The organism is Tenacibaculum caenipelagi, from assembly GCF_004363005.1.
In the GTDB taxonomy this organism is placed as follows: domain Bacteria; phylum Bacteroidota; class Bacteroidia; order Flavobacteriales; family Flavobacteriaceae; genus Polaribacter; species Polaribacter caenipelagi.
This window is the reverse complement of the sequence record NZ_SNYH01000002.1, coordinates 115344-173014: the sequence shown is the minus strand read 5'-3', so window position 1 is coordinate 173014 and position 57671 is coordinate 115344. Positions and strand designations below refer to the sequence as shown.

At 32.3% G+C, this 57671-nt stretch carries 53 protein-coding genes and 3 tRNA genes (2 of these 56 cut by a window edge); 34 read left to right on the top strand and 22 right to left on the bottom strand.

What is annotated here, in order from left to right; all coding sequences use genetic code 11:
* The 3 genes in view from DFQ07_RS04315 to DFQ07_RS04305 are tightly spaced (at most 45 nt apart) and all read left to right on the top strand, a layout consistent with a single transcriptional unit that may run on beyond the window.
* Positions 1 to 154: the end of a GNAT family N-acetyltransferase gene (locus tag DFQ07_RS04315; protein WP_133535051.1), read on the top strand. Its footprint begins 329 nt before the window's first position; only the last 154 of its 483 coding nucleotides appear in the window; the start codon falls outside the window, past its left edge; it ends in the stop codon at positions 152 to 154.
* Positions 141 to 1400: an aspartate kinase gene (locus DFQ07_RS04310; RefSeq protein ID WP_133535050.1), complete on the top strand. Its 1260-nt coding sequence runs from the start codon at positions 141 to 143 to the stop codon at positions 1398 to 1400. Before DFQ07_RS04315 ends, DFQ07_RS04310 begins: the two co-directional genes overlap by 14 nt.
* A 45-nt stretch (positions 1401 to 1445) precedes the next feature.
* Positions 1446 to 3254 (top strand): GNAT family N-acyltransferase, encoded by a 1809-nt coding sequence (locus tag DFQ07_RS04305; protein WP_133535049.1) that lies wholly within the window; start codon positions 1446 to 1448, stop codon positions 3252 to 3254.
* A gap of 78 nt (positions 3255 to 3332) precedes the next feature.
* Here the strand turns inward: DFQ07_RS04305 and rseP are convergent, their stop codons facing one another.
* Entirely contained in the window at positions 3333 to 4679 is a 1347-nt protein-coding gene (gene rseP, locus DFQ07_RS04300; protein WP_133535048.1) for an RIP metalloprotease RseP, read from the bottom strand.
* Between the two features lie 159 nt (positions 4680 to 4838).
* Between rseP and DFQ07_RS04295 the strand changes: the two genes are divergently transcribed.
* On the top strand, positions 4839 to 5516 hold the full coding sequence (locus DFQ07_RS04295; protein ID WP_133535047.1) for an SCO family protein: 678 nt from the start codon (positions 4839 to 4841) through the stop codon (positions 5514 to 5516).
* On the opposite strand, the gene DFQ07_RS04290 is transcribed toward DFQ07_RS04295, so the two are convergent.
* Both DFQ07_RS04290 and DFQ07_RS04285 read right to left on the bottom strand, forming a co-directional pair.
* Positions 5517 to 5861, bottom strand: coding sequence for an SdpI family protein (locus DFQ07_RS04290; RefSeq protein ID WP_133535046.1), 345 nt, complete (start codon positions 5859 to 5861; stop codon positions 5517 to 5519).
* Between the two features lie 3 nt (positions 5862 to 5864).
* A complete protein-coding gene (locus DFQ07_RS04285; RefSeq protein ID WP_133535045.1) occupies positions 5865 to 7190 on the bottom strand; it encodes a serine hydrolase domain-containing protein in 1326 nt (441 codons plus the stop codon).
* A gap of 92 nt (positions 7191 to 7282) precedes the next feature.
* Here DFQ07_RS04285 and DFQ07_RS04280 point away from each other — a divergent pair, with 92 nt between their 5' ends.
* Positions 7283 to 8494, top strand: a complete 1212-nt coding sequence (locus DFQ07_RS04280) for an aminotransferase class V-fold PLP-dependent enzyme (protein WP_133535044.1) — start codon at positions 7283 to 7285, stop codon at positions 8492 to 8494.
* A gap of 71 nt (positions 8495 to 8565) precedes the next feature.
* Here the strand turns inward: DFQ07_RS04280 and DFQ07_RS04275 are convergent, their stop codons facing one another.
* A complete protein-coding gene (locus DFQ07_RS04275) occupies positions 8566 to 9267 on the bottom strand; it encodes a Bax inhibitor-1/YccA family protein (protein WP_208107671.1) in 702 nt (233 codons plus the stop codon).
* 412 nt (positions 9268 to 9679) lie between these two features.
* On the opposite strand from DFQ07_RS04275, the gene DFQ07_RS04270 reads away from it, so the two are divergent.
* From DFQ07_RS04270 to glpQ, 4 genes are all read left to right on the top strand, one after another.
* Positions 9680 to 10708, top strand: coding sequence for a zinc metalloprotease (locus DFQ07_RS04270; RefSeq protein WP_133535042.1), 1029 nt, complete (start codon positions 9680 to 9682; stop codon positions 10706 to 10708).
* Positions 10709 to 10901: 193 nt separating this feature from the next.
* On the top strand, positions 10902 to 11954 hold the full coding sequence (locus tag DFQ07_RS04265) for a zinc metalloprotease (protein ID WP_133535041.1): 1053 nt from the start codon (positions 10902 to 10904) through the stop codon (positions 11952 to 11954).
* A 109-nt stretch (positions 11955 to 12063) separates the two neighbouring features.
* Complete coding sequence (locus DFQ07_RS04260; RefSeq protein ID WP_133535040.1) at positions 12064 to 13557, top strand: YfcC family protein; 1494 nt, start codon at positions 12064 to 12066, stop codon at positions 13555 to 13557.
* A 6-nt stretch (positions 13558 to 13563) separates the two neighbouring features.
* A complete protein-coding gene (glpQ, locus tag DFQ07_RS04255) occupies positions 13564 to 14541 on the top strand; it encodes a glycerophosphodiester phosphodiesterase (protein WP_133535039.1) in 978 nt (325 codons plus the stop codon).
* Here the strand turns inward: glpQ and DFQ07_RS04250 are convergent.
* On the bottom strand, positions 14531 to 16303 hold the full coding sequence (locus tag DFQ07_RS04250) for a chloride channel protein (RefSeq protein ID WP_133535038.1): 1773 nt from the start codon (positions 16301 to 16303) through the stop codon (positions 14531 to 14533). The genes glpQ and DFQ07_RS04250 overlap by 11 nt on opposite strands.
* Before the next feature lie 922 nt (positions 16304 to 17225).
* Here DFQ07_RS04250 and DFQ07_RS04245 point away from each other — a divergent pair.
* The 7 genes from DFQ07_RS04245 (at position 17226) to DFQ07_RS04215 (ending at position 25149) form a co-directional block, all read left to right on the top strand.
* The gene (locus DFQ07_RS04245; RefSeq protein WP_133535037.1) at positions 17226 to 17891 is read left to right on the top strand and encodes a hypothetical protein; all 666 of its coding nucleotides are present in this window, start codon (positions 17226 to 17228) and stop codon (positions 17889 to 17891) included.
* Between the two features lies 1 nt (position 17892).
* Positions 17893 to 18900, top strand: a complete 1008-nt coding sequence (locus tag DFQ07_RS04240; protein ID WP_133535036.1) for a PspA/IM30 family protein — start codon at positions 17893 to 17895, stop codon at positions 18898 to 18900.
* A 21-nt stretch (positions 18901 to 18921) separates the two neighbouring features.
* A complete protein-coding gene (locus DFQ07_RS04235; RefSeq protein ID WP_133535035.1) occupies positions 18922 to 20457 on the top strand; it encodes a phosphate ABC transporter substrate-binding/OmpA family protein in 1536 nt (511 codons plus the stop codon).
* Positions 20457 to 21428: an ABC transporter permease gene (locus tag DFQ07_RS04230; protein ID WP_133535034.1), complete on the top strand. Its 972-nt coding sequence runs from the start codon at positions 20457 to 20459 to the stop codon at positions 21426 to 21428. Before DFQ07_RS04235 ends, DFQ07_RS04230 begins: the two co-directional genes overlap by 1 nt.
* Before the next feature lie 2 nt (positions 21429 to 21430).
* Positions 21431 to 22240, top strand: a complete 810-nt coding sequence (locus DFQ07_RS04225) for an ABC transporter ATP-binding protein (protein WP_133535033.1) — start codon at positions 21431 to 21433, stop codon at positions 22238 to 22240.
* A 106-nt stretch (positions 22241 to 22346) separates the two neighbouring features.
* Complete coding sequence (locus tag DFQ07_RS04220) at positions 22347 to 24239, top strand: AAA family ATPase (RefSeq protein ID WP_133535032.1); 1893 nt, start codon at positions 22347 to 22349, stop codon at positions 24237 to 24239.
* A 4-nt stretch (positions 24240 to 24243) separates the two neighbouring features.
* Positions 24244 to 25149, top strand: coding sequence for a 2OG-Fe dioxygenase family protein (locus tag DFQ07_RS04215; RefSeq protein ID WP_133535031.1), 906 nt, complete (start codon positions 24244 to 24246; stop codon positions 25147 to 25149).
* On the opposite strand, the gene DFQ07_RS04210 is transcribed toward DFQ07_RS04215, so the two are convergent.
* Both DFQ07_RS04210 and aspS read right to left on the bottom strand, forming a co-directional pair.
* Positions 25141 to 26025, bottom strand: a complete 885-nt coding sequence (locus tag DFQ07_RS04210) for an rRNA adenine N-6-methyltransferase family protein (RefSeq protein WP_133535030.1) — start codon at positions 26023 to 26025, stop codon at positions 25141 to 25143. The genes DFQ07_RS04215 and DFQ07_RS04210 overlap by 9 nt on opposite strands.
* Before the next feature lie 115 nt (positions 26026 to 26140).
* The gene (gene aspS, locus DFQ07_RS04205) at positions 26141 to 27898 is read right to left on the bottom strand and encodes an aspartate--tRNA ligase (protein ID WP_133535029.1); all 1758 of its coding nucleotides are present in this window, start codon (positions 27896 to 27898) and stop codon (positions 26141 to 26143) included.
* Positions 27899 to 28101: 203 nt separating this feature from the next.
* On the opposite strand from aspS, the gene DFQ07_RS04200 reads away from it, so the two are divergent.
* Entirely contained in the window at positions 28102 to 28323 is a 222-nt protein-coding gene (locus tag DFQ07_RS04200) for a hypothetical protein (protein ID WP_133535028.1), read from the top strand.
* 199 nt (positions 28324 to 28522) lie between these two features.
* On the top strand, positions 28523 to 30259 hold the full coding sequence (locus DFQ07_RS04195) for a M28 family peptidase (RefSeq protein ID WP_133535027.1): 1737 nt from the start codon (positions 28523 to 28525) through the stop codon (positions 30257 to 30259).
* Here the strand turns inward: DFQ07_RS04195 and DFQ07_RS04190 are convergent.
* From DFQ07_RS04190 to pheS, 3 genes are all read right to left on the bottom strand, one after another.
* A complete protein-coding gene (locus DFQ07_RS04190; protein WP_133535026.1) occupies positions 30240 to 31610 on the bottom strand; it encodes an alanine/glycine:cation symporter family protein in 1371 nt (456 codons plus the stop codon). The genes DFQ07_RS04195 and DFQ07_RS04190 overlap by 20 nt on opposite strands.
* A 104-nt stretch (positions 31611 to 31714) precedes the next feature.
* The gene (locus DFQ07_RS04185) at positions 31715 to 32110 is read right to left on the bottom strand and encodes a hypothetical protein (protein ID WP_133535025.1); all 396 of its coding nucleotides are present in this window, start codon (positions 32108 to 32110) and stop codon (positions 31715 to 31717) included.
* A 73-nt stretch (positions 32111 to 32183) separates the two neighbouring features.
* The gene (pheS, locus tag DFQ07_RS04180) at positions 32184 to 33203 is read right to left on the bottom strand and encodes a phenylalanine--tRNA ligase subunit alpha (RefSeq protein ID WP_133535024.1); all 1020 of its coding nucleotides are present in this window, start codon (positions 33201 to 33203) and stop codon (positions 32184 to 32186) included.
* Between the two features lie 189 nt (positions 33204 to 33392).
* Between pheS and gdhA the strand changes: the two genes are divergently transcribed.
* Positions 33393 to 34736 (top strand): NADP-specific glutamate dehydrogenase, encoded by a 1344-nt coding sequence (gdhA, locus tag DFQ07_RS04175; protein ID WP_133535023.1) that lies wholly within the window; start codon positions 33393 to 33395, stop codon positions 34734 to 34736.
* Between the two features lie 79 nt (positions 34737 to 34815).
* Here gdhA and DFQ07_RS04170 read toward each other — a convergent pair whose 3' ends face one another.
* The 4 genes from DFQ07_RS04170 to DFQ07_RS04155 all read right to left on the bottom strand — a co-directional run bounded on the left by DFQ07_RS04170 (position 34816) and on the right by DFQ07_RS04155 (position 39780).
* Positions 34816 to 35142, bottom strand: a complete 327-nt coding sequence (locus DFQ07_RS04170) for a hypothetical protein (protein ID WP_133535022.1) — start codon at positions 35140 to 35142, stop codon at positions 34816 to 34818.
* A gap of 406 nt (positions 35143 to 35548) precedes the next feature.
* Positions 35549 to 37405: a glutamine--fructose-6-phosphate transaminase (isomerizing) gene (gene glmS, locus DFQ07_RS04165; protein ID WP_133535021.1), complete on the bottom strand. Its 1857-nt coding sequence runs from the start codon at positions 37403 to 37405 to the stop codon at positions 35549 to 35551.
* A gap of 9 nt (positions 37406 to 37414) precedes the next feature.
* On the bottom strand, positions 37415 to 38956 hold the full coding sequence (locus DFQ07_RS04160) for a DUF4270 family protein (protein ID WP_133535020.1): 1542 nt from the start codon (positions 38954 to 38956) through the stop codon (positions 37415 to 37417).
* Between the two features lie 8 nt (positions 38957 to 38964).
* On the bottom strand, positions 38965 to 39780 hold the full coding sequence (locus DFQ07_RS04155; RefSeq protein WP_133535019.1) for a glycogen/starch synthase: 816 nt from the start codon (positions 39778 to 39780) through the stop codon (positions 38965 to 38967).
* Between the two features lie 96 nt (positions 39781 to 39876).
* Between DFQ07_RS04155 and panC the strand changes: the two genes are divergently transcribed.
* The 4 genes from panC to radA all read left to right on the top strand — a co-directional run bounded on the left by panC (position 39877) and on the right by radA (position 43514).
* Positions 39877 to 40746 (top strand): pantoate--beta-alanine ligase, encoded by an 870-nt coding sequence (panC, locus tag DFQ07_RS04150; RefSeq protein ID WP_133535018.1) that lies wholly within the window; start codon positions 39877 to 39879, stop codon positions 40744 to 40746.
* 68 nt (positions 40747 to 40814) lie between these two features.
* The gene (panD, locus tag DFQ07_RS04145; protein ID WP_133535017.1) at positions 40815 to 41165 is read left to right on the top strand and encodes an aspartate 1-decarboxylase; all 351 of its coding nucleotides are present in this window, start codon (positions 40815 to 40817) and stop codon (positions 41163 to 41165) included.
* 1 nt (position 41166) lies between these two features.
* Positions 41167 to 42117, top strand: a complete 951-nt coding sequence (locus tag DFQ07_RS04140) for a lysylphosphatidylglycerol synthase transmembrane domain-containing protein (protein WP_166627717.1) — start codon at positions 41167 to 41169, stop codon at positions 42115 to 42117.
* Between the two features lie 35 nt (positions 42118 to 42152).
* On the top strand, positions 42153 to 43514 hold the full coding sequence (gene radA / locus DFQ07_RS04135; protein WP_133535016.1) for a DNA repair protein RadA: 1362 nt from the start codon (positions 42153 to 42155) through the stop codon (positions 43512 to 43514).
* Between the two features lie 2 nt (positions 43515 to 43516).
* Here radA and DFQ07_RS04130 read toward each other — a convergent pair whose 3' ends face one another.
* The 6 genes from DFQ07_RS04130 to DFQ07_RS04105 all read right to left on the bottom strand — a co-directional run bounded on the left by DFQ07_RS04130 (position 43517) and on the right by DFQ07_RS04105 (position 48419).
* Positions 43517 to 44791, bottom strand: a complete 1275-nt coding sequence (locus DFQ07_RS04130) for a S41 family peptidase (protein WP_133535015.1) — start codon at positions 44789 to 44791, stop codon at positions 43517 to 43519.
* 86 nt (positions 44792 to 44877) lie between these two features.
* Positions 44878 to 47073 carry a transglycosylase domain-containing protein gene (locus DFQ07_RS04125; RefSeq protein WP_133535014.1) on the bottom strand — a complete coding sequence of 732 codons (2196 nt, stop codon included), beginning with the start codon at positions 47071 to 47073 and terminating at the stop codon, positions 44878 to 44880.
* A 49-nt stretch (positions 47074 to 47122) separates the two neighbouring features.
* Positions 47123 to 47938 (bottom strand): purine-nucleoside phosphorylase, encoded by an 816-nt coding sequence (locus DFQ07_RS04120; RefSeq protein ID WP_133535013.1) that lies wholly within the window; start codon positions 47936 to 47938, stop codon positions 47123 to 47125.
* Between the two features lie 151 nt (positions 47939 to 48089).
* A tRNA-Leu gene (locus tag DFQ07_RS04115) sits at positions 48090 to 48175 on the bottom strand.
* 61 nt (positions 48176 to 48236) lie between these two features.
* Positions 48237 to 48325: transfer RNA gene (locus tag DFQ07_RS04110), tRNA-Leu, on the bottom strand.
* 22 nt (positions 48326 to 48347) lie between these two features.
* Positions 48348 to 48419 (bottom strand) — tRNA-Gly (locus DFQ07_RS04105).
* Between the two features lie 136 nt (positions 48420 to 48555).
* Between DFQ07_RS04105 and cyoE the strand changes: the two genes are divergently transcribed.
* The 10 genes from cyoE (at position 48556) to tsaB (ending at position 55907) form a co-directional block, all read left to right on the top strand.
* Positions 48556 to 49494: a heme o synthase gene (cyoE, locus tag DFQ07_RS04100; protein WP_133535012.1), complete on the top strand. Its 939-nt coding sequence runs from the start codon at positions 48556 to 48558 to the stop codon at positions 49492 to 49494.
* Positions 49494 to 50078, top strand: a complete 585-nt coding sequence (locus DFQ07_RS04095) for a cytochrome c oxidase subunit 3 (RefSeq protein ID WP_133535011.1) — start codon at positions 49494 to 49496, stop codon at positions 50076 to 50078. The genes cyoE and DFQ07_RS04095 overlap by 1 nt, the downstream gene beginning before the upstream one ends.
* A 56-nt stretch (positions 50079 to 50134) precedes the next feature.
* Positions 50135 to 51118 (top strand): cytochrome c oxidase subunit 3, encoded by a 984-nt coding sequence (locus tag DFQ07_RS04090; protein WP_133535010.1) that lies wholly within the window; start codon positions 50135 to 50137, stop codon positions 51116 to 51118.
* An 18-nt stretch (positions 51119 to 51136) separates the two neighbouring features.
* On the top strand, positions 51137 to 51478 hold the full coding sequence (locus DFQ07_RS04085; RefSeq protein WP_133535009.1) for a cytochrome C oxidase subunit IV family protein: 342 nt from the start codon (positions 51137 to 51139) through the stop codon (positions 51476 to 51478).
* A 67-nt stretch (positions 51479 to 51545) separates the two neighbouring features.
* Positions 51546 to 52193, top strand: coding sequence for a hypothetical protein (locus tag DFQ07_RS04080; RefSeq protein ID WP_133535008.1), 648 nt, complete (start codon positions 51546 to 51548; stop codon positions 52191 to 52193).
* A gap of 13 nt (positions 52194 to 52206) precedes the next feature.
* Positions 52207 to 52854 carry an SCO family protein gene (locus DFQ07_RS15725; RefSeq protein ID WP_208107670.1) on the top strand — a complete coding sequence of 216 codons (648 nt, stop codon included), beginning with the start codon at positions 52207 to 52209 and terminating at the stop codon, positions 52852 to 52854.
* 3 nt (positions 52855 to 52857) lie between these two features.
* On the top strand, positions 52858 to 53379 hold the full coding sequence (locus DFQ07_RS15720; protein ID WP_208107669.1) for a DUF420 domain-containing protein: 522 nt from the start codon (positions 52858 to 52860) through the stop codon (positions 53377 to 53379).
* Entirely contained in the window at positions 53372 to 53584 is a 213-nt protein-coding gene (locus DFQ07_RS04070) for a hypothetical protein (RefSeq protein WP_133535007.1), read from the top strand. The genes DFQ07_RS15720 and DFQ07_RS04070 overlap by 8 nt, the downstream gene beginning before the upstream one ends.
* A 195-nt stretch (positions 53585 to 53779) precedes the next feature.
* Positions 53780 to 55102: a TolC family protein gene (locus tag DFQ07_RS04065; protein ID WP_133535006.1), complete on the top strand. Its 1323-nt coding sequence runs from the start codon at positions 53780 to 53782 to the stop codon at positions 55100 to 55102.
* A 130-nt stretch (positions 55103 to 55232) separates the two neighbouring features.
* Positions 55233 to 55907, top strand: a complete 675-nt coding sequence (gene tsaB, locus DFQ07_RS04060) for a tRNA (adenosine(37)-N6)-threonylcarbamoyltransferase complex dimerization subunit type 1 TsaB (protein WP_133535005.1) — start codon at positions 55233 to 55235, stop codon at positions 55905 to 55907.
* Here tsaB and DFQ07_RS04055 read toward each other — a convergent pair.
* The gene (locus tag DFQ07_RS04055) at positions 55904 to 56710 is read right to left on the bottom strand and encodes a mechanosensitive ion channel family protein (RefSeq protein WP_133535004.1); all 807 of its coding nucleotides are present in this window, start codon (positions 56708 to 56710) and stop codon (positions 55904 to 55906) included. The two genes, tsaB and DFQ07_RS04055, sit on opposite strands and share 4 nt — an antisense overlap.
* Before the next feature lie 57 nt (positions 56711 to 56767).
* A complete protein-coding gene (locus DFQ07_RS04050) occupies positions 56768 to 57121 on the bottom strand; it encodes a DUF1304 domain-containing protein (protein ID WP_133535003.1) in 354 nt (117 codons plus the stop codon).
* 215 nt (positions 57122 to 57336) lie between these two features.
* On the opposite strand from DFQ07_RS04050, the gene DFQ07_RS04045 reads away from it, so the two are divergent.
* Positions 57337 to 57671 carry the 5' portion of a toxin-antitoxin system YwqK family antitoxin gene (locus tag DFQ07_RS04045; RefSeq protein ID WP_133535002.1) on the top strand. It continues 13 nt past the right edge of the window, so the window shows 335 of its 348 coding nt (coding positions 1-335); its start codon is at positions 57337 to 57339; the stop codon falls past the right edge of the window.

Sequence of the window (57671 nt, the reverse complement as noted above, 5' to 3'; positions counted from 1 at the left end):
AAATGGATGTAAAAGAGTAGCTTGGGAGGTGTTAGATTGGAATAAAGGAGCTGTTGATTTTTATAAAAGTACAGGAGCAACGGTATACGACGAGTGGAGAGTATGCCATATGAATGAACAAAACTTACAACAATTTTGTAATGAGAATATTTAAGTTTGGAGGAGCATCAGTAAAAGATGCAGATGGAGTAAAAAACGTTGCACAGGTGTTGCAGCATGAAGGAACAGAAAATACATTAGTAGTGATTTCTGCCATGGGAAAAATGACCAATGCTTTTGAACGTGTGGTTGAGGGTTATTTTTATAAAAAAGAAGATTTTAATGAGGCCCTAAGCTTTGTAGAGAACTTCCATCAACAAATGATAGATGACCTGTTTTCTCCAAACCATGAGGTATATAATAAGGTAAATCATTTATTTGGTGAGTTGAGTGGGTTTATGGCTCGAAATACATCCAAAGATTACAATTATGTATATGATCAAATGGTAGGTTTTGGAGAATTATTATCTACTACTATTGTAAGCGCTTATTTATCTGAAATTGGAATAGAAAACCAATGGTTAGATGTAAGAGAATACATTAAAACTGATGGAAACTATCGTGATGCGAAAATTAATTGGGAGCAAACAGAACGACAAATTCAAGGAAAAGTAGATGTTTCTCAATTAAATATTACCCAGGGATTTTTGGGAGGTTTTGGAGAGGAAACTACAACACTTGGAAGAGAAGGGTCGGACTATACAGCAGGTGTTTTTGCTTATTGTTTAGATGCTGATAGTGTTACGATATGGAAAGATGTGCAAGGAGTGCTAAATGCTGACCCCAGAGTATTTTCTGAAACAGCTTTGTTACAAGAAATTTCGTATATCGAAGCTATTGAAATGGCATTTTACGGAGCCTCTGTAATTCACCCAAAAACAATTCAGCCGTTAGAGCAAAAGAATATTCCATTATTTGTGCGTTCATTTGAAGATGTAACCAAGTCTGGAACATGTGTTGGGAGAGGAAAGAAAATAACACCTGAAGTTCCATGTTTTATTGTAAAGAAAAATCAAATTCTAGTAGCGATATCAGCCAAAGATTTTTCTTTTATGGTAGAAAATAATATTAGCGATGTATTTAAAAAACTACATGAGTATAAACTAAAAGTAAATTTAATACAAAACTCAGCAATTAGCTTTTCGGTTTGTGTGGAAGACAAGTATAATAATTTTGAAGACTTTTACAACGATTTAAAAGGAGCATATAAGATTAGGGCATACAAGGATGCTACGTTGTTTACTATTCGTCATTTTAATGATGAAGCCATAGAAACTATTAGAAAACGAGGTAAATCAATCATTCGCCAAATTAATACTGAAACTGCACAATTAGTGATTCAAGAAAACATGAAAAGCTAGCAAAAAATGAATTATATTTGCAGTTATGTCAATTGATAACTGTGTATGGGATTAGTAACACCTAAAGAAGTTGCAAAAGCAATAGGAGCCGATAAGTTCGGGGTTTTCGGAACGTTTTCAGGTTGGTTGCTGATGAAAGTTTTACGAATTTCTACTGCCAATGAAATTTATAACAAGCATAAACATAAAAAAGATTTACCTTTTTTAAATGGTCTGCTTAATGAGTTTCAGATAGAGTTTGAAATTCCTGAAGAAGACTTAAAACGTATTCCTAAAGAAGGACCGTTTATTACTATTTCTAACCATCCGTTAGGAGGAATAGATGGTATTTTATTATTAAAACTCTTGTTAGAGCACAGAGCCGATTACAAGATAATTGCTAATTTTTTATTGCATCGAATAGAGCCTTTAAAGCCCTATGTAATGCCTGTAAACCCTTTTGAAAATCATAAGGATGCAAAATCGAGTGTTACAGGTATAAAAAGTGCACTATCTCACTTACAAGAAGGAAAGCCTCTAGGGATTTTTCCAGCAGGAGAAGTGTCTACCTATCGCGATGGAAAATTAGTGGTAGATAAAGAATGGGAGCAAGGAGCTGTACGTTTGATTAAGAAAGCCAAGGTGCCTGTAATTCCTATCTATTTTCATGCTAAAAACAGTCAACTGTTTTATACATTATCTAAAATTAGTGATACGCTTAGAACAGCAAAGCTTCCATCAGAATTATTATCTCAAAAGCATAGAGTTATTAAGGTGAGAATTGGTAAGCCTATTTCGGTAAAAGACCAAGATGCGTTTGCTGAAATTCCTGATTTCTATCAATTTTTGCGTAGAAAAACATATATGTTGGCAAATCCGTATGAGAAAGCATCTCCAAAAATTTTGTCAACTCAAAATCTAAAAATTCCGAAGAAAGCTAAAAAAATTACTTCTCAAAAATCTCCCGATTTATTTGTAAAAGAAGTAGATACCTTACGAGAAAAAGGAAGCAGGTTATTAGAAAGTAAGAATTATGAGGTGTTTTTTGCAAGTGCTAAGGAGATTCCAAATATTTTACATGAAGTAGGGCGTTTACGAGAAATTACGTTTAGAGAAGTAGGAGAAGGAACAAATAAAACGATTGATTTAGATAGGTTTGATAAGTACTACCACCATTTATTTTTATGGGATAATGATCAAAAAAGATTGGTTGGAGCTTATAGAATGGGCCTAGGGAAAGATATTTTTAAAAAACACGGAATAAATGGTTTTTATATTCAAACCTTGTTTAGAATAGAACCAGAATTATATCCTATGATGGAGAAAACCATTGAAATGGGACGTGCTTTTATTATTAAAGAGTATCAACAAAAACCAATGCCTCTTTTCTTATTATGGAAAGGAATTGTGCATGTTACTTTACGTTACCCTGAGCATAAATATTTAATGGGAGGAGTAAGTATTAGTAATCAGTTTTCAGAATTCTCAAAATCATTGATGATTGAGTTTATGAAGTCGCATTACTACGATCCGTACGTGGCACAGTATATTCATCCTAAGAAAGAATTTAAGGTAAAGTTAAAAGATGCTGATAAAGACTTTGTATTTGACGCGACAGAGGCAGATATGCAAAAGTTTGATAAGATTATCGATGAATTAGAACCAGGAGAATTACGCATTCCAGTATTGATTAAGAAGTACGTAAAGCAAAATGCACGATTAGTGGCGTTTAATGTAGATCCGAAGTTTAACAATGCAATAGACGGATTAATGTACATCAAAGTAGCAGATATACCAGAAAGTACCGTTAAGCCTGTGATGGAAGAATTTCAGGCAGAGTTAGAACGTCGTGCCGCTGAAAACTTGAATAAGTAGTTCTGAAAAAATAAACCTAATAAAAAAGCATCGTACTTAGTACGATGCTTTTTTGTTTATATATTATTTAATAATAGATTACTTAAATAACCTAAACAAATCATTACCGTTAGCAAATAATAGCAATGCTATTAATAAGATAAATCCTGTGATTTGAGCATATTCTAAGAACTTATCACCAGGTTTTTTACCCGTTATCATTTCCCATAAGGTAAACATTACATGACCACCATCTAATGCTGGAATTGGCAACAAATTCATAAACCCTAACATGATAGATAAAAAGGCAGTAATGTTCCAAAACGTTTGCCAGCTAAATTCAGAAGGGAAAATACTTCCAATAGAAATAAACCCACCTAAACCTTTATAAGCACCAGTACTTGGATTAAAAATCTTTTTCATTTGCTTAATGTAGTTGGTTAAGGTAGTCCAAGCTTTGTTAGTTCCTGCAGGAATGGCTTCACCAAAAGAATAGCTTTTTTCTGCTAAGTTATAATATCCTAATTTTTCTAGATCAGGTAAAGATAAACCAGCAGCAGCAACTCCTAATTTTCCTTCTTGGGTTACTTTTGCGGGAATTTCCACATTTTTATCACCTCTTTTTACAGTAACCTTAATGTCTTGCCCTTTATTGTTCCCCAATTCAACTTGAACTTGGTCAAAATAGGTTGTTGGAGCTCCATTGATAGCAGTTACAATATCCTTTTTTTGTAGCCCACTTTTACTGTTTGGAGAATCTTCAGGAATCTGCGCAATTACAAAAGGTTGTCTGTAGCTTATAAACGGTCCAGCATCTTTACCTCTATCAACTAGTTTTGAAATAAAATCAGTAGGAATCTCTTTTTCAAGAACCGTCCCGTTTCTTTCTATCGTATAGTTATTTCCATTAATGAACTCTAAAGGAAGTTCTCTAAATTTTTCAATTTTTTGTCCATCAACAGTTAAAATTTTATCTCCTGTTTCTAAACCTAAATCTTTTCCTAATTGATCTTGTACCCAAACACCATCTTTTAAACTTTCGTTAGGCAAGTACTTCTCTCCATATACCCACATCAAACAGATGTAAATTAATATACCCAAAACAAAGTTTACAAAAACACCACCTAGCATAATTATTAAACGTTGCCATGCTGGTTTAGAACGAAATTCCCAAGGTTGTGCTGGTTGTTTCATTTGTTCGGTATCCATGCTTTCATCAATCATACCTGCAATTTTTACATAACCTCCTAACGGAATCCAACCAATACCATATACAGTTTCTCCTATTTTCTTTTTAAATAATGAGAATTTGTAATCGAAAAATAAGTAAAACTTTTCTACACGGGTTTTAAATAATTTAGCTGGAATAAAGTGTCCTAATTCGTGTAAAACAATTAGGAGCGATAAGCTTAAAATAAATTGAGATGCTTTTATTAATATTTCCATAAAAGGTGTTTGTCTAAATTTTAAATCTGACAAATGTACGTTTTTCAGTACAGTTCTAAAAGTTTGTATTGTAGTTGAACTTTGGTTTTAACAAACTTTTTAGTATAGTCGTTTATAAAGCTTGTTTTTAGTCGTATTTTTGCAGAAAATTTTAGTACTGTGGATATTAAATTCTTTAAAAAATCAAAAAGCACCTTAATTTTTCTTTTAGTTTTTTGTGCTATTGGAGTTCCAGTTTATTATCATTTGGTAAAAGTTGATAAAAAACTGCCTATATATAACCCTGCTGATTTCAATCCTAAATTGGTAGATGCATCAGTAAGAAATAAAACAAAAAATCATAGAGTAGGTGAGTTTACCTTGATTAATCAAAACGGTGATACTGTTACCAATGCTGATTATAAAGGAAAAATTTATATAGCCGATTTCTTTTTTACACGTTGCCAAACCATATGTATTCAGATGGCGTATAATATGAGTGAGTTGCAAGAACATTATAAAAATGATGATGATATCATGTTTTTGTCACATTCAGTAACTCCAGTAATGGATAGCGTACCACAATTACGAAAGTATGCTGATGAAAAAGGAGTGATTGATGGAAAATGGAATGTTACAACAGGAGATAAAAAACACATTTACAATTTAGCACGTAAACACTATTTTGCTGTTTTAGATGAAGGTGATGGAGGAGAAAATGATTGGGTGCATACCGAAAACTTTGTGTTAATTGATAAACAAGGTCGTATCAGAGGTTCGTATGATGGAACCAAAAAAGAAAACATGCAAAAAATTATTGATGATATTACGTTGTTAAAGGAAGAATACGTAAAATAGTTATTTACGTTTCTTTCCTTCTTCGTCAAAATTCTTATTAATCTCTTGTTCAGTTTTAATAACTGATACAGCTAACGATAATAGCATAATTGCCATTGGTTGCCATGATAATTCTTTAACCATGTAAGCTAACACTAAAGCAGCAACTAATGAAATAGCTGAATATTTTAAGAATTCTTTGGTGAAAAAGGCATTGGCAAATTGCCAAATAATATCATTTTTCATCGTTTTATTCGTTCGGTAACCGTAAATGCTATTGATTTTCTTTGGAGGGAAAAAATGAAAAATAAGACTAAATAAAAAAAGCAATCCGTTTACTGAAAGTACGTAATAAAAAGGGTTCATGGTTTAGTTTTTAATTGACTCAATAATTCCTTTTAACAAGGTGTTTACATCTACATTTTTGGTAAGTCCTGTACGAACGATTACCAAATCCTGATCTGGCAAAATAAACACATTTTGACCTTTATAACCATTAAATGAGAACATATTTTTAGGAACATCAGGATGTTTACCACCTTTGTTTAACCAAATTTGGGCACCGTACCTACCATTTGAAGTTGGAGTAGGGGTTGTAGCGTAGCTTACCCAATCTTTATCAAACAAATGCTCTCCGTTCCATTCACCATTGTGTAAGTATAATAGACCTAGTTTAGCCCAATCTCTTGCAGTAGCCCAAGCATATGACGAACCTACATAGTGATTGCTCATATCGGTTTCAACAACCATAGAGTTCATGCCAATTTTGTCAATTAAGGCACTATACCAAAAATCGAGGTACTCTTGTTGACTATTGAACTGCTTACGTAAAAACCCTGATAATAAATTGGTGGTTCCAGAAGAGTAATTCCAAGTTTCGTTTGGTTTCCCTATTAAAGGCTTGTTCACTTGAACTTTGGTCATATTCTTTTCTAAAAACAACATTTTTGTAACGTCAGAAATGGTATTGTAATCCTCGTTCCATTCCAATCCTGAATTCATCTGTAATAAATTATGAATCGTAATGTTTTTACGGTCATCATTTTCCCATTCTGGAAACAAGTTATTGGCTTTTAGATTTATTTTACCTTGGTGTTTTAAAATACCGAATAACGTACCGGTAATACTTTTAGTCATAGACCATCCTAATTGCTTTGATTCTTTGGTAAAACCTGTATCGTATTTTTCAACTATAATTTTGTCTTTATATACTACCAAAACTGAACGTATTTTATTTCTATTGTTGAAAATAGTATCAATGGTTTCATTTAATTTTTTATAATCTATATTCGGAAAAATCGTGTCTTTATGATTTGCGTTTCCATAAGGAAAAGGTATTGTATGATTTGGTTTCGACCGTTTTGGGGTGAGTTGAGGTTTTGTGATATCAAAATCACTTGTAACTAAAACAGCTCCCAGTCCTTCTCTATATACTGCTTTCCTTTTTAGTAATCCATAAACTGAGCCCGTAGCAGATTTTTCTTTAACATCTATTTCATCAGAGGTGATATTAATAGGAGAAAAATTATTATCATTTGCATCAGTAAATTCTAAACTTCTCCCTGCAAGAAATACCGAAGAAGCGGTGTTTTTTGCAGAATACCCAGCAAGAATGTTTAGCTTCGGATAATTGTAGAAAACGACAATACCTAAGGTGATTAAAAATAGTATAAGTACTCTTTTGATTTTTTTCATTTAACCCTGTTTTTAACAAATGTAAGAATTTAATTATTTGATGTTTGTATTTGAAATGCAAGCCCTACCTTTGCGGTAAATTTGACTTTCATATGTTTACTGTAGATAAAATTCGAGCAGATTTTCCTATTTTAAATAGAGAAATACACGGAAAAAAATTAGTGTATTTAGATAACGGAGCAACTTCGCAAACTCCGCAAGTAGTTATAGATGCTATTGTTGATTATTATACTAATTACAATGCTAATATTCACAGAGGAGTGCATACCCTGAGTCAAGAGGCTACAGATAAATACGAAGAAGCACGAATTAAGATTCAGCAACATTTTAATGCAAAACATTCGTATGAAATTATTTTAACTTCAGGAACAACACATGGAATTAATATTGTGGCTTCTGGTTTTGCATCAGTTTTACATGAAGGGGATGAAGTAATCGTTTCAGCATTAGAGCATCATTCTAACATTGTGCCTTGGCAAATGTTGTGTGAAAAAACAGGAGCAATTTTAAAAGTGATTCCTATGGATGAAGACGGTTCTTTGCGTATGGATATATATCATGAATTATTGAATCCTAAAACAAAACTAGTTTTTTGTAACCATGTTTCGAATGCTTTAGGAACGATCAATCCGATTAAAGAAATTATTCATGCAGCACACAAATTTGGAGCTTATGTGTTGATTGATGGAGCACAGGCTGTTCCACATGTAAAACCAGATGTGCAAGCATTAGATGCTGACTTTTATGTTGCATCAGCTCATAAAATGTGTGGACCAACTGGAGTTGGAATGTTGTATGGTAAAGAAGAGTTACTTGAGTTATTGCCACCATATCAAGGAGGAGGAGAGATGATAGAAACCGTTACTTTTGAAAAAACCACCTATGCTGGTTTACCTCATAAGTTTGAAGCAGGAACCCCAAATATTTGTGGAGGTATTGCTTTTGGTGTGGCTATAGATTATATGAATTCGGTTGGTTTTGATAATATTCAACAACAAGAGAATGAATTATTAGCTTATGCGACAGCAGAGTTAGAAAAAATAGAAGGACTAAAAATCTACGGAACTAGTGATAAAACCTCGGTAATATCTTTTAATTTGGATGGAATTCATCCGTATGATGTTGGGGCTATTTTAGATAAATTAGGAGTAGCAGTTCGTACAGGACATCACTGTGCGCAGCCTATTATGAATTTTTACTGTATTCCAGGAACAGTAAGAGCTTCATTTACTTTTTATAATACCAAAGAAGAGGTCGATGTACTTGTAAGTGCAGTAAAAAAAGCTCAAATGATGTTAAGTTAAAACACAAAAAAAGTAGTTATAAAAAAAGCCTCCAATTGGAGGCTTTTTTAGTTGTTATATGGTGTTTTTTATTAATCTCTCGACATAAATATCTGTAATACATACCAGAATAATAACATTAAAGAAGCAAACAAGCCTAGTGCTGCTGGAATGTAATCATTTGTAGAGAATTTATGAACTAAGTTAGATGTTTGGTATAAAATTGATCCTGCAGCTAATACACACATTCCAACTGAGAACCACAACCCTAAGTTAAAACCAAATAAAGCTCCTGCAATAATTAATGCGATAGCGATAAAAAATCCAACTGACAAACCAGCTCTGATAAAAGAAAAATCTTTCTTCGTAATAAATACGATTGAAGAAATGCCTGCAAATAACCCTAAAGTAACAATACCGGCTTGTTTAATTATCTCAAAATTGTTGGTATAAGTAATTGCAATGTAAATCAATGGAATAAAAATAAAAGCTTCTGCAAAAATATATCCAGAATAGGCTAAGTATTGCAGGTTCTTATCAGAAGTTTTAAGAGCTGTACTTTCTGCATAATTGGTAATTAACATGAAACCACCTAACAATAACAACCATTTATATCCTTGCGTCATAGACAAGGCAAATTCTACTATAGTAGCACTTTGTAAAAATAAATATTCAAACAAAATGAATAAAAATACACCACCAGCTACATGTGCGTAAGTTTTTTTGTAAAAAGAAATTCTATCAGCTTCTGAAACATGTGCAACAAGTACTTTTTGGTTAAATGAGTTTTCCATAATTAATTTTTAAGTTAAGGGTAAATATATATTTTTTTACTGATTTTGGAATTGCTTTTTTTGTGTGAAAATAATTCAATAAACGATTATTAAAAATTTGGATTTTTTATTTAATGTTGTTTAAAATTGACGTTTTTTTAATCTATTTGTTAAAATTTAATGTTATGAAAATTTCATAAAAGGCTTGTTTAGAAGTGATGAATACTAAGGAATTAACTTTTTTTTAACTTTTTTTTAACTTTGGAAAAAAGTTATATATTGCAAATCGTTAAAAAACCCTTCATATTGTTATTAAAATAGCAATAATTTGGCAACTTTATTAATAACACAAAGTAGTTGTCAAAAGTTTTTTAGCAAAGTTCATTGCTTAAAGCAATTTTTAATTAACTAATTTTTTTTAATTTTTCACAACATGAAAAGAATTTTTTTAACACTAGCTGTGGCGGCGTCTGTTTTAGTAGGATGTCAAGAAAATGCTAAAGACGAAGCATTACCAACTCAAGAAGCAATTGACATGAGCGACTTCTATGTAGAAACTGAAGAAGTTTCTCATAAAGGTGGTTCTGAGCAATGTCACTCTATGAGAGTTTTAAACCGTCAACTTAAAGAAAACCCAGGATTATACAAGAAAATGTATGATATTGAGTATGCGACAAGAAAAGTATCTGCTGAAAAAGGGAAGCCAGGAGGCGGATCTGGAGGTGGAGATGTTGATGTAGCTCCGATTGAAGACGGATTAGGAATTATTAACATTCCTGTGTATGTACACGTTGTTTTACCTAACTCAAACAGTGTGTCAAATACACAAATTCAAGCACAAATGAATGTGTTAAATGACGATTTTAGTAATCCAAATACAAATCAACTTCCTTCAGGAGCTACTGATTTTATCAATGATGCAACTGATACAGGAATTCAATTTACTTTAGCAGGTACTTTCAGACATGATGATCCTAAGTCTTCTTGGGGAACTAACGATGCTGTAAAAGCTGCTTATCCTCCAATTACTCCAGAAACTCACTTAAACGTATGGGTATGCGAAATAGGGGGAGGTATTTTAGGATATGCTCAATTCCCAGGAGGTAACTCTTCTACTGATGGTGTAGTGTTATTAGCAGGAAGCTTACCAGGTGGTTCTTCTGCTCCATATAACTTAGGTAGAACTGCAACTCACGAAGTTGGTCACTACTTAAATTTACGTCACATTTGGGGAGACGGAAGATGTCGTCAAGACGATTTCGTAGCTGATACTCCATCTTCTGGCGGTGCAAACTACGGATGTCCATCATATCCTACTGTAAATTGTCAATCAGCTGATATGACTATGAACTACATGGACTATACAAACGATGCTTGTATGTACATGTTTACTGATGGTCAACGTAACAGAATGAGAGCTATTTTTGCTTCAGGTGGTGCTAGAGCTTCAATGATTAACTAGAAAACCAAAGTCTTTTCAAAAGACGTTCTCAATAATTATTATAATTATTTTACAAAAGCCAAGAGATTTAAATCTCTTGGCTTTTTTGGGTTTAAGTTGTAATTATTTGGTATATAGTATTTTACTTTTATTTTAAGGTTAAAAATGGTATCTTGTAGACACAAATAACTAACCTTTTAAAAAACGAATAATTATGAAAAAACTTTTTTTAGGACTAATAGTCATAATGGGAGCTTTTATAGGCTGTCAAGAGAATTCTAAAAACGAAGCATTACCAGCGCAAGAGGCAATTGATATGAGTGACTTCTACGTGCAAACTGAAGAACTTTCTCACAAAGGCAGCTCTGAGCAATGTTATTCTATGAGGGTATTAAACCGCCAACTTCAAGAAAATCCAGGATTATATAAGAAAATGTATGATGTTGAATATGCTACTAGGAAATTTTTAAACAGTAAAAAACCAGATGGAACACCAGGAGGTGGAAATGGAGGAAATAATGGAGGTGGAGACACCGATGTAGATGTGCAACCTATTGAAGATGGATTGAATATTTCAATTCCTGTTTATTTTCATGTAGTATTGCCAGATGCAAGTCAAGTAAGTAATTCAGACATTCAATCTCAAATGAATGTGATTAATAGTGACTTTACGAGCCCAAATACAAATCAACTTCCATCTGGGGCAACTAACTTTATTAACGATGCTACTAACACAGAAATTACTTTTACGCTAGCAGGTACTTTTAGACACAATGATTCTAGATCAGAATGGGGAACGAGAGATGCAGTTAAACAAGCATACCCACCAATTACTCCAGAAACTCACTTAAACATTTGGGTGTGTAATATTGGTGGAGGTATTTTAGGATATGCTCAATTCCCAGGAGGAAACTCAGCAACAGATGGTGTTGTTATACTACACTCTAGTTTACCAGGAGGTTCAGCGGCTCCGTATAACTTAGGTAGGACTTTAACTCACGAGATAGGGCACTATTTAAATTTACGTCATATTTGGGGTGATGGAAGATGTCGTCAAGACGATTTCGTAGAAGATACTCCATCTTCAGACTCTGCAAACTATGGGTGCCCGTCATATCCTGATGTTAGTTGTAAGTCTGCTGATATGACTATGAACTACATGGATTATACTGATGATGCTTGTATGTATATGTTTACTGATGGTCAACGTAACAGAATGAGAGCTATTTTTGCTCCAGGAGGAGTTCGATCTTCTATGATTAATTAGAAAGAAAAGTCTTTTAAAGACGTTCCCGATAATTATTACAATTATTATGAAACCGAGAGATGCACATCTCTCGGTTTTTTTTACTTTTATGGAATAAATAATTTTTACTTTGAAGAATATAAAATTCCCTACGCCACATACTATTTTATTGCTAATTGCAGGATTTGTAGCCATTTTAACTTGGTTAGTGCCAGCGGGTAAGTTTGATACATTGCAGTATCAAAAAAGCAGTAATTCATTCACATATTTACATCTAGAGGAAGAGAAAATAATAGCTGCAAGTCAAGAAACATTAGAAAGTTTAGGAATTAAAATTCCGTTAGATAAATTTACTAATGGAGATATTTCAAAACCGATTAGTGTGCCAGGAACGTATACCCAATTAGACGCAAAACCTCAAGGTTTTTTAGATTTTTTCAAGTCGCCTATTAAAGGAATTATTCAATCGTCAGATATTATCCTATTTGTACTAATTTTAGGAGGCATTATAGGGATAATGAATTTTACAGGAGCTTTTGATGCTGGAATAGCTTGGTTAGCCAAAACTTTAAAAGGAAAAGAATATTGGTTAATATTTGTAGTTACTACATTGATTGCAGCGGGAGGGACTACTTTTGGTTTAGCAGAAGAGACTATTGCATTTTACCCGATATTAATACCCATATTTTTAGCAGCAAAATACGATGCCATAGTAGCTTTGGCTTGTGTTTACATAGGATCATCTATAGGAACCATGTGTTCAACGGTAAATCCATTTAGTGTGATTATAGCTTCAGATGCAGCGGGTATTAATTGGACAACAGGTTTTACAGGAAGATTGCTTATGCTTATCGGTGGAATTATTATTTGTGTGATTTACATCTTACGTTATGCCAATAAAGTTCAAAAAGATCCTTCAAAATCTATTATTTATGATCAAAAAGAAATGATTGAAAACTTATTTGGTAATGCTACTTCGAATACCCATACGTTAACAGGAAGGTTACGTATCATTTTAACCATTTTTGCTTTGTGTTTTGTAATCATGATTTATGGTGTTTCACGTTTAGGTTGGTGGTTCGAAGAAATGACAGTGGTATTTTTAATAGGAGCCATCTTAATAGGTTTTTTAGCAAAAATGAAAGAAGAAAACTTTGTAACCACATTTATTAAAGGAGCAAATGATTTGTTAGGAGTTGCTTTTATTATTGGTATAGCTCGTGGTGTATCTGTTTTAATGGAACAAGGTTTAATAAGCGATACTATTTTACAACACGCTAGTGAGTTTACGACTGGAATGTCAAAGGGAGTTTTTACCAATGTAATGTTGTTTATTTATTCAGGTTTATCATTCTTCATTCCAAGTTCATCAGGTATGGCTGTATTAACAATGCCAATTATGTCTCCGTTAGCAGATACTGTTGGGATAGGTAGAGAAGTTATTGTAAATGCATATCAATATGGGATGGGATTATTTGCTTTTATCAATCCTACGGGGTTAATTTTAGCGTCATTAGCGATTGTGAAAGTAGGATATGATAAGTGGCTGAAGTTTGTCATTCCATTGGTAATCATTTTGACTGTTTTTACGATGATTGTACTGACTATTCAGGTATATTTTTAGAAAAAAATGCATAGAGTATATTCTCTTATTTTATTAACTGTTTTCTTTGGGTGTACTCCTGCAAAAAAATCAACGAATATGAATACAAAAATTGTCATTGCTCACCGAGGAGCGTCTGGCTATTTACCTGAACATACTATGGAAGCCAAAACTATGGCGTATGCGATGAATCCTGATTATATAGAGCAAGACTTGGTGTTAAGTAAAGATGATGTTCCTATTGTTATTCATGATATTGAGTTGGATGATGTTACCGATGTTGCTGAAAAATTTCCTGAAAGGAAACGAGAAAACGGTCGCTTTTATGTAATTGATTTTACATTTGATGAATTACAGCAATTGAATGTAACTGAGCGCTTCAATCCAAAAACAGGAACACAAGTATATCCAAACCGATTTCCGAAAGGAAAAGGGAGTTTTAAGCTGCATTCTTTTCAGCAAGAAATAGAATTAATTCAAGGATTGAATCAATCAACGGGTAGAAACATCGGGATTTATCCTGAGATTAAAAATCCAGAGTTTCATCATCAACATGGAAAAGATATTGCTAAAATTACCTTGAAGATTCTTTCAGAATATGGCTATAAAACGAAAAAAGATAACTGTATATTCCAGTGTTTTGATGCAAAGGAGTTAGAACGAGTTCGTACTGAATTACAATCGGAATTGTTTTTAGTACAACTAATTGAATTTCCTGAAGAAGTAGAGCAGTTACCCTATTATGCAACCTATGCTGATGGACTGGGGCCTTGGTATAAACAAATTTTAGATAAAAAAGTAGGGAGTAAGTGGCAGTTTACAACTTTAGTTGAAGATGCTCATAAACTGAGGTTACAGGTGCATCCCTATACATTTAGAGAAGATCAACTAGATGAGTTTTCATCTTTTGAAGAAATGCTACAAGTCTTGTTTTTTGAAGCCAATATTGATGGGGCATTTACAGATTTCCCTGATAAGATGGTACAATATTTAGCTATACAGTAACCTCTAGTAATTTTTTTCTGTAAACAGAAAGCAGTTTTGATTTAGAAATAAAGCCGACATACACCCCGTTTTTAATAACGGGTAAATTCCAAGCACCGCTTTCTTTAAATTTTTGCATTACCTTTTCGGTAGTATCATTGTAAAAAATAATAGCAGGAGCAATTTTTAAGATGTCTTTTACTGTAGTGGTTTCATATAACTCTTGGTTAAACATCATAGGTCGAATATCGTCTAGCAAAACGATTCCCATAAATTTATTTTCATCATCAACTACTGGGAAAATATTTCGTTTCGATTTTGATACTGCTTCTTTTAGCATTTGACCAAGGCTCATCTCAGGATGAATTTTAATAAAATTTTTCTCAATAACTTGGTTCATTTTCATCATCATCATCACATTTTTGTCTTTGTTATGTGTGATTAATTCACCACGCTCAGCCAACTCAATAGTATAAATAGAGTTTGATACAAAGTATTTAGTAATAGCGTATGAAATAGCAGAAACTAGCATAAGCGGAACAAACAAATCGTAACCACCAGTAATTTCAGCAATTAAGAAAATGGCAGTTAAGGGAGCGTGTAAAACTCCGGCCATTAATCCAGTCATGCCAATCAAAGTAAAATTAGTTTCAGAGACGTCAAATCCAAATTGATTGATAATTTTTGCAGTTACACTCCCTAAAGCGCTTCCCATTACTAGTGTTGGAATGAAAATTCCTCCAACTCCACCAGCAGCAAAAGTGGTTGTCATGGCAATAACTTTAAAAACACCTATAATTAATAGAAAAAGGATGACCATCCATACATTTTCAAAGTTGATATTATAATGTATGCTTTCTAAAGCTTTACCAGCATTTTCTGATAATAAGTTATTTATAATTCCATACCCTTCACCAAATAATGGAGGAATTAAAAAAAGCATCAACCCAATAGCAATTCCCCCAAAAATTAGTCGTTTAAAGGGATTGAATTTTTTAAAAAAGTTGATGATTTGAAAGTAGATTTTTGAGAAATATACTGAAGAGAATCCTGTAAATACAGCTAAAATCACATAAAAAGCCAAATCATTAATCTCAAATGCTTCTTGCAATTTTACACTAAACAAAACATCTTTTCCTAAAAAGAAATAGGAAGTAATTACGGCAGATACTGATGCTAGTAATAGTGGAACTAAGGAAGCAAAAGCTAGATCTAAACTAAAAATTTCCAACGCAAAAATAATAGCTGCAATTGGAGCTTTAAACATAGAAGACATAGCGCCAGCAGTTGCACAACCAATTAATAGCATACGGGTTCTCATATTCATATGAAACAATTGAGCTACTCCAGAACCTAATGCAGCTCCCGTGCTTACTGCAGGTCCTTGTAATCCTACAGAACCTCCAAAACCAACTGTAATTGGAGCCGTTATAAGTGACGCATAAATTTTGTATTGCTCTATGATTCCGTTTTTTTTAGAAATAGATTGTAATGTGGTAGAAATACCATGGCCAATATCTTTTTTTATGAGATATTTTTTTATGTAGTATAACAAGAATAACCCGATGATAGGGAAAATAAAATATAGAGAGTGATGGTAGTCTCTAATAAGTCCATCTTCTAAAATATTATGAAGATAGAAGGTGAAGTTTTTAAGAATTAATGTACCAATACCCGCTAAGAAACCAACTAAAACACTTAATACATAAACAAATTGACGTTCGGAAATATATTTATACCTCCAAATAAGTATTCTTTTATAAATCTCTTTTGATGATAGCATTGTGTATTAGATTCTTAGTTGATATATGAAAAACTAGCTATGAATAATTAAAGATATAATTTATTAAGAAATGTTGTGAGTTTTTACATAAAAGAAAACCCCAAACTAATTTTAGTGTGGGGTTTGTGTTTTACTAATCATTACGAAACACAATGTGTATTATGGTTAAATCGATCATTAAAAGTGAGATTACTTCATTTCACTCTTAATAAAGTTAGATGCTTAATTTTTACGAATGTTCGTTGTATTCAATAATACTTTGAAAAAAAAATGATAAAATTAAAGTAACAAATTGTTATAGATGAATACTAATATATAGTTAATTTTACCTAAATACTCTATTTATAGTACAGATGACAATACAGGATTTTATAAACTTACTTAGTAATAACTCACAGGTTATAATAAATTATTATTTGGTTCTATTGGTAATTTCATTATGTGGTTTATTATCAGTACATGAAAACAATTTTAAATCGCCTGTAACATATCTATATACAATTTTAGTATATGCAATAGCAACCCCAGGGATGTTATCCTTTATTTTAGTAGTCTATAATCTTTTCTTTCTGAAACAAAATTTAATAAACCTACCGATTGTTGTGTATTACTTGCCTTTAATAGCAATGATTGTTTTATTATTAGTTATTCATAAAACAATAACTTTAAAGAAGATTCCTGGGTTTGATAGACTTTTAGGATTGTTTACAACAATACTAATAACTTTATTTCTAACATATTTTATTCAAAGAATTTTTATAGGAGTGTTTTTTATAGGAGGTCTTACACATCTGTTTGTTATTTTCATAGTTCTTTTAGTATTGTTAAAAATAGGGTGGAGCAAACTTGTTAAATAGCAGAAATCTTTGATCCGTACTACGTCGTTATTTTTTTTTAGATTTGTTGAAATTCTATGTATACTATGTTAAAAAATTTAAAATCATTATTTATTACAGATGATGAGTCTGATAAAAAGAAAGAGCCTATTGAAAAGAAGAAAGAGTCTTCACAAGAACAAACAAAAGAAAAACAAGTAAGTTCGTTAGAAAATCAGAAGAAAACTATTGCTGGTGAGATAGATAGCGAAATTATAGAAAAATTACTTCAAGCAATTGAAAAAAATAATTTAGAAGGTTTTGATTATTTAGAGTTCAAAAAAGCATTAAAAGCTTTAGAGAAAATACCCATGGAGGAAGCTACGAAATATCGTTCAACTTTTGCAACGGCTTCAACAATGGGAGTTACTTTAGATAAACTTATTGATTCTACAGCTCATTATATTAAAGTGTTAGATAGTGAGAATAATACTTTTTTAAAGGCTTTTGAAAAGCAACTAATTTCTAAAGTAGGAAACAAGGAAAAGGAAATTAGTCAGTTTGAAAGTATCATAGGAGAGAAATCAGAAAAAATTAAGCAATTAACAGAAGAAATAGCAAAACACCAATCTCAAATTATTGAGTTGAGAAAAACTGTAGATGAAAGTAAAATGAAAATAGATAAAACAAAAAATGATTTTAGATTATCACATTTGCATTTACGTACTCAATTAGAACAAGATATCGAAAAAATGAAGCAATATTTGAAGTAATATGGAAAATTTGACACCAAAATCGTTTTGGGAAAGACCAGAGGGTAAAACAGGTATTTTGTTTACAGGACTTATAGGAGCTGGGGCATTATATGGTTTGTATAAGGTGCTTCCTTATCTTATTACAATAGTAGAAAATACATTGTATTTAGGCGTTTTATTGGCAGTGTTAGGAGCTGTCATTTATATGATTTTGGATCCTAAAATGCGGACGCTAATCTTCTATATGTATAAATCTTTTATGCGTTGGTTAACGGGGCTTTTCATTCAAATTGACCCTATAGGGATTTTAAAGAGTTATGTTGATGATCTAAAAAATAACTTAAAGAAAATGAACAAGCAAATTGCCGTTTTAAAAGGGCAAATGAGAAAGCTTCAACAAATAATGGACGACAATAATAGAAGTATAAACAATAACCTAAAGTTAGCAAGCGCAGCAAAAGAAAAAGATAAGAAAGGAATTATGATTCTTAAATCTAGAAAAGCAGGTAGATTAAAAGAATCTAATATAAAGCTTGACGAACTGTATAGGAAGATGGAAATTTTATACAGAGTACTTGCCAAAATGTATGAAAATTCTGAAATTTTGTTAGAGGATATAGAAGACCAAGTAATAGTAAAAGAACAGGAAAGAAAAGCAATTAGAGCAAGTCATTCAGCAATGAAATCAGCAATGAATATAATTGCAGGAAATTCTGACAAGAAAGAAATGTTTGATAGAGCATTAGAAGCTATTGCTGATGATGTGAGTATGAAGATTGGAGAAATGGAACGCTTTATGGAAATGTCTAATAGTTTTATGGATTCTATAGACTTACAAAACGGAATTTTTGAAGAGGAAGGGTTAGAATTACTCGCGAAATGGGAAAAAGAAGGAGTGTCCTTAATTTTAGGAAATCAAAAAGATTTATTGGTTAATGACAGTCATACTGTTGATTTAGACGCACCAATATTAAAGCAAAACAGAAATAATCAAGATAATCAATATTCAGATTTATTTAATTTTTAACATCAAATCAAACTAATAATTATGGCAGGAAAAAGGTTAACTCCATTATCAAAAATTCTAATTGTAGTAGTGATAATTGGAGGGGTGTACTACTTATTAAATAAGCTAAGAGACCCAAAAGTAAAAGAAAAAATAAGTGAAGTTGCATCTAGTTCTAAGGACGGATATAATGATGTTTTAAATATTGGAGTAGTAACCTGGGGAGGGTATGCAGGAGGACAATATTTTAATGAAGGGTTTAAGGCAAATACAAGTTCAAGATTTTATAAAGACTATGGTTTTAAGGTTAATTTTAAAGTAATTGACGATTTTGATGCATCAAGAGATGCTTTTAAAAATGGAGACATAGATTTAATGTGGGCAACTATTGATGCATTTCCAACTGAGGTAGCCGGATTAGCTCAATATGAACCTCAAGTAGTATTTCAAGCAGATTGGAGCCGTGGAGGTGATGCAATTGTAGCAAGAAGAGGAATAAATAAGGTAAGTGATTTAAAAGGAAAGAAAATTGCTGTAGCGCCTATGACCCCATCTCACTCATTTTTAATTTGGTTGTTAGAAGCAGGAGATTTAACACCAAAAGACGTATCAATAATCGAGGTGCCTAGTGCTATTGATGCTGCAGATGCTTTTAAAAGCGGAACTGTTGATGCTGCTGTTGTATGGAGTCCAGATGATGCAGATTGTGTTAGTAAAGTAGCGGGTTCAAGAGTATTAGAAAGTACCAAAAATGCTACACATATTATTGCGGATGTTTTTGTAGCTAAGAAAGAATTTATAGAAACACATAAAGACCAATTACGTGATTTGTATGAAGGATGGATGATTGGAGCTTCAGAATTAAACAACTCTGATGCTAATAAGAAAAAAGCAGCTAAAATTTTAGCAGAAGGATTGTCACAACCAGAAGACTTTTGTTATGACGCAATAAATAATGTTCGATTGGCTACTCATGGAGATAATGAAAACTTTTTTGGGTTAAATCAAAATTATAATGGTGTTACAGGAGAAGACCTTTATAATAAAATGAAAGTAAAATATAATGATTTAGGATACAGTACATCTGGAGCTAAGAGTTGGAGGTTGCTCTCTACCAAAGATTTAGTATCAAAAACAACATCACTGACAGGAGCTAATCACATAGCTGAAAAACAAAAAGAATTTACGGTTGTTAGTGATGATTTAGCTAAGAAGGAATCATTGTCTTCAAAAAAAGTAAGAATATCATTTAATACAGGGCAATACAAGTTAGGCGAAAATGCAAAGCAGTTAATTGATGTTCAATTTACTTCAATAGCTAGAGCATTTGCCAATGCAAGAATTAGAATTGAAGGGAATACTGACAATGTTGGTAATAGAAATTCAAATATAGTTCTGTCAAAGAAAAGAGCACAATCGGTTGCTGATTATTTGATAGCAGAGCATAACATGCCTAAAAATAGATTTATAATCATAGGAAACGGTCCTGACAAACCTATTTCGGGTTGTGAAGGAAACCAAGATGCTGATTGTAGAGCTAAGAATAGAAGAACTGACTTTGAATTAGTAGTAGACTAATGAGCAACAGTTTTAAAAAGTTATTTGAGTTACGGGGAGAACTAGAATACAAACAAAAAATTACGCTTACCGTATTAGGAGGCGTAATTCTTGTTTTAGTTTGGTTTTTGATGGCCGAAGTTTTGGCAAAAACAGTGGTAACACAAAGTGAGTCTATAAAGATATCATCATTAAAGGAAGAGAATAAACTGTATTATGAAAATGATTCTACTTTAGTTGCAAATTATGATAAACTTGAAATTTTAAGTCAAGAAGAATTAAATCAATACGGATTGATAAAGAATAAAGTTTATCCTTTATTACCATCACCCATTAAAGTAATTAAGGCATTTCCTGAGTTAAATAAAGATGATGATGTAATAGGGAATACTTTTTTCTCTATAAAATTGAATGTGTTAGGTTATTTATTGGCAATATTAGTAGCAATTCCTATAGGTTTTCTATTAGGATTAGTACCACTATTTCGTGGGTTATTTAGTAGAATAATTGATTCGTATCGTTTTATACCACTAACAGCTGTAACTGGTATTTTTATAATGTGGCTAGGTTTAGGAAGCGAAATGAAAGTGTTTTTTTTAGCTTTTGGTATTATTGTCTATTTAATACCTGTTGTGGTGCAACGAATTGATGAGGTTCAAAAAGTCTATTTGAATACAGTATTTACTTTAGGGGCATCAACTTGGCAAACTATTAAAACAGTATACATTCCTTACGTTTTATCAAAGTTGATTGATGACATTCGTGTGTTAACAGCTATTTCTTGGACTTATATTACTATTGTTGAAATGTTAAATAAAGGAGGTGGAATAGGAGAGTTAATTTGGACTGCAAAAAGACAAAGTAGAATAGATAAGGCATTTGCTATTCTAATTATTATTGTAATTATAGGTATACTTCAAGACAGGTTATTTGTAATGATAGATAAAATATTTTTTCCATTTAAACACGTTAATAAAACTAATAAGCATTAAGTATGGCATTAGATTTTTTTGATAACCCACAATCACAAAATATTATTGAGCTCCGTGGAGTACATCAATCATATAACAATGGAAAAACACAAATTATAGAGAACCTAGATTTATTAATTGAAGACAAACCAATGCAGGGGCAGTTTTGTGTTATTCTGGGAATGTCAGGTTGTGGTAAATCTACAGTATTAAGATATATAGCAGGGTTACAAGAACCTACTTTAGGAAAAGTTTTAGTTAAAGGAAAGCCTGTTAGTAAAGAGAACCGAGTGAGCATGGTGTTTCAGCAATATTCATCATTACCATGGATGACGGTTTTGGAAAATGTAGGGTTAGGGCTACAATTTCAAGGTGTTTCCAAGAAAGAAAGAGATGAAAAAGCAATGGAAATGATTCAGCTGGTAGGGCTAGATGGGCATGAAAAAAAGTTTGCTCAATATCCTAACCTGTCAGGAGGGCAGTTACAAAGAGTAGCTATTGCTAGAAGTTTAATGTCTAATCCTGAAATTTTATTAATGGATGAACCTTTTGGAGCTTTAGATGTAAAAACAAGGCTACAGATGCAAGATTTACTTATAGGTATTTGGGAGAAGTTTAGCCCTACCATTTTGTTTGTAACTCATGATATTCAAGAAGCAGTTTATTTGGCTGATGATATTTATATCATGAAGCATGCTCCATCTAATTTTGTTAAGCATATTAATGTCGATTTGCCATTTAACCGTAACAGAGATACTAAAAGAATGGCGCATTTTGATGAATTAGTTCATTTAGTAGAAGATACCATGATGCAAATAGATACGGAGCATTAGTATAACTTTTGTATGTCTTTCAAAAAGAGCTTTGTAGGGAGTGGGTTATAGGTAACCATAATTAATTAGATTACACTCTAAAATAAGTAAATATATAATAATAGCTATGTACAACTCAAAGCAGTTTAAAATTGTCGATCATTTTTTTTTAAAATTAGAAGAGAAAGAGCGATTTTTTTTTAGAAAAGGAAAAACACTAAATCCACTTAAAATAATAAGTCTTTCTAATTTTTTTTCTGGATTAAAACTAAAAGAAGAAGATGTTTTACTAATATATATTTCTAAAGAAGAGCATGATTATGTTGATTTTATAGTTACAACAAAAAATATTCATACCAAAAGCACAGTATTTCCTTTAGAAATCTTAGCATTAAATAATACTTATTTTAATCAATTTCCAGAAGAACATATAAGTAAATTAAAGCAGCTTTTAGAAGATTTATTAGCGAAGCAAGAACAAGAAAAAAAGAACCTAGATTATTTTACCAATAAATTTAAAGAGTTTGTAAATCAAAAAGAAAATCAAGAGAATGACTATGTCATAGATTATGGTTTTCTTGAGGTTTTAAAAGAAGAAGGAGAAAAATTACAAGACTTAGCTGAAGACTTAAATCAAAACAAACATTTTTCTGAAATTATCAATACCATAGTTCAAAAGACAGACGAAGCAATTGAGTTTAAGGCAGAACATGTTATTTTACAAGATCTCATAAAAGTGTATAATAAAACTTTTGTGTTGCATAACCAAAAAGATGAATCTACTTTAAAGGTTAAGTTTTTGCTCGCTTTTTTATTTGAAAAACTTCAGGGTAATGACATAATTAGCAGTCTTACAATCGAAAGAATTAACACTTTTGTTACCTCTTCAAGTTTTGATAAAAATATTCAGATTATTCAAAAAGCAAGACTTTTTGATTTGGGGGATACGTACAAGAACGAATTTTTGTTACCACTTATTCTTAAAAAACTCAACAACAATCATTTCACAAAATCAACGTCTTTTTTATACAGAATAGCCTCTTTAATTACAAAAGCAGATGGAACTGTTTCAGAAGAAGAGAAAGGCGTTTTAAAAGAAATTAATACTAGTTTGCTTCATCCTAAGCAAAGTCTTCAAGGAGTTAAATTTACAGAGGTTGATGAAAATGAAACATTACAGGATGTTTTAGATGAGTTGCATGAATTGATAGGTTTGGAACCTATAAAAGTAGCTATTGAAGAGTTAACAAATTTTTTAAAAGTTCAGAAGCTACGCGAAAAAGAAGGTTTAAAAACAGTAAATAACGCACTACATTCTGTGTTTATGGGGCCTCCTGGAACAGGTAAAACAACAGTGGCTCGTTTAGTATCCAAAATATATAAACATTTAGGATATTTAGAAAAAGGACATCTTGTAGAGACAGATAGAAGTGGTATGGTAGCGGGTTATGTTGGTCAGACAGCATTAAAAGTAGAAGAAATAGTCAATTCTTCCTTAAATGGAGTATTGTTTATAGACGAAGCTTATGCTTTAGCGAAAGAGAACAAACAAGATTTTGGAAATGAGGCTATTGAAGTGCTATTAAAAAAAATGGAGGATCACCGTAAAGAGCTGGTGGTAATTGTAGCTGGTTATCCTGATGAAATGAAAGATTTTATTACTTCAAACCCAGGTTTACAGTCACGTTTTAATAGATATTTTACATTTAATCATTACAAAACCAGTGAATTATTAAATATTTTTGAATTGTTCTGTAAAAAGAATGATTTTGTACTAACCGAAGATGCTCGTGAAAAACTAAGCTTTATTTTTGATAAGTTTTATGAGGAAAAAAATGAGCATTTTGGTAATGCCAGAGTTGTAAGAAATTTGTTTGAAAAAATTATTGAATACCAAGCGAACAGAGTTGTTGGTATTGCTCCAATTACGGTGGATGTTTTGAAAACTATTATTGAAGAAGATATACCGCCAGTAAACCAAACAATAGAAAAATATTTACAGTTTCAAGAAGAGCAATAAAGAAATGATTACAGAGCAACATATATCGGAAACACATAAAAGAGAGATTAAATCACCCATTAGAATAGCTAGTCTCTCAGATTTAAATATAAATAAAGAAATCTTTATAGGCTATTTTCAGCCTTTATTTGAAAATTTAGAAGATGATTTGTATTTGGTACGAGAAAATCAAATAGCTTTTTTAAAAGCAACGTTCCCTGAAGATATAAAGGAAATAGAAGAAATTCATCAAGCTTATTTTCATGGCAAAGTGGATGAGAAAATTTTAACTCAATGGACTTTCAAGTTAACAATGTCGCAGATGGATTTTTTCAAGCAAAAAGGTATTGTTACAAGACAACGAAGTGTAGCCGCTTTTATAGTAGAAAAAGAAGCTAATAATTATCACATCGAACGAGTATTAGATGGTGGTTTTTCACAAAATGTTGATGATTTTAGAAGTTGGCAAAGAGTTTTTAAACAAGCAGACAAAGAAATGGTAGAACATGACTTGTTTTATGAATTACTGCAGAAAGTGTATGAATTGGTAGCAATAATTCATACGGAAATTAAAAAGCTTAAGTTTTCTGTACATTTTATGCGTACACTTACACAAGGAACTATACAAGGAGAAAATTCGCCTGAAGGAGTGCATGAAGATGGTGCACAATACATAATTTCGGCATTAGTAATTAATAGAAAGAATATTACAGGAGGAGAAACTCAGATTTTTGAGAAAATAGGAGACACTAAAGAGCTCCTATTTAAAAAGGAATTAAATTTAGGTGAATTCGCTTTTCAGGCAGATACAGGAGAGGAAAAAATCTTTGGAAATGACTTATGGCATTATGTTACACCTATTCAACCTAAAAATAAGGCTGAATTAGGTGTTCGTGATATTATTGGTTTGGATATTGAAATTTTAAGATAAAACACAACTAATTTTGTCTAACGAACATCCATAGTTGAAGCTAAAATCAATATGAATTAGATCTCCTGCTTCAACCTCAAGAGTATTAGTTGTTTTTAAAATAGTAGGAGGCATCAGGCTATCGGTTCCTGTAAAATTTGCTCCTTCACTTATTTCAACATAAGACTCTAAATACAATGCATTTATTTTGCCTGAAAAAAGAACAGGTACTGAAAAGCTCAAATTAACACCTTGTTTTTTCTCTTTCAATAACTCAATTTCATTTACTAAAAATTGTTGTGAAAGAAACATAGGTTGGTGTCTTGTAAACATTACAGGATAGTGTTGTATACCTTCTTCAATTTCTGCCTCACAAAATCTTGCAAAATTTACAATTCTGTTAGGAAACAAATGTCCTTCAGGTTTTAAATACTGCCTCATATGTTGAAAGATTTGCACCTGAAACTCATTAGCACAGTATATACTCATTAATTCTCCAATAATATGATCTACTTTTTCAGGTAATTGAACTGTTAAAGCATCAGCAAAAAGCACCTCTACTTTATCTCCCCATTTATGTTTAGCTACTTCCCTTTTTATAAAAGGGACTAAATCTGGATTGTTTTCAATTAAATAAGCTTTTTTAACATAAGGCATGTATAATTTGGTTAGGGGTAAGGTGCCTACACCTACTTCACAAACTACAGCACCCTTAAAGTTGTTATGTAGCTCAAAAGCTTTTTTAAAAGCATTTACACGTTGATTATCACTTTCCATTATTTTATAATAAATCTCAGGAAAACCAAAGTGAGATTCATTAAAGGTTTGTGCTTCTAGAAGTCCGTATTTTAAATCTTCATAGTTATCAATAACCGCTTCAAACAATTTTTTATTCATGAGTGTATAATTCTTATTTTAATAAATATTCAATTAACTGCTATTTTTATACTAAAAAATCCCACTCTAAATTTTAGAAAGGGATTTAAGTTTATGGTAAGAAAATGAAACAAGTTTAGTTAGACTTAACATCTAATTTGATGCTTAATTCTTGTAATTGTTCATCGTCTATAGTTGCAGGTGCATCAATCATTACATCACGTCCTGAATTGTTTTTAGGGAAGGCAATAAAATCACGAATGGTTTCTTGTCCTCCTAAAATAGCTACTAACCTGTCTAATCCGAAAGCTAATCCTCCGTGAGGAGGTGCTCCGTATTCGAAAGCATCCATTAAGAATCCGAACTGAGCTTTTGCTTCTTCTTCGGTAAATCCTAAATGCTTAAACATGATTGCCTGAGTTTCTTTATCGTGAATTCTGATAGAACCTCCACCAATTTCATTTCCGTTTAACACTAAATCGTATGCATTTGCCTTTACATCACCTGGATTTGTATCTAATAATGCTAATTGACCTGGTTTTGGAGAGGTAAATGGATGGTGCATTGCGTGGTAGTGCCCTGTTTCTTCATCTAGTTCTAATAAAGGGAAGTCAATTACCCATAAAGGAGCAAACTCATCAGGTTTACGTAAACCTAAACGTTCCGCCATCTCCATACGTAAAGCACTTAACTGTGCGCGAACTTTGTTTGTTTTTCCAGAAAGAATACAAATTAAGTCTCCTGCTTTAGCACCAGTAGCTTTTGCCCATTTTTCTAAATCGTCTTGGTCGTAGAATTTATCTACCGATGATTTAAAGCTTCCATCTTCGTTACATTTTACATATACCATTCCTAAAGCTCCTACTTGCGGACGCTTAACCCAATCGATTAATTTATCAATTTCTTTACGAGTATATGAATTTCCTCCTGGAACCGCTATACCAACTACTAACTCGGCATCGTTAAAAACTTTGAAGTCTTTGTGTTGTGCTACTTCGTTTAACTCACCAAACTCCATTCCGAAACGAATATCTGGTTTGTCATTACCGTACTTACGCATCGCTTCATCAAAAGTAATTCTTGGGAATTTCTCTACATCAACTCCGTTGATTTCTTTCAATAAATGACGTGTCATTCCTTCAAAAATCTCTAAAATATCTTCTTGCTCAACAAACGCCATTTCACAGTCTATCTGTGTAAATTCTGGTTGACGGTCGGCACGTAAATCTTCATCTCTAAAACACTTAACAATCTGGAAGTATTTATCCATACCACCTACCATTAACAACTGTTTAAAGGTTTGAGGTGATTGTGGTAAGGCGTAAAATTGACCAGCATTCATACGAGAAGGTACTAAGAAATCACGCGCTCCTTCTGGAGTAGATTTGATTAAATACGGAGTTTCAACATCAATAAATCCTTTGTCAGATAAATATTTGCGAACTTCCATCGATACTTTATGACGGAAAATTAAACTGTTTTTTACCGGATTACGACGGATGTCTAAATAGCGATATTTCATACGAATATCTTCACCACCGTCAGTATCATCTTCAATAGTAAAAGGTGGTAATTTTGCCTCGTTTAAAATTTCTAAGTTCGATACCAAAACTTCTACATCACCTGTTGGAATGTTCGCATTTTTAGATTGACGTTCAATTACTGTACCTGTTACTTGTACAACAAACTCGCGTCCTAAAGTTTTTGCCTTCTCCATTAACTCTTTAGAAGTACGCTCTTCGTCGAAAATTAACTGAGTAATTCCGTAACGATCACGTAAATCTACCCAAATCATAAAACCTTTATCACGTGATTTTTGTACCCAACCAGATAGGGTTACTTCAGTATTGATGTGCGATGCTCTTAACTCGCCACAAGTATGCGTTCTGTACATTTCTTGAAATTTTTGCTGCGCAAAATTACGGATTTAACTTTGCTTGTGAAAGGCAGAAAAGTAATAAAGTATTAATCATTTTCTTCTATCTCAAATAAATATCCTAACAGGAATATCAAAAAAAATAAGAGTTTACTTTTTTGAAGAAATAAAACTGTATTATTTGTTGTTTTTTTTGTAAATTAAAGGGTAATATATTTATTATGAGGAGTTCAGCTATGTTTTTGGTGTTTTTTACCACCGTATTTTTATTCGTGCTAACTGCTTTGGCTTTTACTAATATAGGTTTTAGGTGGATGTTTATACTTACTGTTATTGGTCAATTACTAGTAGTATTAATGGTTTACAAAGTACTACGAGATAAATATACTACGGATAAAACCTTTGAAGATTTTTATGAAGATTACCCAATAGGGAGAGAGTAAAACGATATTCAAAGAAGTAGCAACTGCCTCTTAAAATTTATTCATTTTTAATTCCTGAAAACACCTAGTGTTTTTTTAAGTTTCAATAGAATTTACAGTTTTTTGTAACATATTAAATGAATTATCGTCATTTAAAAGTAAAATTGACGAAAGCCAAAAAAATATAAAAAGTGTACATTTAAACACGTAAAAAACTGTTATGGATAAAAAAAACTATTTACTATTACCTATCCTGTTATTATTTCTAAGTTGTAAAAATGAAAAAGCAGCTCCTGTTTTAAATTCTTCTAACTATTTAGATATTTTAAATGAAGAGTTTAGTGGAAATTTGGCTTATGAAACAACTTCTTTTGTAGAAAAATATTGGCGTGTAGTTGGTAATACAGGCTTTAATAAGAGTGTGTACAAAATTGCAGAAGAATTAGAAAAAGCAGGTTTTGTTAAAGAAGATAGTGCTACGGGTAGTGATATTTTAACCTATCGAATAGAAAAAAGACCCTTAAAAAATCCTACTTGGGAATCTGTGAATGCTTCTGTAAAAATAGTTGGAGAAGATATTCCTCTTTTACAGCATAGCACGAATAGAAATATGATTGCTTTAAATTCTTATAGCACACCTAAAGAAGGTGTAACAGCTGAAGTAGTATATATTAAAGATTTAAAAAAGCTGAAAGACCTAGATATTAAAGGGAAAATTGTTTTTGTTGAAACAGATCCTCGTAGAATATTTAAACAGGCTATTGTAAAAAGTGGTGCTTTAGGACTTATTACGTATAGTAACCCTAGCTATTTACAACCTCAAAAAAATAGTACTTCTATTCAATTTAGAACTATCCCATTAAATGAAGAGGTAAAATCTTGGGCAATTGCTATGTCTTATAAGGCTAAAGAAGAATTAAAAGCAGCATTATTAAAAGGAAAAGTATCTCTAAATGTACATATTGAAACTAATATTTATCTATCAGAAGAGTTGACAATTGTTGCCGATATTAAAGGAAATAAGTATCCTAAAGAGCGTTTGGTTTTTAGTGCTCATATACAAGAACCTGGAGCAAACGACAATGCTACAGGTGTTGGAGTTGCTTTAGAAATGGCTACTCTTACAGCTAAATTTATTAAGAACAAACGATTTATACCTAATAGGACCTTAACCTTTTTATGGGGAGATGAGATTATTTCAACAAACAGATATGTAAAAGAAGATAGTATAAGAGCAAAGGATATTAAATGGGGAATTTCTTTGGATATGGTTGGAGAAGATACCCAAAAAACGGGCGGGACTTTTTTAATTGAAAAAATGCCTGATCCTAGTGCTATTTGGACAAGAGGAAATGATAAACATACCGAATGGGGAGGGCGAAAAATGAAGTTGGAAGAAATGACTCCACACTATTTGAATGATTTTTTAATTGATAAATTTAAAGAACAAGGGAAAAGAGCAAACTGGGTAGTCAATACAAACCCGTTTGAAGGAGGGAGTGATCATGTACCTTTTTTAAAGAGAAATATTCCTAGTGTTTTATTCTGGCATTTTACCGATCAATTTTATCACACCGATAATGATCGAATCGATAAAGTTTCAAAAGCAACTCTTAAAAACGTAGGAGTAGCCTCATTGGCTTCAGCTTATACTTTATTAAATGGAAATGATGCTACTGCGAAATCAATATTAGAAAATATTGAAACGGCTGGTATATCGAGATTAAAAGAAGAAGAAAAACAGAGTGAAATTGCATTACAAATGGGAGACTCTTTATCAACTCAAATATCTATTATTTCAGCTTGGAAAGACTGGTATATTGACTCTTCTAAAACGACTTTTGATATGGTAAAAGATTCAAGAAGTCATCAACAATACATTAAAGAAACATCTAAAAAAATAGACTCTTTATCTTCTACGATAATTAACAAGCTATCTAAGATTCAAATGAATTAGTTTTTAATTTATGGAAATACTTTGTAGCTTCTTTCTTTACTTTAGGGGCTAAAATTAGCGTTGACAATACGGTAGGAATTGCCATTAAAGCGTAGGCACTATCAATTAGATTAATAACAAAGTCTAATTTGATAATAGAGGCAATTACAATGGTAAGGATGTAGATATAGTTGTAGTTCTTTCCTATTTTGGTATTAGTTAAAAAACTCAAACAACTAAATCCGTAAAAAGAGTAGGTAAACAGCGTTGAAAAAGCAAATATCAATACACAAATGGTTAAAATCACACTTCCTGAATTGTAAGGAAGTACTGCGTCGAAAGCAGCCAATGTCATTGAGATTCCGTTACCTTGAAAACCTTTCCATACTCCTGAAGCTAGAATAGCTAAAGCAGTTAATGAGCATACTAACAATGTGTCAATGGCAGGTCCTAGCATAGCAACCAATCCTTCACGAATAGGTTCTTTAGTTTTTGCTGTTCCGTGCATCATGGGTGCAGTACCCAAACCAGCTTCGTTAGAAAAAGCGGCTCGTTTTACTCCTGTAATTATCAAAACACCTAAGGCGCCACCTAAAACAGATTTTCCTGAAAAAGCATCTTCAAAAATTAAAGAAAAAATACCAGGAACTTGTTCTATTCTTAATAGTAAAATAGTGGCTACAGTAATTAAATACACTACAACCATTAATGGTACTAATTTACCTGCAACGCTACCAATTCGTTTGATTCCTCCAAAAATAACTAGGGCTACAATAATAGCAATGGTAATTCCTAGTAACAGTTTGGCTACAAAATCATTCTCTTTTTGTACCTGAAAAACATCTATTAAAGTTTGAGTTAGTTGGTTTGCTTGAAAAGCGGGGAGTGTTCCTATCAATCCAGCAGAAGCAAAAAATACAGCTAAAGGCTTCCAGCGTTTTCCTAGACCTTCAGTAATTACATACATAGGTCCTCCTTTTACATTTCCATTTTCATCTTTTCCACGATACATTACTGATAAACTACAGGTAAAAAACTTGGTAGCCATTCCTACAAAAGCACTTACCCACATCCAAAAAATGGCACCTGGACCACCAGTGGCTATAGCAATGGCAACTCCACTAATATTTCCCATCCCTACCGTAGCAGCTATGGCAGATGATAAGGCTTCGTAATGTGATAAGTCTCCAGGAGAGTCTGCTTTGTCGTATTTTCCTCTTAAGATAGCAACAGCATGACCAATATATCTGAACGGGACTAACCCTGAATAGATGAATAAGTATAATCCGCCACCAATAAGTAATATTAATAAAGGAATTCCCCATACCCAAGAAGAAAACTGTGCAACTAAGTCTTGAATGCTTAAAAACATGAAATAGGATTTTTAACGAAAATACTAAAAGTGGGCATAAAAAAAGAACGATAGCTGTGAATTAACAACTATCGTTCTTTTGTGAGTTTTATAAGTTTCGTTTTTTATTTACAAACGATTCCTCTTTTTCCTAAGAATTCTATATCTCTTAAAAAACCTTCTTGAATAGTTTCGGCCTGAAAAATAAAGGTTTTATCGTGTAGCTTATTGTCTTCAAAGAATGTTACTTGAAAACGATTGTCTAAAGCAAACAATTCAGGTTGCATCAATTCGAATTTCTGATAACTATTTGCAGGAAGTTTGTCTATTTTTCTTCGGAAAACAGAAGTGGTTTTAGTATCAGAAAACCCTTGTGAGACGATAACGACCATTTCTAAATCGACATCCTTTTTGTTAAGAATGTAGACATTCCAATCTTCTTTATTGTCAACTTCATTGGTTTCTAAAACCACTGCGATTTCTACATCGGTTACTTTAGGAATTTCAATATCTTTTTTCATTGAAAACTTTTTAAAATGGAAAGACGAAAGTTTAACGCTTTCGTCTTTTATTTTGTTTGAATTTATCTTAAAACTAAATCACTGATTTAAATTGTTCTAAGAAACGTTTGTCATTTTCGTAGAACATACGGATATCTGGAATTTGGTATAATAACATAGCGATACGCTCAATACCCATTCCGAAGGCATATCCACTATATTTTGTTGGGTCAATATTACAGTTCTTTAATACATTAGGGTCTACCATACCACATCCCATAATCTCTAACCAACCCGTTCCTTTGGTAATTCTGTAATCAGTTTCTGTTTCCAGCCCCCAGTAAATATCTACTTCAGCACTTGGCTCTGTAAATGGGAAGTACGATGGACGTAAACGTATTTTAGATTTTCCGAACATTTCCTTAGTAAAGTATAATAAGGTTTGTTTTAAATCGGCAAAAGAAACATCAGTATCAATGTATAATCCCTCTACTTGGTGAAAAATACAGTGTGCACGTGCAGAAATATCCTCATTTCTAAACACACGTCCTGGAGAAATTGTACGAATTGGAGGTTCGTTGTTTTCCATATAACGTACTTGTACCGATGAGGTATGTGTTCTTAGTAAGGTATCAGGATTCTTTTCAATAAAGAAAGTATCTTGCATATCACGTGCTGGGTGATATTCTGGTAAATTTAAAGCAGTAAAGTTATGCCAATCATCTTCAATTTCTGGTCCTTCAGAAACGGTAAAACCAATACGATTAAAAACTTCTATGATTTGATTTTTCACTAAAGAAATTGGATGACGAGAACCTAAGTTGATAGGTTCTGATGGACGTGTTAAATCTCCATAAACACCTCTATCTTCTGTTGCACTTTCTAAAGCATCGTTTAACTCAGTAACTTTATTTTCGGCAGATTTTTTCAGGTTATTTAATGCTTGTCCAAAATCTTTACGAAGTTCAGCATCAACATTTTTAAATTCAGCAAATAAATCTTTTAATAAACCTTTGCTACCTAAATATTTTATTCTGAAAGCTTCAACTTCCTCTTTTGAGGTTGCTTTAAAAGCCTGTACATCTCCAATTAGTTCTTTTACCTTATCTAACATAATCTTTCCAAAAGTTAAGCTGCAAATTTACGTTTTTTTGCGGAAAAAAAAGGGCTTTTAAAAGTGTTTGCCTAAACCATGTTAAAATACACAAAATAAAGAGCTAAATAGAAATTAACGAATTGTAAAATAATTATATTTGCATGGTAAAATTGTTTAAAATTTATAATAACAGAACAACTAAGTTTTATGGAATCTAAAATAAATGCATTTATGGATTACGTGAAAGGACGTAATGCATATGAACCAGAGTTTTTGCAAGCTGTACATGAAGTAGCAGAAACAGTAATTCCGTTTATAGAAAACAATCCAAAATATCAAGGGAAAAAATTACTTGAGCGTATGGTTGAACCTGAGCGTACTATTATGTTTAGAGTGCCTTGGGTTGATGACAACGGAGAAACTCAAGTTAACAGAGGGTATAGAGTAGAGTTTAACTCTGCTATTGGTCCTTACAAAGGAGGTTTACGTTTTCACCCATCAGTGAACTTATCTATTTTAAAGTTCTTAGGGTTTGAACAAGTGTTTAAAAACTCTTTAACAACATTACCTATGGGTGGTGGTAAAGGAGGTTCTGATTTTGACCCAAAAGGAAAATCTGACCGTGAAGTAATGGCTTTTTGTCAATCATTTATGACTGAATTAGCGCGTCATATTGGTCCTGACACTGATGTTCCTGCTGGAGACATAGGTGTAGGAGGTCGTGAAATTGGTTACATGTTTGGTCAATACAAGCGTTTACGTAATGAATTTACTGGAGTTTTAACAGGGAAAGGAGCTTCTTGGGGAGGTTCATTAATTCGTCCAGAAGCTACTGGTTATGGTGATGTATACTTTGCTGAAAACATGTTAAAAACTAAAGGAGACTCTTTCAAAGGAAAAACTGTAGTTGTTTCTGGTTCTGGTAACGTAGCACAATATGCTACTGAAAAAGCAACAGAGTTAGGAGGTAAAGTAGTTACGTTATCTGATTCTTCAGGATACATTTACGACGAAGCAGGTATAGATGCTGAAAAATTAGCATTTGTAATGGAGTTAAAGAATGTAAAACGCGGAAGAATTGGTGAATATGTTGAAAAATATCCATCAGCTAAATTCTTCGCAGGTGAAAGACCTTGGAGTGTTAAATGTGATGTAGCTTTACCATGTGCAACTCAAAACGAGTTAAATGGTGAAGAAGCTAAAGTATTAGTTGAAAACGGGTGTGTGTGTGTTGCCGAAGGAGCAAACATGCCATCTACTCCAGAAGCTATTGAGGTATTCCAAAAAGCAAAGATTTTATTCTCACCAGGAAAAGCGTCTAACGCAGGTGGTGTTGCTACTTCTGGTTTAGAAATGTCTCAAAACTCATTACGTTTATCTTGGACACGTGAAGAAGTAGATGCTAAATTACATTCAATTATGAACAATATTCATGAAGCTTGTGTAAAATATGGTACACAAGAAGATGGATATGTTGATTACGTAAAAGGAGCAAACGTTGCTGGTTTCGTAAAAGTTGCCGATGCAATGCTTGATCAAGGTGTAGTATAGTAAGTCAAATTTATATAATAAAATAAAAACCTCATAGAAGCTCTCTATGAGGTTTTTTTATGGGGAATTAATTCTGTATTTAATTTTGCTTTTTAATTGTTAAAGGCATTGTGTAAATGCTGTTTTTTAGCTCTAAATTTTTGTCAATAGTTTTATAGTTTAGTCTACTTTTAATATAATCACGTACTTTTAAAGTATTACAATCAATGTCTAAGATTATAATCTCACCATTTTTATTTATTAAAAATTCTACGGTGGTTTTTACATCTTTATCAAGAACAAAATTTGGACTACCTAGAAGTTGTACAATTTTTGTTCTAACTTGTTCTTTTTCTGGATTCTCATTTGTAGAAAATACAGAAGTGCTCATTAAAGTAACGAATACCAATACAAATAACTTTTTCATTTTTTAGGGTTTAAGATTTATAAATATTTATTGATAAATTTTATACTGTAAAAGTATTGTAAAAGAGAGTGTTAAGTGTGTTTTAATTAGTTAATAAAGTGTTGTGTTTGAGTAAATTGAATTTTGATTTTAAAGATGCTTTACTTGCAGTTAACATTGAAGATTCTATTTCTTTTTATCACTGTTTTTGAAAAGTTTTTAAATATTAGGTTTAATTTCACTTAACTTATGAGCATTGTACCTATAAAAGTGTCTAATTTGTTAATTGATAAGGTTAGCTTTAGGTTATAAACTGCTTATGTTTTGTGTTTTACAAAACGTTTTTTACCGATGATTTTTTGAAAAAGATGTAAAAAAAACCTGAGAAAGTTCTCAGGTTTTATATTTTTAAAGCAATCATTGGTTGTTATTCAACTGTAACCGATTTTGCTAAGTTTCTTGGTTGATCTACATTTTTACCTAACATTACAGCTATATGATATGATAATAACTGAAATGGGATAGTAGTTAACAAAGGAGTAAATGCTTCTTCAGTATCAGGAATTTCGATTACATGGTCTGCAATTTCTTTTACGGTTTCATCACCTTCAGTAACAATAGCAATAATTTTACCGCTTCTTGATTTTATTTCTTGAATATTACTTACTACTTTTTCATAATGTCCTTTACTTGTTGCAATTACAAAAACAGGCATGTTTTCATCAATCAAAGCAATAGGTCCATGTTTCATTTCAGCAGCAGGATATCCTTCTGCATGAATATATGAAATCTCTTTCAATTTTAAAGCTCCCTCTAATGCTACTGGAAAATTAAACCCTCTTCCTAAGTATAAGCAGTTTTTAGCGTCTTTGTATACAGCGGCTATTTCCTTAACCTGAGCATCAATTTGCAATAATTTATCAACTTGTGCTGGAATTTGTTGCATTGTTTGCAAATACTTATTTACAGCTGATGTAGATAAAGTCCCTTTCGCTTGAGCTAGTTTTAAGGCAATTAAAGAAAGTACCGTAATCTGAGTTGTAAAGGCTTTAGTTGATGCTACTCCAATTTCCGGACCAGCATGGGTGTAAGCTCCAGCATGTGTTTCTCTTGCAATAGATGATCCAACAACATTACAGATACCAAATACAAAAGCTCCTTTAGATTTTGCTAACTTGATAGCAGCTAAGGTATCTGCTGTTTCTCCCGATTGAGAAATAGCAATAACAACATCTTTAGGTGTAATTATTGGGTTACGATATCTAAATTCAGAAGCATATTCCACTTCAACAGGAATACGTGCCATATCTTCAAAAAGATATTCGCCAACCAACCCTGCATGCCAAGATGTACCACAAGCAATAACAATAATTCTGTCAGCATTTAAAAACTTGGACATATTATCATCAACTCCTGCCATTCTAATAACACCTTCATTTGCTAGCATTCTACCTCTGTAGGTATCTATAATAGCTTTAGGCTGTTCGTATATTTCTTTCAGCATGAAATGGTCATAACCACCCTTTTCAATCTGTTCTAAGCTTAATTGTAACTTTTGAATATTGGCGTCTATTTCTTTGTCATTTTCAATCTTACGTACTTTTATACCTTTATCTTTTTTAATAATGGCTAATTCACCATCTTCAAGATAAATAGCATCTTTTGTGTATTCAATAAAAGGAGAAGCATCAGAAGCAACAAAAAACTCTTCATTATTTTTCCCAACTCCAATAGCTATAGGACTCCCTAAGCGAGCTACTACTATTTCGTTTGGTTTGGTCTTGTCAAAAACAGCAATAGCATAAGCCCCTATTACATTAGTTAAGGCTAATTGAACGGCTTTACCTAATTTGCAACCTTCACTCTTTTTTACTTCTTCAATAAGGTTCACTAAAACCTCTGTATCAGTATCACTTTTAAATTCGTAGCCACGTGAAATTAATTCTTTTTTAATGGTGTCATAATTCTCAATAATACCATTGTGAACAATAACTAAATCCCCCGATTGAGAAAAATGAGGGTGTGAATTGACATCGTTAGGAACACCGTGGGTAGCCCATCGAGTATGGCCAATTCCTATTTTACCTTTTTTTCGTTCCTCTTCTCTATTTGTAATTATTTCTAGGTCAGAAACTTTTCCTTTAGTTTTTGATAAATGCATTGTCTCGCCGTCATACATCATAATACCAGCGCTATCATAACCTCTGTATTCTAAGCGCTTTAGCCCATTAATTACAATAGGGTAAGCATCTCTATGTCCAATATATCCTGTTATTCCACACATAACAACTTCTTATTTTTCTTTTGAATATGATATTTTTAAAACTGCTCTTTTAGTTCCGTTTACTGTTTCATTCCCGTCTAATAATGTAACTGCTCTTGGATTCCAATTGTATGTTTTAACACTAGTGGTTAGTATATTGTTACTTACAGGGATATCTGTTGGGTTGTGCACTTTTAAAATCAATGGGTCAGCAGTAAAATCTTCTTCTCCAGCTAATAAATTAGAAATATAATCTGTAATTCTAAAAGTATATTTTTCTGGAGCGTCATTATCATTTAACGCTAAGTTTCCGCCAAAAGTAGCAGACTCCATATAGGCATCTGAAAGTTGAGTAGGAGCACTGTCATTTTCTTTATTTTGATACAAAAATAGTTGTTGAGGAAGAAGGTTAGCCTCAGTGCTTATAGTTTGGTTAATATAAAATGTTAATGAAGCATCATTAATTAACCAGTTATTACTTCTTAGTTCTAGAAGTTTAGTATCATCTAAAATTTTAACTTCTGCCATACTACCAGCTGTACCTTGAATAACAAAATTATTAGCAGGAGCTGGAGAAGTAGTTGTGGTCATTTTATAATGACTGTTTTTTATCCCAGATAATGGGAAAGAGTATTTTCTATTTAAAGTATCTTTTACAGAACCACCTTCCATTACAGATTTTGTGTAATAAAAATCTAAAGATGGTGAAGGAGATGAAGCTAAATTAAAAGGAACTAAAGCACCGTCATCACCAGAGGCTTCTATGATTAATCCTCTAAAATAGTTGTCAAACTCTTCTTTAGAAGCAAATTCAGCACCTTCAAATTTATCCCAAAATAAACTTTTCATTTTGGCAACATCTAAAGGAATTGCTAAAAAAGGAACAGGAATAGTGTCACTACTAACTATTTTTGTAGTTTTTATAATTTCATCATATTTTTCAGAAGGATTAAATCTGTCAATTCTTTCATATGAAAAAAGGGTGTCAATTTTATTTGGTTTAAAAGTGAAGTTTAAATCTTCATTTAAAACTTGAACTTCTTCATAATCAAAATCAGAGAAAAAAGTATTTTTCTTAGAAGGATCACTAGGGTTTAATCTGTTAAGATAGGTGTTGTTTTGTTTTACAGTTACAGATGTTCCTATACTTGTGTTCCCTAAAATTGAATCTAATTTGTATTCAGTAATTCCATCTGAATTTTTTCCAGTAGAGGTTGCAGGATAAGGTAGTCTTAAAATAACCTTATCTAAATTAAGAATCGTGTCGGTTCCAGCGGTGTTCTTAAATCCAGAAATGTAACCTATTTGAGAAATGATTGAAGCTTCAATTTTTTCGGCATTGGTATTTTTATACACGCCTAGCCAATAATCACTAATTGTAGTATTGATATTGTCGGCTTGAACACTTTCTATATTTATAGGAGTTATCTCAACGTCTAATAAGATTTCTCCTGTTTCAAATTTTGTATTATTAACTACATTTGTTCCAACTTCACTAAAGTCTTTTTCACACGATATAATAGCCGTAAAACATAACAAGCTAATACCTAGTACACCAATTTTTCTAATCATTCTTAATATTATTCGCTTAATTCTAAAACGTTTTCTTTGTAAAATTCTAAATATGCTTCAGTTAAGGTTTCTTCTGACTGAAAGTCTAACACTTTCGTGTTATTTTCTTCAATAAAAGCTTCAATTTCTTCAGGTAAAACCTCGCTGCCTTTTATAACAGCATCCGAGTTTTCAATAGCGCTCTTTAAAATATTTGTATGACTTGGTGTTTCGATTGTTACTACTTTTGATTCTTCAATCTTGTCAAAACGAACCTTATTTGCCATTTCCTTATTTAAATCTTCAATGTCACTATTGTAAAGCGAAGTTACAATCTTGCTTTCAGCAAACAAAGGCTCTTCCTTATAAAATTCTCTTAAATATAAAGGTAATAGAGAAGCCATCCATCCATGAACATGAATAATATCTGGAGCCCAGTTCAGTTTTTTTACAGTTTCAATTACACCTTTGGCGAAGAAGATCATGCGTTCGTCATTGTCGTCAAACAACTTGTCATCTTCGTCAGAATATACAGCTTTACGCTTAAAATATTCGTCGTTATCAATAAAATACACTTGCATTCTTTCTTTAGGAATAGAAGCTACTTTAATTATTAAAGGCATATCCATGTCATTAATAATTAAATTCATACCTGATAAACGAATAACCTCATGCAATTGGTGCCTTCGTTCGTTAATCACCCCAAAACGAGGCATGAAAATACGAGTTTGAATTCCTTTAGAATGTGCGTTTTTAGCAACATTAAATGCAGTAGACGATAATTCTGTTTCAGGTAAATATGGTATTACCTCTGAGGAAACATATAAAATTCTCTTATCCTTCATTAAATCGATCTCTTTTATTGAAGGTGCAAAAATACGAAATTTAATGCTAAAATCGTGTTAAATTGCTAATTTTGCATGCATTTCAATAAATAAACAATGAAAATTTTCACGAGAAAATCCGAATTAAAAGCGTTTTTGTCTCCTTCAAAAAAAGAAAAAAAAACTATCGGATTTGTCCCTACTATGGGAGCCTTGCATCAAGGGCATTTATCGCTCATTAAAAGAGCAAAAAAGAAAAACGATGTTGTGGTGGTTAGTGTTTTTGTAAACCCTACACAGTTTGATAATAAAGAAGATTTAGATAAGTATCCTAAAACTTATGAGAACGATGTTGCTCTGTTAGAGTCAGTTGATTGTGATGTGTTATTCTTTCCTTCAATAAAAGAAATATATGCAGAAAATATAGTTTCGGAAAAGTTTGATTTTGAAGGGTTAGAATATCAAATGGAAGGAAGGTTTAGAGATGGGCATTTTGATGGTGTTGGAACAATTGTAAAAACATTGTTTGAAATTGTAGAACCAGATACAGCTTACTTTGGTAAAAAAGACTTTCAACAATTACAAATTATCAAAAAGTTAGTTGAAAAATATAAACTACCAGTAAAAATTGAAGGAAGACCGATTTTTAGGGAAGAAGATGGGCTAGCAATGAGTTCTCGAAATGTAAGATTGACGAAAGAGTATCGAGAAGCAGCTCCATTTATTTATAAGATATTAAAAAAAGCAAGAAAAAAATTTGGTATAAAAGACGCTAAAGAATTGACCGAATGGGTAGAGAAACAGTTTAAAAAACATCCGTTGTTGGAACTGGAATATTTTACCATTGCAGATGAAAAAACACTGCAAACAACAACAACCATCGAGCCAAACAAAAAATATCGAGCTTTTGTAGCTGTTTTTGCTGGAAACATTCGTTTGATTGACAATATTCGTTTAAAAAGCAAAAAAAGTATTGAAGCTAGTTAAAGTTTGTGAGATGTTAAAATCATCTAAAAACAAGATGTTAATCATTAAAAAACAACTATTTTTGCAGCATGTTAGTACAAGTAGTAAAATCTAAAATACACCGTGTTAAAGTAACTAATGCGGATTTAAATTATATAGGAAGTATCACCATTGATGAAGACTTAATGGATGCAGCTGGAATTATTGAAGGAGAACGTGTTCAAATTGTGAATAACAATAATGGAGAGCGTTTAGAAACGTATGCAATTCCAGGGCCAAGAAAAAGTGGTGAAATTACATTGAACGGAGCAGCAGCTCGTAGAGTTCAAAAAGGAGATGTTCTTATATTAATTGTGTATGCTTTTATGGAGTTAGAAGAAGCCAAAAATTTCAAACCACAATTAGTGTTTCCTAATGAAGAAAATAACTTGCTAGAGTAGTTTGAATACATCAGTAAAGAAAATCATAAAAATAGGATTACCTCTCATTTTGGGAGGTTTTTTAGTTTGGTATTCATTGTCAAAAATTTCAATTGAAACCTTAGTGCAATATTTTAAAGATGCAAACTATGGCTGGATAGCTTTAGGGTTGTTCTTTGGGGTTTTAAGTCATCTATCCCGTGCTTACCGTTGGAAGTATTTACTGGAACCTATGGGATACAAGCCAGACTTTGGTAATAGTACCATGGCGGTCTTAGTAGCGTATTTAGTAAATTATGCAGTGCCAAGAGCAGGGGAGGTATCTCGAGCGGCAGTGATGACTAACTATGAAAATATTCCGTTTGAAAAAGGTTTTGGAACCATCGTTGCTGAACGAATGGCTGATTTAATCATGATGCTGTCAATTATAGCAATTACGTTGTTTGTTCAATTTGATTTTATTTTTGAATTGTTAACTAAAAATTTTGACCCAATTAAGATTGGAATTCTCTTAGGAAGTTTGGTTTTGGTGTTTGTAGTTTTTACAAGGTATGTAAAAAAAGCAAAATCGGGAATCGGGTTAAAAATTAAAAAGTTTGTGGTTGGATTAATTGAAGGAGTTACTAGCATCTTCAAAATGAAGCATAAATGGGCGTTTATATTTCATACCGTGTTTATTTGGTTGATGTATGTATTGATGTTTTGGGCAACGATTCCAGCAATTGATGGACTTCATGTTCCGTTAGGAGGTGTTTTAATCGGTTTTATCGCTGGTGGATTTGCTATTGCAGCTACTAACGGTGGAATAGGTCTGTATCCTGTTGCTGTAGCTGGAGCTTTAGCATTATTTGGAATTGCAGAAGAACCAGCAACCGCCTTTGGTTGGATTATGTGGACAGCTCAAACTCTTATGATTATTGTCTTTGGTGGATTGGCTTTTTTACTATTACCAATCTACAATAAAAACAAATAGTTTTCTTTTCTTTGTAAGTAAATCTTACAAATCGAATGGCAAAAACCAAAACAACTTTTTTCTGTCAAAACTGTGGTGCACAACATACGCAATGGGTAGGGCAATGTGGCTCGTGTAAAGAATGGAACACTATTGTTGAAGAAGTTATTCAAAAAGAAGAAAAAAGAAATTGGAAATCGCCATCAAACTCACAAAAAAGAGTTGCAAAACCTTTACGAGTTGAAGATATTCAACTGAATCCTGAAGAGCGTTTTGGTACTAAAAATCAAGAACTAGACACTGTTTTAGGTGGTGGATTGGTAAAAGGAGCAGTAGTGTTGTTGGGCGGAGAACCAGGAATTGGTAAATCTACATTGCTGTTGCAAATCGCTTTACAAATTCCACAAAAAGTGTTGTACGTGTCTGGTGAAGAAAGTCAGTCGCAGATAAAAATGCGTGCTGAACGTATAGAAGGAAAAAACCCTAACTGTTTAATTCTTACGGAAACCAATACCCAACAGATTTTTAAGAACATAGAAGAGGTAAAGCCAGATGTGCTAGTAATAGATTCTATCCAAACCTTACATACCGATACCATTGAAGCGTCACCGGGGAGTATTTCACAGATACGTGAAACTTCGGCGGAACTTATCAAATTTGCGAAGGAAACAGCAACTCCAGTATTATTAATCGGACATATCAATAAAGAAGGGCATATCGCAGGACCTAAGATTTTAGAACACATGGTAGATGTAGTACTACAATTTGAAGGAGACCGAAATCATACTTACCGAATTTTACGTTCACAAAAAAACCGTTTTGGATCTACAGCAGAATTAGGAATCTATGAAATGTTATCTGATGGATTACGAGAAGTATCGAATCCTTCAGAAATTTTAATCTCAAAAAAAGATGCTGATTTAAGTGGAACTGCAATTGCTTCAACATTAGAAGGAATTCGTCCGTTGATGATAGAAATTCAAGCCTTGGTTTCAACGGCGGTTTATGGAACACCACAACGAACTACCACAGGGTACAACTTAAAACGTTTGCACATGATTTTGGCAGTGTTAGAAAAACGTGCAGGATTCAAATTAGGAGCAAAAGATGTGTTTTTAAATGTAACTGGTGGAATTCATGTAGACGACCCAGCGATAGATTTAGCGGTGGTAGCAGCGATTTTATCATCAAACCAAGATTTGGCTATTAATCCAGATGTGTGTTTTGCTGCTGAGGTTGGTTTAGCAGGAGAAATTCGTCCAGTTTCTAAAATAGATCAACGAATTACCGAAGCTGAAAAACTAGGATATAAAACCTTCGTAACCTCAAAATACAACAAGATTACAAGTAAAAATCATTCTATAAAACTGATTTTAGTGAGTAAGATTGAAGAAGCTTTTGCAACTTTATTTGCTTAAGTTTATTGGTCTGATAAAGCTTTATTTAAAGTTGTGTCAATATTTAATTGATAGTCTTTAAATGTTTCTTCAATTAAATAATCAGGATATTGGCACTTTTGATTTTCTTCAGTAGCTTTCCATTCTCTTGTAGAAAGAGAAATTTTTAAACCTGAGTTAGGTAATTCTATATTTTTTCTACTATTAGCAAAAAAATGAGAATTAATACTGGTCGGTTCTCCTACAAAAATGGCTTTAGACTTGTTTTTTAAACCATAAGAAATAAGTTGAGCGGATGAGAAAGTTCTTCTACTAATTAACACGTAGAACGTTTTACTTTTATTTATTGCTTTAGATTTAGATAGTTTTTCCACAATTGGATTGATAAACTTGGTTTCTCCTCCAATATTTAGTCTTAAGTCTAAGATGAATTTTTTAATTTTAAAAGCCGATGCTTTAGAAATAACTTCGTCAAAAAAATCTAATAAGTTTTGATTCTCTGAATTGTTAACTAAATTAAATTGTACATACATTGTTTTTGTTGAAAAATCATAACTATACCAGTATAACTTGTTTAAATTGGTTAAATAAAGAGGGAGAGGAGTATTTGTAAAGCTATTTGCACTTGCCCATTCTTTATCTGTTACTATTCCAAAAGATTCTGAAGGCTGTTGTACTTTATCAGATGGAGATAATGTAAGGAAAGTCTTTTTTTTGTTAAGCTCAATTTCATATGTAATACGGTTGTTATTAGTAATATGAAAAGCATTAAGTACTTCTGGTGAAGTAAGTCCGTATTTTGATAATAATTTTTCGCCCCATTTGTTTTCAATAGGAAACATGCTGCTTACAATATGGCTACATTTATTAATGTTAATACCGTTTATGCTTAAAACTTTAGCTCCTAAATGTTGTTTAAATGAATAGTGGGTTGCTTGAATATATATTCCGTCTTTGTATTCATGTAGACGAAAAGGAAAAGTACTGAACTTAAATTTTAGGAGGGGGTAGTAGTCATCTAAATAAGAATGTCCGTCTTTAATAGACGAGATAATCTTAGCAATCTCCACAATGACCTTATTCTTATTAAAGGTAGTGTCAATACTATTTATTAATTGTTTAGTTTTTAATTCAAATTCTGTTTTAGCAGTTTTTTTAAAAAGATTGATGTGTTTTAAAGGCATTTGTTTAGCTAAAAAAGAAATATCTTTTTTCCATTCATCAGTTGTAATGTTGTTTTGAGCAGCTACCTTAAAAAGAATAGTAGTATATATAATTATTAAAAGGATTGATTTCACTTATCGAGTCGTTTTTTTTAAGACGACAAGAAATCAAAAATGTTACGTTAGATGAATTAGTTTTCTAATTATTGAAAGCGCTAAACTTATTCCTTTTTCTTTCCAAAAAGTCTATTGAAAAAACCTTTAATTCCTTTTTCTTTATAAGGAGGACAGTCGATTGAAGAAGAAATTTCTTCTGGAAAATCAAATGAGGCTAGGTATTTTTCTCTCAGTTCAGGATTATTTTCTATTTCCTTAAGTATGTTAGCTACTATAGGTAAGGCTAAAGAAGAACCCGAGCCATTTCCGCTGGTAAAGTGTATGTCGTTTTTAGAAGTCCCAACCCAAGTTCCGAGAACAATGTTAGGGGTGTAAGCCATAAACCAAGCATTGGTATAATCTTGTGCGGTACCTGTTTTACTCGCTAGTGGACTTTTAATTTTATAAGTGCTTCTTATTTTAGAACCCGTTCCCTGTTCCACGGCTTGTTGTAAAATAGTTGTCAAGGTTTGTGTGCTTTCTTCTGTGAATACTCTTTCAGTTTTTTGGGCTGCGCTTTCATAAATGATGTTTCCTTCCTTATCGGTAATTTTATGAATCATGTACAAATCATTCATTTCACCATTATTGGCAAAGGCACCGTAAGCTCTGGTTGCTTCAAAAAGAGACAAATCTAAAGTTCCTAAAGCAATAGAAGGAGCGTCTTCAGTAATTTCAGTAATTTCTGGGAATAGTAACTTTTCACAAGTATCAATCAACCACTCTTTTTCTAGTTTAAAATATAGGTTTACACTAGGAATGTTCATGGACTTTATCAACGCATACCACATGGCAACTTTTTTATCAGGAGTTGAGCTATGGTCAGCATTTTGAGGTTTCCAGTTATCGTATTCTGAATACGTTTTTTCTTCGTTATCAAAATAATCACACGGTGAAATTCCATTTTCTAAAGCTGTAGCGTATAAAAACGGTTTAAACGCAGAGGCTATTTGACGATGCGATAAGACCATGTCAAAAGGAAGCGTAGTAAAATTATTTCCACCTACCCAACTGATTACAGCTCCGTTTTTCGGATTCGTAACCAAAACAGAAGCATTCAACATTTTGGCATAATGCCAAAGACTATCAATCTTGTTGCCAGTAATAGTTTTGCTACTGTCCCAATCAAATAACTTCAAAGTTCTGTCTTGTTTATCTTTTGCTGTAAACTGTTGTTTTTTTAGCCATCTGTGTTTTAAATTATTTGATTGTAGTTCTTTGTCTAACTGTTTTTGTTTTACGATGAGCTGTTCTTTTGCAGCTTTCTCTGCAATTTTTTGAATATCATAATTCAGTGTTGTGTGGATTTTTAAACCGTCTGTTTCTAAATTATAGTTGCTGTTTGAAGTTTCATTGACGGTTTTTATGAGTTCTGTAGCTTTTTTCTTTACCTGATAGTTAAAATAACCAGCTGTTACATTTAAGTCGAGATTGTTATAGTTAAGTGTAACGGGTAATTTTTGCAAACTATCGGTTGTTTGTTTGCTTATATAGGCTTCGTTTTTCATTAATTGAAGAACAGTATTGCGACGTTTTTTAGCATTTTCTGGGTTTAATCTCGGATTGTAATAGGTATTAGCTTTTAACATACCTACAAGTACCGCTGATTCTTCGATGTTTAACTCGCTGACTGATTTGTTAAAAAATCGATTGGCAGCCGATTCTACCCCGAAATTATTTTCACCAAAAGGAACCGAATTTAGATACAGTAGCAAGATCTCATCTTTTGTGTATAAATTTTCCATTCGACTGGCGATGATGAGCTCCTTAATTTTATTTATTGGCATGCTTAAAAAACCGTGATACTGTCTACCATAGAGATTCTTAATCAATTGTTGGGTAATGGTACTTCCTCCTCCACCTGAGGCATCTCTTAGTAAAATGCTTCTAAAAAAAACACGAGCATAACTTTGACCATCGTATCCGTTATGTGAGTAAAATCGTTTGTCTTCTGTAGCAATGAGTGCTTCTTTTAAGTGATTGGGTATCTGTTCTAATTTGACATTTGTTCGGTTTTCTGCAAACACTTTCCCGATAATGATATCGTCTGATGAATAAATTAGAGAAGCTTCTTCATTGATGATTGATGTCAATTCTTCTTTGTTAGGTAATTTACCAAACACTTCAAAATACACTAAAGAGAATAACAGTATTACAGAAAGAACCCCAAAAAGAATTAATCCTGTTATACATTTTAACACTAAGGTTAGTGTCTTTTTCTCTTTAAGTTGAAGCTGTATTTTGTTAATTATTTTCATCATACTATGAAAACGGATTCTGATTGGTGAAATTGTGAAAGTACCTGTAGTGCTATAATTTATCAATTAATCCTTTAAAGAGCGTAATCATTTTCGGTTCAGATTTACCAGCAACTTCAATAATTTCGCTAATATCTACTGGGTGTAAATTTTTAGGGTCGCATTCGTCGGTTAATACCGAAACTGCAGCGCACGGAATATTGAGTTGTTTAGCTACAATGATTTCAGGAACTGTACTCATTCCAACAGCATCGACTTCTAATATTTGTAACATTCGGTATTCGGCTCTAGTTTCTAATTGAGGTCCCACAACACTAGCATAAACACCTTCTTTCAGGTCGATATTGTTTGTTTGAGCGATTTCTTTCAATTTAGCATTCAATTTTTTAGAATACGGTTCTAACATGTCGGCAAAAATATTTCCGAATTGGCTAGCTCCTTTAAATGCTAGAGGAGAACTTCCTTGCAAGTTCAAGTGGTCGTCAATTAGCATAATATCTCCTTTTTTATAAGAAAGATTGATAGCGCCGGCAGCATTTGAAACTAATAAGGTTTTAATTCCTAAAACGTGCATGGTTCTAATTCCGTAGGTTACTTCCCATAAGTTGTAACCTTCGTACATATGAAAACGACCAGACATTACCAGTACTTTTTTCCCAGATAAGATTCCGTAAATCAATTTTCCTGAATGGGATTCTACTGTAGCTTGAGGAAAATACGGAATTTCTGCATACGTTACTTCTTGTTCAATAGTAATTTCATTGACTAGTTTGCCTAATCCTGTTCCTAAAACAATTCCAATTTCTGGATTTGTAATGCCTTTATTTTGAAGAAACTCTTTAGTTTCTTGTAATTGTTGTTTTTTCATTGGTATAGTGAAGTGATCTTATTTTAAGATTAATCACAAATGTACATTAACTTTTTTGGAACTGTAGAGGGTTTGTTTTGTGGAGGCTTAAAGAATAAAAGGAGGGGATAAAAACAAAAAAAGCCTTAACAAATAAATGTTAAGGCTTTTGTACTGAAGGCGGGACTTGAACCCGCACGGGCATTACGGCCCATTGGATTTTAAGTCCAACGTGTCTACCAATTCCACCACTTCAGCATATGTGGTTTGTTAATGACTACTTTTAAAATGAAACCTCACTCATACAAGTGAGGTTTCTTGGTACTGAAGGCGGGACTTGAACCCGCACGAGCATTACGGCTCATTGGATTTTAAGTCCAACGTGTCTACCAATTCCACCACTTCAGCATACTCTCTTTAAAAAGGATTGAGCGAAAGACGGGATTTGAACCCGCGACCCTCACCTTGGCAAGGTGATGCTCTACCCCTGAGCTACTTTCGCGTAGTCATTTTTATTTTAATGAACGTGCATTACTGCGAATGCGGGTGCAAATATAACACCATTTTTTTAATTACAAAGCAGTTTTTAATTTTTTTCAATTTTAATTCCAATAAAATTTTATGGTGGTTCAATAAGAATGAAATATCTTTGCAGAAATTTTTTAAAAATAGAAGTGAATTCCGTTTCATCTGTACATAAAAAAACCTCGGTAAAGACAGTTATTAATGACTTTAAGCAACTAACGAAAGTAGGATTGTCTGTCAGTGTGGTTTTTACTTCTATAACAGGGTACTTGTTAGGAGCTGATACTATTAATTATACTACAGTTTTATTATTAGCTTTAGGAGGGTATTTAATGGTGGGAGCTTCAAATGCATTTAATCAGGTTATTGAAAAAGATATTGACGCGGTGATGCAACGTACAAAAAATCGCCCGTTGCCTTCAGGGAGAATGTCAACTACCACAGCTTTAATTATTGCTACACTATTTACAATTGCAGGAATAGCTATTTTATATGCTATTGATCCGAAGTGTGCGTTGTTTGGCGCGATATCTATCTTTTTATATACGAGTGCTTATACCCCATTAAAAGCGGTAACACCCTTGGCAGTTTTTGTAGGAGCCATTCCTGGAGCCATTCCTTTTATGTTAGGTTGGGTTGCAGCAACAGGTAAATTTGGTATTGAAGCTGGATTTTTATTCATGATTCAGTTTTTTTGGCAGTTTCCACACTTTTGGGCTATAGGTTGGTTACAGTTTGAAGAGTATAATAAAGCAGGATTGCATATGCTTCCTATGGATAAAAAAGACAAAGGAGCAGTAGTGCAAATTATTTTTTACACCTGCATTATGATGTTAATGTCTATAGCTCCTGTGCTAAAAGTAACAGGTGATTTGTATATATATCCAGTAACAGCAGTTATCATCCTATTGTTAGGGTTGCTAATGTTGTACTATGCAATACAATTATATAAAACAGAGAAGAACACCGATGCTCGTAAGTTAATGTTGGCAAGTGTTTTTTACATTACAATAGTACCCATTATATATGTGGTAGATAAATTTTTACATTAATGAGTGAACAAAATATACAAGAGGAGTTAAAAGTAGCCAAACGTAAATCGGCAAAACCAATGTTATGGATTGCTATGATTAGTATGGTTATGTTTTTTGCAGGATTAACAAGTGCTTATGTAGTAAGTATGAATCGTGAAGATTGGATAACTTTCGATTTACCTCAGGCATTTTATATTAGTACGGTGCTAATTGTTTTAAGTAGTATTACATTGTTTTTCTCTCAAAAGTTTTTAAAGAAAGATAATTTACAAGGGTCACTTACCTTATTGTTACTTACTTTAGTGTTAGGTTTAGGCTTTGTGTTGTATCAATATATAGGGTTTAATGAGTTGAAGGCAGCAGGCTTGTATTTTACAGGACCAGAGAGTACAGTATCTACATCTTTTATAATAGGGATAACATTTATGCACGTTTTACACCTCTTAGCAGGTATTATTGTGTTGTTAGTCGTTATTTATAATCATTTTAAAAAGAAATATTCATCAACCGATATGCTTGGGTTTGAACTGGGTGCAATCTTTTGGCATTTCGTAGATGTATTATGGATTTATCTATTTTTCTTTTTCTATTTTATTAGATGATGAAAAATGCGTAATTTTGGCGCACTGATTTAACAAAAATTAACAAAAAGAGATTTATGGGAGCAAATATTGCTGTAAATTCTGACAAAAAAGAAGCCTGGGGCGGAGGTGGCGCAAAGCCATTTGGAGCTAGTTATGGTAAAATGATGATGTGGTTTTTCATCTTATCAGATGCATTAACTTTTTCAGGTTTTTTAGCGGCCTATGGTTTAACACGTTTTAAATTTATTGACTCTTGGCCAATTGCCGATGAGGTATTTACACACTTTCCAGGATTGCATGGGGTGCACGCACCAATGTACTATGTAGCATTAATGACATTTATTTTAATTGTATCGTCGGTAACTATGGTGTTAGCGGTAGATGCTGGTCATAAAATGCAACAAAAAAAGGTTGCTTGGTATATGTTTGCAACTATTATTTTCGGTATCATTTTCGTTGGATCACAAGCATGGGAGTGGAAAAACTTTATTAGTGGTTCTTATGGAGCTGTAAAAACTACTGATAATCATATTTTACAATTTGTAAAAGACGGCCATCAAATAGCTTTAGCTGATTTCGTTCATAACGAAAGAAAAGATGATAGAGTTCAGCATCAAAGAGAAAACGGATTATGGTTCGAAAAAGAAGCATCTATTTCTCAATATTCGGTAGCACAAGTTCAAGAAGCATTTAAAAATGATCCTTCGTTATTAATTAGAACAGAGCAATTAAATCCTGAAACAAAACAAAAAATAGTTTTATCAAGAGAAGAAAGTTTAGCTCAATTAGCTAAGGCTAAAATGGTTGTTGAAGGGGCAAATTTACATGTGAATGAATACGGGAACCCTATTTTCGCAGATTTCTTTTTCTTTATTACTGGTTTTCACGGATTCCACGTATTTTCAGGAATTGTTATCAATATTATCATTTTCTTTAACGTTGTGTTAGGTACGTATGAGCGTAGAGGACACTACGAAATGGTAGAAAAAGTAGGTTTATATTGGCACTTTGTAGATTTAGTTTGGGTATTTGTATTTACCTTCTTCTACTTAGTATAATCAAAAAACGAGATTAAAATGGGTCACGCACACGAATCGAATACAAAAAGAATTTGGATTGTTTTAGCAATCTTAACAATAGTAACAGCAGGAGAGGTTGCCTTAGGTATTGTAAGACCAGGAGGATTAGTTTTTAATAATTTCTTAGGAACAAGTTTATTAAACTGGATATTTATTATTTTAACCTTAGTTAAGGCATATTATATTGCTTGGTCTTTTATGCACCTAGAAGGTGAGAAAACATGGTTTAGACGCTCAATTGTTTGGACAGCAGTATTCTTAATTTGTTACTTAGTAACCTTAGTATTAATAGAAGGAGGTTACTTATACGATACACTATCACCATTAGTAAAATGGTAGTTACATTAAAATAGAGAAAAGAGGTGGTGTTAAAACCACCTCTTTTTGTATTATAACTTATAATAAAATGAGAATACAAAAAAAGTATATTGTACTGTTTGCACTATTTATAGTGCCATTGTTGTTTTATATATTTTTATCATTAGGAATTAATAATTTTGCAAAATTACCTGTGCTTACAAAAAATGTAATTGATGTTTCATCAATTAGTAAGCAGCATCAGTTTAATAAAAGAATAACAATCGTAACTTTTTTAGGAACCAATGTAGAACAGGTAAAAGGAGAGTTGTTTAACCTTAATGAAAAGATATATAAACCTTTTTATGGGTTTAAAGATTTTCAGTTGATGGTTATTGTTCCAAAAGAAGTAGAAGAAGATGTAAGAAAGCTTCAAAAAGAAATAGGAGCCTATACAAATATGATCAAATGGAATTTTGTTCTTGCTGATAGACAAGAAATAACAACACTATACAATAGTTTTAACACCAATCAATCGTTAGATGCTAGTTTACATTCATCAAAAGCATTTATAATTGATAAAGATGTTAATTTAAGAGGTCGTACTGATGATGAAGATAGTGCAGATGGTAAACTGTTTGGTTATGATATGCAGTCTGTGGCTAACCTTAACAATAAAATGAAAGACGATGTAAAGGTTGTGTTAGCTGAGTATCGTTTGGCATTAAAGAAGAATAACGCTGATAGAGAAATTTAAGAATAATTAAATTATGAAAAAACAAAATTATTCATACGTAGGTATTTCATTTATAATATTACTTTTTGGTATTTATGCCATACCTAAAATTATTGCACATTTTCAAACAGCAAACCTACATAAGTTTAATAAAGTTCCTGATTTCGAATTCATCAATCAAGACGGAAAAACAATTACAAACAAAGATTACGAAGGTAAAGTATATGTTGTAGAGTTCTTTTTTGCTACTTGCCCGACTATTTGTCCGTTAATGAATAAGCAAATGGTTGAGATTCAAAATGAATTTATGGGGAATCCTAACTTCGGAATTGCTTCGTTTTCTATTACTCCTGATATTGATACACCAACACAACTTAAAGAGTATGCGAAGAATAATGGAATTAACCATATAAACTGGCATTTGTTAACAGGGAAACCTGATGATGTGGTATATGATTTATCAAATGAGGGGTTCAAATTATATGCAGGAAAAGGAGAAGTAAGTCATGGTGGATTTGAACATTCTGGACTGTTTGCATTGGTAGATAAGGATGGATATATTCGTTCGCGCTATGATGAACATGGTAATCCAATCATGTATTACAGAGCGTTAGATGAACATAATTTTGGCAATCAAATCCAAGAGCTAAAAGAAGATATTAAGTTATTATTGAAAGAATAATCAATGAGTACAGACGAGAAAAAATATAAAAAGTTTATTACGATTGTATCTATTGTTATACCTATAGCAGTAGCTGCTTTGTTTGGAATAAAAATCCCTAATGTAGAACCATTATCATTTTTACCTCCAATTTATGCAAGTATAAATGGGTTAACAGCAGTTTTGTTAGTGGCTTCAGTTATAGCAATTAAAAATGGGAAAAGAAAAATACACGAACAATTAAATACTACGGCAATAGTATGTTCTGCATTGTTTTTGGTAATGTATGTAGCATATCATATGACTTCTGATTCTACTAAGTTCGGAGGAGAAGGAGTAATTAAATATGTGTATTTATTTATTTTAATAACGCACATCTTATTGTCTATAGTAATTATTCCGTTTGTGCTAATTACATTTATGAGAGCACGTTTAGGAAATTTTCCTGAACACAAAAAAATAGCCAAAATTACATTTCCCTTATGGTTGTATGTTGCGGTAACTGGAGTAGTAGTATATTTAATGATATCGCCTTATTATGTGTAAAAAAGTTTTATTATATCTGTTTTTAGCTTTTTCATTAAATACTTCAGCACAATGTGCAATGTGTAAGGCTGTTGTTGAAGGAGGAAACGAAACTATAGCTGAGGGAGTGAATAATGGAATTACTTATTTAATGGTGTTCCCTTATATCTTGGTTGGAGTACTTTTCTATTTTATATATCGACATAAAAAGAAGACGAATAGCTAAATTAATTATTTAAGAATATTTTTTGTAACATATTGTTTCTTTATTCGTCATATAGGAGCGGTTATAAATAATTAGTTGTTTTTATACAGTAAATTATTAAACTGTTTATGGTTTTTTCTAATTAACAGAAAAGTAATATATTTCATTTTTAGAAATAACTAACTAATAATTTTTAAACAAAAAAATATTCATCTTTTGAAGACAAAAATTGCATTATTTACGGCTATACTTACTTCTGTAGCTGTTTTTTCTCAAAAACAATGGACCCTTAAAGAGTGTGTAGATTACGCTTTAAAAAATAATATAACAGTTAAACAAAATCGTTTGAGTGTTCAACTTGCAGAAAAGGATGCTGAAATAGCAAAAGGAAATTTTTTACCAGATTTAAGTGCTTCTGGTAATAGTTCTTTAAACTTTGGTTCTTCTATAGGGCAAAATGGAACAAGGGTTTCTGCAGATAACTTCAGATTAAGTGGTAGTTTAAGATCTTCTACTACGGTATTCAATGGATTTAGAAATTTGAATACATATAGACAAGCTAAATTAGGAATTAAAGGGAGTGAGTTAGACTTGGAGGTGATTGAAAATGATATAACTTTAAATGTTGTTAATACATACCTAAATGTTTTGTTTGCTAAAGAGAACTTAAATGTAGCAAAAGTACAAGCAGAAATTAGTGCAAAACAAATTGAAAGAGCAAAGGCTCAATTTGAAGGTGGCGCAATTCCTAAAGGAGATTTATTAAATGTACAATCCACAGCAGCTACCGATGCTCAAAATGTTATAACACAACAAAATAATTTAGATTTATCTTTATTGAATTTGTCACAATTATTACAGGTTTCCTCTGATAGTTTTGATGTAGCTAAGATTGAAGTTGATACTCCATCAGTAGCGTTGTTATATAGTGATTCAGATGTGGTTTTTAATAAAGCTATAAGTAACAGAGCGGAAATAGCAAAGGCTGAGTTAAATGTAGAAAACGCAGATTTTGGGATAAAAATAGCAAAAGGTGCTTACTTACCTACGTTGTCATTTGACGCAAGTGCAGGAAGTTCATATCAGCATTTTTTTAATGATGCTTTTTCAAACACGTATCTTTTTAAGCAAATAAAAGATAATATGGGATATGGTTTAGGTTTGTCTCTTAATATTCCAATATTTAATCGCTTTCAAACAAAAAACAGAGTAGCTAAATCTTTTATCAGTAAAGAGCAATCGGAGTTAGCATTAGAAAATGAAAAATTAAAATTGCAACAAACTATAGAACAAGCCTTTTTAGATGCTAAAGCAGCAGCTAAAGCTTTTGATGCAGCACAGATATCATTAGAAGCACAGCAAGAAGCTTTTAAGAACGCACAGGTAAGCTATGATTATGGATCAATGACTCAGTTTGATTTTGATCAAGTGCGCAACCGTTTGGTTAATGCTGAAGGAGCAATGATTAGGGCTAAATACGATTATGTATTTAAAACAAAAGTATTGAAGTTTTACTATGGAGAATCGATAGTAGACTAAACAAAAGAAATATTTATTGTTGGAAGAACCTGGTTAGACTTTTGCTAACGGGGTTTTTCTTTGCTGAGGATCTACAAAATAGTTAAACAATTTTATATAAAATGTATCTTTGCCAAAAATAATTTTCAGTTTGGCAACAATCTTAAACATAGAAACGGCAACAAAAAATTGTTCGGTTAGCATAGTAAAAAATGGAATGACTGTAGCAATACAAGAGTTAAACGATGGTAATTATTCTCATGCTGAAAAACTACATCCATTTATTCAGCAAGTAGTTGAAGAGGCAAAAGTTTCCGTTAATGAAATAGATGCTGTTGCAGTAAGTAAAGGTCCAGGTTCTTATACAGGATTGCGTATAGGAGTTTCTGCAGCAAAAGGTTTATGTTTTGCTTTTGATAAACCGTTAATTTCTATTGAAACGTTACATTCTTTAGCGCATCAAGTTACTGTTGAAGAAGGGGTGATTGTGCCAATGTTAGATGCACGCCGTATGGAAGTGTATGCTACTGTATATAATTCTAATTACGAACAAGTAAGAGGGATAAAAGCTGAAATTATTGATAAGGATTCTTTTAAAGAGTATTTGTCAAAAGGAAAAGTTTATTTTTTGGGTGATGGAGCAGAGAAGTGTAAAGAAGTTATTATACACGAAAATGCGGTATTTGTTGACGGTAAGTATCCTTCAGCAAAAGAAATGGCACAATTAAGTTTTGAGAAATATAAAAAAAACGACATCGAAGATGTCGCTTATTTTGAACCTTTTTATTTAAAGGATTTTGTAGTAACGCCAGAGAAAAAACGTTAGCCTTGTTTTTGGATTTCTACAGAATGAGGGTATGGGATTTCTATTCCTGCCTTATCTAAAGCTATTTTAGTGTTTTCGGTTATATCAAAGTAAACATTCCAGTAATCTTCAGTTTTACACCAAGGTCTTACTGCAAAATTCACTGAACTGTCTGCCAATTCAGATACATTTACTGTTGGTGCAGGATCTTTTAAAACTTTAGGATGAGAAGTTGTTACATTCATTAATACTTCTTTAGTATGTTTAATATCGGCGTCGTAAGATACACCAAAAGTTAGGTCTACCCTACGAGTTCCTTCCGAAGAAAAATTAACAATATTTCCGTTAGATAAAGCCCCATTAGGAATAATTATTTCTCTATTGGATAAGCCAGTAAGTTTTGTTGTGAAAATTTCTATTTCTTTAACAACACCAATTTCTCCTTGAGCTTCAATTAAATCACCAACTTTAAAAGGTTTAAATAGCATAATTAAAACACCGCCTGCAAAATTACCTAAAGAACCTTGTAAAGCTAAACCAACAGCTAAACCTGCAGATGCTATAATAGCAGCAAAAGAAGTGGTTTCAATACCTAGTTTTGCTATAACAGTAATTATTAAAAGAATTTTTAATGTCCAATGCAATAAGTTAGTTAAGAATTTCTGTAGTGTAATATCTACATCTCTTTTAATCATTATTTTTTTGGTAGCTCTAAGAATTAAGCCAATAATGTATGAGCCGACAATGTAAATAAGAATTGCCATAATGGCTTTTGGAGCATAGGTAATTGTTAAATTTTGAAACTTTTCTAAGTATTTTTCCATTTGTTATGGTAAACTTTAATTGTTAATAAATGATTTTATAGCAGTAGTTTGTTTTTGTTACAGCATCATAGTAATGAATGCTATTAAAGCAGGGATAGATTGAATGACAAAAATACGAGGTTTTTTTGCAGAATAAGCGCCATAAACCCCAGCTATAAATACGCAGCTTATGAAAAATATAGCGACATCTGTTTTTTGAGATATGATTGACCAAAGTAGACCAGCGACAAGAAAACCATTGTAAAGTCCTTGATTAGCGGCAAGAACCTTTGTTTCTTCAGCAAACTCTTTTGATTTTAATCCAAAAGTCTTCATGCCCTTGGGTTTAGTCCATAAAAGCATTTCTAAGATAACGATGTAAACGTGAATTAAAGCGATTAAAATTAAAATAATGTATTGTATTTTATTCATGATTGATGGATTAAATTGTAAAAATAAACGGTTTTGATAACTAATAAAAGCTAAGTTAATAGTGTATAAATATAAGTTTTTTAAAAAGTGTTTTTTAGTAGATAATAAGATGGTTAATTTTCTAATGTTAAATTAATGTTATCAAAACGTTTCAAATATGTAAAATTTTAATTATATTTGGGTAGTCGAGTATTAACATTAAAAGATTTTTGGATATGAAAAGATTAATCATAGCTGCTTGTATTTTATCAGTATCACTATTGCAAGCTCAAGATATTACACCAAAGTATGAAAAAGCTGGAGATTTAGTGAAAGCTACTTACTTTTATAAAGATGGAAAAATCAAAGAGCAAGGTTTCTTTAAAAACAAGAAGTTAGAAGGTACTTGGACTACTTTTGATGAAAAAGGAAATAAAACAGCCATTGGGCACTATGAAGCAGGAAAGAAAGTTGGGAAATGGTTTATGTGGCAAAAGGATGGCTTAAAAGAAATAGATTTTAAAGACAATGCTATAGCAAGTGTACAAACTTGGAAAGAAGAAACTAAAAT

What these genes read in the sequence shown, in the direction of transcription:
- cyoE (WP_133535012.1), top strand. Translation starts at nt 48,556, where the DNA reads ATGAAATATCTTTGCAGAAATTTTTTAAAAATAGAAGTGAATTCCGTT.
- DFQ07_RS04240 (WP_133535036.1), top strand. Translation starts at nt 17,893, where the DNA reads ATGGAAAATTTGACACCAAAATCGTTTTGGGAAAGACCAGAGGGTAAA.
- DFQ07_RS04170 (WP_133535022.1), bottom strand. Translation starts at nt 35,142, where the DNA reads ATGAAAAAGTTATTTGTATTGGTATTCGTTACTTTAATGAGCACTTCT.
- DFQ07_RS04120 (WP_133535013.1), bottom strand. Translation starts at nt 47,938, where the DNA reads ATGAAAAAACAACAATTACAAGAAACTAAAGAGTTTCTTCAAAATAAA.
- DFQ07_RS04090 (WP_133535010.1), top strand. Translation starts at nt 50,135, where the DNA reads ATGGGAGCAAATATTGCTGTAAATTCTGACAAAAAAGAAGCCTGGGGC.
- DFQ07_RS04190 (WP_133535026.1), bottom strand. Translation starts at nt 31,610, where the DNA reads ATGTTTTTAAGCATTCAAGACTTAGTTGCACAGTTTTCTTCTTGGGTA.
- DFQ07_RS04125 (WP_133535014.1), bottom strand. Translation starts at nt 47,073, where the DNA reads ATGATGAAAATAATTAACAAAATACAGCTTCAACTTAAAGAGAAAAAG.
- DFQ07_RS04235 (WP_133535035.1), top strand. Translation starts at nt 18,922, where the DNA reads ATGGCAGGAAAAAGGTTAACTCCATTATCAAAAATTCTAATTGTAGTA.
- DFQ07_RS04155 (WP_133535019.1), bottom strand. Translation starts at nt 39,780, where the DNA reads ATGAAGGATAAGAGAATTTTATATGTTTCCTCAGAGGTAATACCATAT.
- pheS (WP_133535024.1), bottom strand. Translation starts at nt 33,203, where the DNA reads ATGTTAGATAAGGTAAAAGAACTAATTGGAGATGTACAGGCTTTTAAA.
- DFQ07_RS04215 (WP_133535031.1), top strand. Translation starts at nt 24,244, where the DNA reads ATGATTACAGAGCAACATATATCGGAAACACATAAAAGAGAGATTAAA.
- DFQ07_RS04245 (WP_133535037.1), top strand. Translation starts at nt 17,226, where the DNA reads ATGTTAAAAAATTTAAAATCATTATTTATTACAGATGATGAGTCTGAT.
- DFQ07_RS04095 (WP_133535011.1), top strand. Translation starts at nt 49,494, where the DNA reads ATGAGTGAACAAAATATACAAGAGGAGTTAAAAGTAGCCAAACGTAAA.
- DFQ07_RS04280 (WP_133535044.1), top strand. Translation starts at nt 7,283, where the DNA reads ATGTTTACTGTAGATAAAATTCGAGCAGATTTTCCTATTTTAAATAGA.
- DFQ07_RS04290 (WP_133535046.1), bottom strand. Translation starts at nt 5,861, where the DNA reads ATGAACCCTTTTTATTACGTACTTTCAGTAAACGGATTGCTTTTTTTA.
- DFQ07_RS04050 (WP_133535003.1), bottom strand. Translation starts at nt 57,121, where the DNA reads ATGAATAAAATACAATACATTATTTTAATTTTAATCGCTTTAATTCAC.
- DFQ07_RS04230 (WP_133535034.1), top strand. Translation starts at nt 20,457, where the DNA reads ATGAGCAACAGTTTTAAAAAGTTATTTGAGTTACGGGGAGAACTAGAA.
- DFQ07_RS04265 (WP_133535041.1), top strand. Translation starts at nt 10,902, where the DNA reads ATGAAAAAACTTTTTTTAGGACTAATAGTCATAATGGGAGCTTTTATA.
- DFQ07_RS04085 (WP_133535009.1), top strand. Translation starts at nt 51,137, where the DNA reads ATGGGTCACGCACACGAATCGAATACAAAAAGAATTTGGATTGTTTTA.
- rseP (WP_133535048.1), bottom strand. Translation starts at nt 4,679, where the DNA reads ATGGAAATATTAATAAAAGCATCTCAATTTATTTTAAGCTTATCGCTC.
- DFQ07_RS04055 (WP_133535004.1), bottom strand. Translation starts at nt 56,710, where the DNA reads ATGGAAAAATACTTAGAAAAGTTTCAAAATTTAACAATTACCTATGCT.
- panD (WP_133535017.1), top strand. Translation starts at nt 40,815, where the DNA reads ATGTTAGTACAAGTAGTAAAATCTAAAATACACCGTGTTAAAGTAACT.
- DFQ07_RS15720 (WP_208107669.1), top strand. Translation starts at nt 52,858, where the DNA reads ATGAGTACAGACGAGAAAAAATATAAAAAGTTTATTACGATTGTATCT.
- radA (WP_133535016.1), top strand. Translation starts at nt 42,153, where the DNA reads ATGGCAAAAACCAAAACAACTTTTTTCTGTCAAAACTGTGGTGCACAA.
- DFQ07_RS04070 (WP_133535007.1), top strand. Translation starts at nt 53,372, where the DNA reads ATGTGTAAAAAAGTTTTATTATATCTGTTTTTAGCTTTTTCATTAAAT.
- DFQ07_RS04225 (WP_133535033.1), top strand. Translation starts at nt 21,431, where the DNA reads ATGGCATTAGATTTTTTTGATAACCCACAATCACAAAATATTATTGAG.
- glpQ (WP_133535039.1), top strand. Translation starts at nt 13,564, where the DNA reads ATGCATAGAGTATATTCTCTTATTTTATTAACTGTTTTCTTTGGGTGT.
- DFQ07_RS04285 (WP_133535045.1), bottom strand. Translation starts at nt 7,190, where the DNA reads ATGAAAAAAATCAAAAGAGTACTTATACTATTTTTAATCACCTTAGGT.
- DFQ07_RS04185 (WP_133535025.1), bottom strand. Translation starts at nt 32,110, where the DNA reads ATGAAAAAAGATATTGAAATTCCTAAAGTAACCGATGTAGAAATCGCA.
- DFQ07_RS04275 (WP_208107671.1), bottom strand. Translation starts at nt 9,267, where the DNA reads ATGGAAAACTCATTTAACCAAAAAGTACTTGTTGCACATGTTTCAGAA.
- glmS (WP_133535021.1), bottom strand. Translation starts at nt 37,405, where the DNA reads ATGTGTGGAATAACAGGATATATTGGACATAGAGATGCTTACCCTATT.
- DFQ07_RS04080 (WP_133535008.1), top strand. Translation starts at nt 51,546, where the DNA reads ATGAGAATACAAAAAAAGTATATTGTACTGTTTGCACTATTTATAGTG.
- panC (WP_133535018.1), top strand. Translation starts at nt 39,877, where the DNA reads ATGAAAATTTTCACGAGAAAATCCGAATTAAAAGCGTTTTTGTCTCCT.
- DFQ07_RS04250 (WP_133535038.1), bottom strand. Translation starts at nt 16,303, where the DNA reads ATGCTATCATCAAAAGAGATTTATAAAAGAATACTTATTTGGAGGTAT.
- DFQ07_RS04195 (WP_133535027.1), top strand. Translation starts at nt 28,523, where the DNA reads ATGGATAAAAAAAACTATTTACTATTACCTATCCTGTTATTATTTCTA.
- DFQ07_RS04305 (WP_133535049.1), top strand. Translation starts at nt 1,446, where the DNA reads ATGGGATTAGTAACACCTAAAGAAGTTGCAAAAGCAATAGGAGCCGAT.
- DFQ07_RS04200 (WP_133535028.1), top strand. Translation starts at nt 28,102, where the DNA reads ATGAGGAGTTCAGCTATGTTTTTGGTGTTTTTTACCACCGTATTTTTA.
- gdhA (WP_133535023.1), top strand. Translation starts at nt 33,393, where the DNA reads ATGGAATCTAAAATAAATGCATTTATGGATTACGTGAAAGGACGTAAT.
- DFQ07_RS04220 (WP_133535032.1), top strand. Translation starts at nt 22,347, where the DNA reads ATGTACAACTCAAAGCAGTTTAAAATTGTCGATCATTTTTTTTTAAAA.
- DFQ07_RS04160 (WP_133535020.1), bottom strand. Translation starts at nt 38,956, where the DNA reads ATGATTAGAAAAATTGGTGTACTAGGTATTAGCTTGTTATGTTTTACG.
- DFQ07_RS04210 (WP_133535030.1), bottom strand. Translation starts at nt 26,025, where the DNA reads ATGAATAAAAAATTGTTTGAAGCGGTTATTGATAACTATGAAGATTTA.
- DFQ07_RS15725 (WP_208107670.1), top strand. Translation starts at nt 52,207, where the DNA reads ATGAAAAAACAAAATTATTCATACGTAGGTATTTCATTTATAATATTA.
- DFQ07_RS04310 (WP_133535050.1), top strand. Translation starts at nt 141, where the DNA reads ATGAGAATATTTAAGTTTGGAGGAGCATCAGTAAAAGATGCAGATGGA.
- DFQ07_RS04270 (WP_133535042.1), top strand. Translation starts at nt 9,680, where the DNA reads ATGAAAAGAATTTTTTTAACACTAGCTGTGGCGGCGTCTGTTTTAGTA.
- aspS (WP_133535029.1), bottom strand. Translation starts at nt 27,898, where the DNA reads ATGTACAGAACGCATACTTGTGGCGAGTTAAGAGCATCGCACATCAAT.